Raw genomic sequence first — 55,543 nt, 5'->3', positions numbered from 1 at the left:
ACCCACGGGGTGCGCCATGTGTCCGAGCTGGCCTATCAGGACACCATTCAGAGCGAGCTGCCCAACAACGAATTCTTCGGTGAATTCGTCAAAGGCAAGCTGCTCTACTACCCGACGGTGACCCGCGAACCGTTCCGCAACCAGGGCCGGCTCACCGACCTGATGACCAGCGGCAAGATCTTCGCGGATCTCGGCCTGCCCACGCCGAGCCTGGAGAACGATCGCTTCATGCTGTGCGGCAGTCCCGCCATGCTCAAGGATACCCAGGCGATTCTCGATGGCTGGGGCTTCAAGGAAACCCGCGGCGGCGAGCTGGGTGAGTATGTGATCGAGCGAGCGTTTGTGGAGAAGTAACAAGACACGCTTCATTCAGTACGCTACGGGCCGCCTTTGCGGCCCGTTTTTTTGACCCCGTCCCCAACCATATCGAGCTGGCCTGCTAGCATGGGCTGGCTTTTTCGGGGAAGGGATACCCATCTGTGCAACCACAAACCATCGCCATTATCGGCGCCGGCACCGCCGGCCTGGCCACGGCCGCCCTGCTCGCCGGGCAAGGCCACCGCATTACCCTGATAGAACGGGCTGAGGCACTAACGCCAGTCGGTGCCGGGCTGCTATTGCAGCCCAGCGGGCTGGCAGTGCTTCAGGAAATGGGCCTCTATCACGCGATGCTCGGTTACGGCGCCCGCATCGATGCGCTGGTCGGCCACACCCGCGACGATCGGCGCATCATGAACACCGCCTACCGCAGCCTGGACACTCACAGCCACGGCCTGGGCGTGCATCGCGCCAGCCTCTGTCATCTATTGGACCAGCACCTGCAGACACTGCCACACCAACGACGGATGGGCTGCACGGTCAGTGCCGTGGACACCATGGCGGATCGCGCCACCGTGATCGCCGAGCAGGCAGGCGAGCCCTGCCGGCTGTCCTTTGATGCGGTATTGATTGCCAACGGCAGCCACAGCCATCTTCGCCCGGCCGCCTGGACCCGCTATGACCGGCTTTTACCCCTGGGGAGCCATGTGGGCCATGCAGCCCATGGTGGCGTCGTTTGCGGCACCGCTGCTGCAACAGCGCTACCACCAGGCTGGCCAGATGGCCGGTATCCTGCCCACCGGCTGCCGCCCGGATCAGCCAGACCAGGCGCTGGCCAGTTTTTTCTGGAGTCTGCCGGTGGCGCAGATGAACGAATGGCAGCAGCCGGATTTTGATTTTTCCGCCTGGCGTCAGGAGGCACTCATGCTCTGGCCTCAGCTGGAAACGCTGTTGGCGCCCCTGACACACCAGAAACAACTGCTACCCGCCACCTATCGGGATGTGATCATGCATCACTGGGGGGAAAACCGGCTGGGTATTATTGGCGATGCCGCCCATGCCATGAGCCCGCAATTGGGCCAGGGCGCCAACATGGCCCTGCTGGATGCCCGGGCTCTCGGCCAGGCCGTTGCAGCGTCGGACACCTGGCCCCAGGCCTGGGCGCACTACCATCGTCAACGCGAACCACAGATCCGCTTCTACCAGCGCATGAGCCGCTGGCTGACACCGGCGTTTCAATCCCACAGCCGCACGGTATCCACCGGGCGAGACCTGTTCTTTCCTGTCATGGAGAGAGTGCCATGGCTGCGGATGCAGATGGCAAAGACGGTGGCGGGTCTGAAACACTCCCTCCTCGACTGATCATTCTTCCGTAACCGGTCATCCTCCATTTTCCACCTTTAAGTGCCAAAAATGTAAAAGAGCACGACAATTACTACATAAAACCAATGAAAAAGTACTAGAAGTAAACCTTCGCACTTAGACAAAATAACTAATCAGTGATCGAAGGGGGCACTATGAACACTGCACGCCGCACAGGGATCGCCGCGTTACTCGCACTTTCTACCTCCGCAGCCATGGCCAGCAATACGATCTCATTCCAGGGAGCGGTTGTGTATGCGTCCTGCCAAACGGCCGCGCAGAGCCAGGCCGGCTATACAGAGGTAGTCGTAAATTCCTGCGGTAATCAGGGGCTATCAGCCGCCCAGCACATTGCCAAGACTTACCTGGAACCTGTTGTCGGAGAGAGCCACGCCCAATCTGTTGTGGTTGAGAGCCAGTCAGGCCACCTTCAGGAGCGTATTGCGTCTTCTGGTGCGAAGCCGGCCAGCATGCGCTATGTCATTGAGTACCATTAATGGTACTCAATGGTGAATGTGGCCCTGCCATTACCGGTTCCAGCGCCCACGGTGCCTAGCTCGGTCTGGATATAGTAAGCGCGCATGGGCAGGATAAACTCGGCCGAATCGTTAATAGGAGTACGGCCAAGGGCAACGCCTTCACCGAGTGAAACCGTCTGCTCGGTGCCACCCAGGGTCTGGTTAAGTTGAATACCAATGCCGCTAGCTGATGCGGGACCACCATCTATGGCCAGCACGCCCGGCATGTTTGATGAATCCTGGGTTCCATCAAACCTTACCTTGATGAGCCCCTGATCCAGGCCGACGACATTGCCGCCCTGGCAGCGCATGCGGATCTCGAAATCTCTCGGATTCACCCTCGACCCTACCCCGCTAAAATCACGGTTGGAAACCGAGCCAAAGTTAACGGCAATGTTTTTGGATCCCGCCTCAACCTGGCAGGATGATGTCACAATCGTGATCCCCTGCCCCGTCAGCGTGGAGGTGAGAACCGGCCGGTTAATACCAGAGCCATCCAGGTAATAGGTTGAAAACAATCCCGGTGGGCCAACAGGGCCGGAGCCGGTAACCGCCGCCGTCTTCACCAGCTCCACTTTGAAGTACCCGCCAATCAGGTTTAACTGCCGGTTGCCGCTGAAATTTATCTGGTGAGGGTAGTAGGTCGAGATATCACCCGCTTCCCGGTAAAGCCGGATCCCCACACCTGGCACATCCGTTTGATAGACATTCGAAAACCCGGGGACAGCGGCAGGATTGCGCACCAGCTCGCCTCTGGAAAAGCCCCCGAAGTTACAAGACCCGGCATTGTTTTTTGCGGTAATCGGCACTTGCAGCGTCTGAATGATCGCCCCCACGGGCAAGTCCGGCTGGATCAGAACACGGCCCAATTCCATCCGCACATCCTGCGCGCTAAATCCGGATGATACAAAACAAGCCGCATGACCTGTAATACTCAGCAAACACAACATACTGATCGACAAACAGTACGCTGCCAGCCTATCAAGGCGCTCAGTGACAAATCGCATTGGTTTTTTCAAAACCGAACTCCTGTTCCGGAGACGCATCACCAAGTTGATAGGTCAACCTGCATTGCTCCCCACTCCACTTCACCGTCAACATTCCTTGTCTCTGTTCACTGCGGACAAAAATGACACTACTCTGGCCAACCACACCCACTTCATTGCCAGACATATCAAAGACTCGGGCAGCAAAAGGCAGGCTGATGCCATCACGGCGATGTGCTTTTATCAGTATCGGCAGTCCTTTTTCTGTCTCGAATGTCGCCTTGGTGATTGAGCCGGCGTAAGGAGCAAGCTTGCGACTCGTTCCTTTCAGCTCAACATTTCTGTCTATGCCGTTGGGGTCCAGCGTGATTCGATTCATCCGGTAAGGGGTCACATAAGGTAATACCGCATAACCAAAATCATCGACTTCCACACCAGAGGCACTGACCACTCCGGCTCCCTTGGCATCCTTGGCTTCAATAAGCACCATGGTGTCGCCGTGTTGCGGCGTCATGGTGATGCCATCCTTGTGCGCGACAAAGGCACCCCGTGCACCGGCAGAGGCCTGCTGATAATCGTCGCTGTAACTGTAAGAACCATTTACAGAAGCAAAGCGGCTACGGTACTCACCATTTACCCCAACGGTGGAACCGTTCTGTTCGTTGTCGGTTACCCGCATACCGTAGTTGTACTGGTTCCGGTCACCGCCATAGCCATTGATACCGGCCCGGCTGGATGTATAGCCGTCATCATCCAGTGAAACGCCGCCATCAATATATTGCCCGCTATAACCACCACCGATAGGCATGGTGAAAGAAAGATCAAACTGATTATCTGCCTCGCCTTCCTGGGTCGTGGTTCGGATTGCAGAAACGCCATAGCTAACAGATCGGAACCGGTTGTTGTAGCCCATCTGATATTGCTTGGTTTCCCCTTCAACATCCCAGAAATCACGTACGGATCCGGTGAAGTACAAAGACCCGTAGCGGCGACCAAGGGCCTGATTCAATGTCAGCTGAAACTGACTCTTCTGGCTTCTCAGGGCGGCCAGACTCAACTGTTGCTCATCAAACTCTCTGGCAAACATGGCATCCGACAGGCCATAAAACCCTTTTGTGGAGTAACGATAAGCGGCAAGCGTAAAGTTGGTATTGGTCTGATTCAGCATCTTCGAATAGTTGATGCGAACACTGTTGCCAAACTTGTCGTCATTATTCCTGAATTCTGTTTGTGAGCGGGTGACATCAAACGAAAAGGCACCCAGCTCTGTGGCCAGGCCGGCACCCACCAAAACAGAACGATAACCTTGACTGACTGTACTACCCAGGTAACCGGTAATGTCATGATATAGACCGCGCTGGTAAGTGGCCTGCATGAACAGCGGCTCATCTTCCAGTTCGTCATTACGCAGCTGCGCCACGGTAACGCTATGTCGGCTGATTCCTTCTCGCAGCAATTGCGCAATGGAGGAATAGGGCACACTAAAGGAGCGCTGCTGGCCGTCAGCTTCGGTGACAAGCACATCCAGATCCCCCCCGAACCCTGTGGGGTAAAGATCATCAATAACAAAGTTTCCGGGTGATACCGTGGTGCTATAGAGGAGATTACCGTTCTGGCGAACTTCGACACGGGCATTGGTAGAAGCCACGCCCCGAATCACTGGAGCATAACCCCGCATGGAATCGGGCAGCATGCGATCCTCGCTGGAAAGGTTCATGCCTCGATACGCTACGGAATCGAATAACTCACCACTGGTAAAGCTGTCACCAATGGTCAGGTTGCTGCGAATTTCCGAGAACGCACGACGTGCGAATGTTGAAGTCTTCTGAAAATCGTATCCTTCACCGGATCGCCGCGATACGCTGGAGTTATGCCTGAGCTGCCAACCCGCAACATTGACACCGGAATTCAGACCAAGATAAAGATTGTCACTGTTTGAAATGCCAGATCCCGACTCGTCAGCACGGATAGTTGTCGCATTCAGATCATAGCCGATAAACCCGGCATTAATACCACGATCCCATAGCTCAGGATTCACGTAACCCCTCGCTTCGCGACGCAGATTTTCTTGAGGAATTGTCAGGTCCATGCGTAGCGAGGAAATCTCGAGACGAGATTGCGCCTGCCCAATCCATTCGGAAATGGGCTTGCACTTCTCTATCTCACTAACTGGCGCCCCGATAGATTCAAAATCGACACCATAGAACTCAAGATCCTCAGCGCCAAAGCAGGTTTCTGCGCTTTTTCCTCCTGGTACTGACTTGAAAACAATATCCTGTTTGCCAAACCACTGGCCATTCACATACATATCAAGCCGGTACTCACCAGGCGATACAGGATTGCCGTGACTATACAAGGAGGTATCCATGTCTCTTGCTGAACCCATCAGGAAAGATGAGTTGAACGATGCCGGCTTATCCTGTGCATAGGAATTACCACACCAAGCCCCGACAGCCAGGGTAGCCATAACGATAGCTAAGCTTTTATTGATTGATAACGCCGACAGCATTGGCATCCTTACCAGACCTCTAGGCCGTTTATTTCGTTATCGTTGGGATATATCGATGCTGATTTCTACTGCGCCACCAAAATCATTTATCGATGTAAAAACGGCTTTTGTTCCCTGCCTGACATCTTTTTTGAAACCGATATCAAAATCATGCGTTGAGAAAGGCAAAAACATCAGCCCTGTCTCAACCTGATCCGTTTCTCCGCTTTCATGAGCCAGCTCCAACTTGACCACGCTTATGTGGTAGGGCGTCGGGTTTGTGCAACTCATTACTCTTTTTTCTGATTTAAAATCACACTCTAGAGAGTGACTTGATAAGTTCGCTCTACCTGCAAGATCAGCAGGTCGATAAAAAATCTTCAGTCTTGAACGAAATGCCAACTGCATAAGGTTTTTGTCCTCGGCGCTTTCCGGTGCCGGGGGCACTTCAAGAACGTTCAGCCAGAACAAGGATTCCCGGTCAGAGGGCAAATCCCTACCGGTAAAGGTCAATCGCAATGCCTGCCCAGAGCCTGCTTCTATACGGGAAATAGGCGGTGTAATGATGAATGGCGCCGAACTGGAATCCGGTGTTGCATCCTTATCGCCTTCGTCTACCCACGATTGCACCAGCGACGGTGATTCACCTGTGTTGTGAAGTTGCACAGTCACCTCTCGGGCTTTTTGTGGATAAACCACACGGGTGCCGTCAATAATCACACTGGCACTCGCCCACTCTGCTGACAGCAGAAAGCCGCTCAGCAAGAACAGTTTCACTCTTAATAACATTGAATTACCCAGCTCAGAGAGTTGGCAGCCCCCAGGAAACGAGAGCTGCCATCACGTCATCATTGATAGATGATGGTGTACTGAATAGAGGTATTAACCGTACCGGCAGTCGCTGCAGCGGTAGCATAGTATTCAGCATAGTAGTTCAGATCAGCAGCACCGCCCGCGGTTACGTCAACCCACTGGGAGTTGTCCTGCGCACCGCCAGCACCAGCAGCTTGAACAGGGATGAACAGGCTGTTCTCGCCCAGCAGTTGGATTTGTACGTTAGTGGCGGCATCGGCAGCGTTTGCCTGGTTAACCAGACGGCCAGTATCGAAATCAACAGTGGGGCCCGGCTCAAAGTAAGTTGCTACTTTGCCATCGCTGCTGCAGTTAGACAGATTGATGGAAAAAGGCGTACGACCGGCAGTTTGAGCGGCCGCGTTCAGAGTGCTGGCAGACACTGTGGGCAGGGTGACGGTGAAGTCTTTGCCCGCAGGAGTGGTAATTTCGCAGGTCTGATCAGTCACCAGGCCATTGAATGTAATAGTACCGTCTACCGCCAGGGCCGGTGCAGACAATACCGCGATGGCAGAAGCCAGAATAAGCTTGTTCACGCGCATGAAAAGTTCCCTCTTTGGGTGATCGCAACTGAGTTCGCCATTTGTTTTAGTGAAATAGTTCACATAACAGACAGCGGAATGGAACTTAGCACGACTCGAGAAAAGTTATTTGTAAAATTGGATACCTTTGCTTACTTTTTTACACACTCTAATAACGTTTAATCACCCTGATGTCACTTTTATAGTTATTAGCACCTACTTTATTTTTTAGTGACTACGCTTTTATTATTAAAACCCATTAAAATATGAACATGATTCGATATTTATATGCCTCTAGCTATGAGCAATGGGTCCCCCCCGCACTGGCCGGGAAAACGGTCGACCGTTGATACGCACGAGGGCATTGAAACTGCCTGTCGCAGGTCGGGATAAGCGATGTCAGCGGGGGGAAGGGATGTGATGCAGTGACCGCCAGTGGCGGCAGATTAATAACACCACTGGCACCCGCTGAAGGGGAAAGGATAGAAGCCAGCTGCCGATTGTCTCCGGCGCCTTCAAATGTAAGAGGGTGCCCTACTGTGCTGGAAGTCTTTTGGTTCCTGGTCGTTTTCCTGCGGACCAAGCGCTCGATCGTTGCTACGACCCGAAAACCTTATTTTTTTGCCGGCTGCAGGGTGACCGGTTTAGCCAGGGCATCGCTAGCTTCTGGTGGCTTGGCATCCAGATCTTTTGTCGCCCCGCAGGAAACACATTCCATCCACTGTGTGTCGCCGTCGATGACACGCTGGATCTTGTCCATCTGCCCACATTCCGGGCAGGTGGCACCGGCGATAAATTGGCGTTTCATGGTTGCTCCCTATCCCTCCGCAAGAGCGGCGCTCGAGCCGCTCCTGCGGTGAAATTTTCTAACCGTTAATACCGCAATGGCGCAGTAAGGGTTCCACGCTGGGTTCGCGGCCGCGGAAGGCCTTGAACAGCTCCATGGGTTCGCGGCTGCCTCCCTTGGCAAGAATTTCGCTACGGAAGGCGCGGCCGGTGTCTTCGTTGAATTCGCCTTCTTCCTCGAAACGGGAATAGGCATCCGCGGAAAGCACTTCTGCCCATTTGTAGCTGTAATACCCCGCCGCATAGCCGCCGGCAAAAATGTGCCCGAAGCTGTTGGGGAAACGGTTGAACGAGGGCGGCTGTATCACTGCCACCTGCTGACGTACTTCGTTCAGGACCTGATAGATATCCAGCCCTTCCCGGTACTCGGCATGGATGCGCATGTCGAACAGGGAGAATTCCAGTTGCCGCACCATCTGCATGGCGCCCTGGAAATTTTTCGCCGCCAGCATTTTGTCCAGCTTTTCCTTGGGCAGGGGTTCACCGGTCTCATAGTGGCCGGAAATCAGGGCAATGCCCTCTTCCGTCCAGCACCAGTTTTCCAGGAATTGACTGGGCAGCTCCACCGCATCCCAAGCCACACCGTTGATGCCGGAAATACCGGACACGTCCTGTTCGGTAAGCATGTGATGCAGGCCATGGCCGAACTCGTGGAACAGGGTGACCACTTCATCGTGGGTCAGCAGGCCGGGCTTGCCACCGGCGGGCGGTGCGAAGTTACAGGTCAGGTAGGCCACCGGCGTTTGCAGGCTACCGTCCGGGCGACGGCGGCGAATACGGGCGTCATCCATCCAGGCACCACCCCGCTTGCCAGTGCGGGCATACATATCCAGATAGAAGGCCGCACGCACGCTGCCATCATCGTCCACCAGTTCGTAGAAACCCGCATCCTCGTGCCACAGGTCCACATCGTCACGTTGCCGGAATTGAATCCCGAACAGCTTGCCGACCACGGCAAACATGCCGTTAATCACGGTATCCGCCGGGAACCAGGGGCGCAGCTCTTCCTCGGAAATGCTGTAGCGCTCTTCACGCAGCCGCTCGCTCCAGAAACCGATATCCCAGGGGTTCAGATCGTCGGCACCCTTCTCGGCCGCAAAGGCTCTCAGCTCCGCCAGCTCCTGTTCCGCCTGGGGCTTGGCCCGTTTGGCCAGGTCTTCGAGGAACTGAATCACTTCGTTCACATCACGGGCCATCTTGGTGGCCAGGGACTCTTCACCAAAGTTGGCAAACCCCAGCAGTTGCGCCTGCTCGTGCCGCAATTTGAGGATCTCATCCATGATGGCGGTGTTGTCGAACTGGCCAGCCTGGGGACCCTGATCAGAGGCCTTGGTGGTCCAGGCCACGTACATTTCCTTGCGCAGCTCGGCGTTCTTGCAGTGGCTCATGACGGCAATAAAGACCGGCGCATCCAGCGTCAGCAACCAACCGTCCTTGCCGTCAGCCTTTGCCCGGTCGGCGGCACCGGCTTTGGCACTGTCCGGCAGGCCATCCAGTTCCGCCTCATCGCTGATGTGTTTGGTCCAGGCCTGGGTGGCATCCAGGGTATTGTCGGAAAATTGGCTGGTCAGTTCAGAGAGCCGCTTGGAGTTGGCCATGTACTGCGCTTTCTTGTCATCCGGCAAATCCACCCCGGAGAGGCGGAAATCGCGCAGGGTATTTTCAATGTCTTTCTGCTGGGCTTCGCTGAGCGAGCTCCATTCATCACTGTCACGCAGCGCCTGGTAGGCGGCACACAGCTGCGCGTTCTGACCCACTTCGGTGCCATACTCGCTGAGCAGCGGCAGGCAGCTGTTGTAGGCATTACGCAGGGCTTCATTCTGGGCCACCGCATTGAGATGCCCAGCGGGGCCAAAGGCTTTGCCCAGGCGGTCGTCTTCCTCATCCAGGGCTTGCACCAGATGGGCGTAATCGAACTTGCCCTGGGCCAGCACCTGCTGGATGCGTTCGCGGCCATCCGCCACCAGTTGCTCCACGGCGGGCAATACATGCTCCGGCTGGATTTTGGAAAACGGCGGCAGTTCCGGGTAGTCAATCAGCGGGTTGTTGCTCATGGGTGTCCTGTCCTGGTTCTGTCTGCGCTGCCGGCAAGCGCTGACGAGCACTCTCGTCCGGCTGCAGCAGCGTCTGGAAAATCAGCCACTTGCTCAGCAGGAAAACGCCAAGCAAGATCAGTATGGCAATCAGTATACGGGTGGGGGGCTTGTTCATGGGCCTCCCTGACGATGACATTCAGCTATCGAGTTTATCAGTGATGGGGATTCGCCGCTTTGAAGACAAGGCCCCGCAGTTGGGCGAACGGGTATTTGTCGACCCGGATGCCACCGTAATCGGTGACGTGACCCTGGGGGATGACTGCTCCGTCTGGCCGCGGGCGGTGATTCGCGGGGATATGCATGCCATCCACATCGGCGCCCGGGTCAGCGTCCAGGACAACGCGGTGCTGCACATCACCCACGATTCCCGTTTCAACCCGGGCGGCTTCGCCCTGCAGATCGGTGACGATGTGACCCTCGCCCACCAGGCCATGCTGCACGGCTGCACCCTGGGCAACCGGGTGATGGTAGGCATGCAGGCCATCATCATGGATGGTGCCGTGGTGGAAGACGATGTCATCGTCGCCGCCGGCTCCCTGGTGGGGCCAGGGAAACGGCTGGAAAGTGGTTACCTCTACCGCGGCCAGCCGGCCCGGCAGGTGCGTGCCCTCACCGAGGAAGAGCGGGAATTTCTGCCTTATGTGGCCGGGAATTATGTGCGGCTGAAGGATCGGTATCTGGGTGAGGAGGGGTAAAGAGACTAACTGTAGCAGCTGCACTAGAGCCGCGAACCGAGCGTAGCGAGGGGAATGAAGATCAATCTAGCCGTCGTTCTGTTATTTCTGAAACCTGTCGAGCTCTGAGATTCCTGATCGCCCTGCGGGCGATTTCCGCGCAAGCGCGGTTCGCCATGCAAGCATAGCTCCTACAGCGGCTTCGTAGAGAACACGGATTTCGTGGGAACTTCTTGGCCTTTCCCTATCCAACCAGCGTAGCTCGTAGCTAAATTCTCCACATAAACGACATATTCCCGAAACTCAGAATATCGTCGCTGTCACGAATCGGCGATGAAGACCCCTGCAAGGTCAGCGTGAAGGAAAAATCATCCAGACGGATGCCGCCGCCGAGAACCAGCCCGAGAATACCGTCACGGGACTCAACATCATAAGGGCCACTGTTTTCTTCCAGATAGGAATAACCGATGTATTCGCCAAAGCTGGCGAAAAAGACTTCCCAGCCAAACCCCTCACCATCGAACAACCCCACCAGGGAACCGGCGGTACCAATGCCCGCATAATCAGGAATAAAGTTACGCGGCAGGTTCTGACCGATACGCCAGAACCCGCCAACCTTGGCGGTGCCGTTGAAGTTATTGGCATCCACTCCCCAGGCGTAACCCACTTCACTTTCCAACGAGCGACCGGAATAGCGCATCAGACGACGGGCATTGATAAAGTAGGCTCCCCCGATCAAATCTGAGCCAAGCTGGTTATCCCAGCCTTGTGGCTCCGTGGAGCCCGTCACTTTATGTACCACTTTCTGCGACTGCTCAGCGCCTGAATCAGGCCCCACAACGCCAACACGCACGCCATAGCCGAACAAACTATTTCCATTCCAGCTGAACAACCCCAGCTCCAGATTGCTGTAGCCCACGTAGGGCAGATCATTGAAGTCCGGCGTCTCACGCGCAATGTCAGACGGCGTAATCATGATCTGTTCCAGGCTCAGGGTCAGTGCATGCTTTTCATCATCCAGGCCGATGCCGGGCAGTGGGTCCAGCGCAGCGGCCAGACCGCAGGTAAACGTCCCATTGCGATCACAACGGTCATGGGCATCACCCACCCAGCTGATGCGCACGCCATTGGTGTACTGGCCGTCGGAACCGACAAACAGATCGTTATCCCAGGAAAAACCGAAGGTGGACGCCTGGCAAGAGAGAGGAAACAAGCAGGAAAGGGCCAACAGAACACGCGGGGGCATGGCCATTCCTCTCGGTAAAATGACGTTCCCCGCGATCAACATCAAAAACGCCACCGCCGCTGCATGACCAGAAAGGCGAACGATGCGGACCAGGTGATCAGTATCAGTCCGTTCAGCGCCTCTACGCCGGCAATCAGTCGCAACGTCCCAAGAGGATACAGGTCACCCAGCCCCAGTGAGGTGTAGCAGGCGGTGGAGAAATACAGGTGATCCAGGAAACTGCCATCTACCGCACCGGCCAGGTCCATGGCGGTATCGCCCCGATCCAGAATCAGATAGACCCAGGCATAAAGCGTTACCTCCACCATATGGGCGATAAACATGACCATTACCACCAGCAGGATCTCACCGCGGAAATTCGACCAGCGCTTGAGCAATGCGGACAAACCCGCCAGGGCCCAGTAGTGCAGTGTCACGGTGGTGAGCACCATGGCCAGACTGACCATGGAGGCAAACAGCACTTCACTCATCACCGCACTTTCCGCCATAACGCTAGCGCAGCCCTGCAATTACCGGCGCGCTGTCCGGGCGCCAGCCACGCCAGATTTCAAAGGCTTCTGCGGCCTGCTCCACCAGCATGCCCAAACCATCGGCGGTGGCTGCCGCGCCCTGTTGTTGCGCCCAGCGCATGAAAGGCGTGGGCTCGCTGCCGTACACCATGTCATAAGCCACGGCGCCTGCTGCCAGCAGTCCCTCCGGCAAAGGCGGCATCTCGCCATGAAGGCCGGCAGAGATCGCATTGATCACCAGATCGAACTGCCCGGTCAGGTTATCCAGTCCGCTACCCAGTACCGGCGGGTTCTTTCCATCCATAAAACCGCGAGCCAGAACCGCGGCTTTTTCCTCAGTGCGGTTGGCAATGCGCACCAGCGTCGGTGCTTGCGTCAGCAACGGCCCCATGACACCACGCACCGCACCGCCAGCACCGAGTACCAGCACCCGCTTGCCCTGAATGGACCAGCCAAGATTGTCGCGGATATCTTTCACCAGCCCGGCACCATCGGTGTTGTCGCCATGGAGCTGATCGCCATCCCACCACAGGGTGTTCACCGCACCCGCCTGGCCAGCGCGCTCGGTGACCGCATCACACAGATCGAAGGCCTGCTCTTTGAAGGGCACGGTCACATTGGCGCCCAGGCCTCCTTCTTCACGAAAGGCGTTTACCGTGCCGGCGAAATCATCCAGTGGCGCTTCGCGCTTTTCATAACGCAGATCATCGTCGCGCTGGGCAGCAAAGGCATGATGAATATCCGGGGAGCGGGAATGGGCCACCGGATTGCCGAACACACAATACAGGGCTGTCATAACCACTCCCGGTGAATCAGGAATTTCTGGTAGAGCTCGATCTCCGCGCTGTCCGGCTGCGGGTGCCAGTCATAATCCCAGCGCACCAGTGGCGGTAGGGACATGAGGATGGATTCGGTGCGCCCGCCGGATTGCAACCCGAAGATGGTGCCGCGATCGTAGACCAGGTTGAATTCCACATAACGCCCTCGCCGATAGAGCTGGAACTGGCGCTCCCGATCGCCATAATCATGGTCTTTACGCCGGGCCACAAGGGGCCGATAGGCCTGGATATAAGCATCACCGACACTGCGCATCAGCGCAAAACTGGTATCGAAATCGAAGCGATTCAGGTCATCGAAAAACAATCCGCCCACACCACGTGGCTCGTCGCGATGCTTTATATAAAAATAGTCATCGCACCAGCTTTTGAACTCCGGATAGATATCGTCACCGAAAGGGTCACAGGCCTCCTTGGCGGTCTGGTGCCAGTGCACCACATCCTCTTCGAAACCATAAAAAGGCGTTAGATCAAAACCGCCGCCGAACCACCACACCGGGTCTTCGCCCTCTTTTTCGGCGACAAAAAAGCGCACGTTGGCATGGCTGGTGGGCACGTAGGGGTTCTTCGGGTGAATCACCAGCGACACCCCCATGGCCTGAAAACTGCGACCCGCCAATTCCGGGCGGGCGGCGGTGGCGGACGGCGGCAACTGATTGCCGAACACATGGGAAAAATTCACCCCGCCCTTTTCAATCACGGCACCGTTTTCCAGCACCCGGCTGCGGCCGCCGCCGCCCTGCTCCCGGTCCCAACTGTCTTCACGGAAGGTGGCGCTGCCATCTTCCTCGGCCAATTCCGCGCAAATGCGATCCTGAAGGCCCAGCAGGTAGTCCTTCACCGCCTGCAGTGATACCTCTGACATGCCGTCTCCCGGTTCGAATACTTGGCTTAAGCGCGCAAGGTGCGGCCACTTTCCAGATCAATAATGGTAGAGGGTTTGGCGGCCCGGTCACAGGCGCCACTGACAATAAAGTCCAGCCGCTCGCCAAGCTGGCGGGCCACCTGGAACTGATTACGGGCCGCCGGGCGACCACTGATATTGGCACTGGTGGAGATGATCGGCTGACCCACCGCCCGGCACAGGTCCCGGGCCAGGGGGTGATCCGGCACCCGCACCGCCACTTTGCTGAAGGCGCCGCGTACCCAGGCGGGCACGCTATCGTCGGCGTCAATCAGATAGGTCAGCGGTGCCGGCCATTGTCCTGACACTTGCTTACGCTGACTGTCGGTAAGGCGGATATAGGGCTCCAGTTGTGCCAGGTCTGCGCCGATCAGAATCAGGCCCTTGCTCACCGGGCGCTCCTTGATGGCCAACAGCCGCAATACTGCCTCTTCATTGAAAGGGTCACAGCCCAGCCCATAGACCGACTCGGTGGGATAAGCCACCACACCACCGGCCTGAATGATCTGTGCGGCGCTATGCAGATGCTGGTACATGACGAACTCGCCCTGAAAGAAAGACGGGAAAATACCCTGCATGGGATGCCGGCTCAAGGGAGAGCTAATGATTGCCTGGCTAAAGTGGCACCGGTGACAGGCGTTTTGCCGTGAGCGCCTTTTTGCCTTTCTTCACCTCGGTGGTTTCACACTCCACCTCCTCACCCGGTGTGAACGCCCACTCCTCACCGTCTGGCATGGTGCCGATAATCCGGTAGCGCATACCACCCACATGGACCGCATCCACCACACGCCACTCTCCTTGTCCTCGCAGCAGGGGCACATAGATCTCGAACATGGCACACCTCGAATACAGACTCCCTGACACCTTCAACATTCCGCCCCTGGCCCGCAAAGGTCAAATCCGGGAAGCCTCCTTCAGGAACGATTCTTTCGGGCGGCTCCTGCAGGGTGATCGTCGCTAGGCCGCACCGCTGCGCTTCAGATAACCGCCGGCCACTCGCTCTACCCAGCCTTCCAGTTCCAGCTCTGAAAGCTGCCCGGCCAGGTCAGTGATTGGCATCCCGGTGCGCTCCTGCAGGGCATCCAGGGAATTGAGGCCACCGGTCAGGTACTGGAGCAGCGCAGGCAAGTCCGCCTCATCAACCCCGGCCGCTTCCACACTGCGCCGGAAGTCCCCAAAGGCGTGGAAAATATCCTCTCGGGATTCCAACCAGCTGGCACCATCACGCAATAGCTGGTGACAGCCCTTGCTCAAGGGATTGTGAATACTGCCGGGAATGGCGAATACCTCGCGACCCTGGGCAAGAGCCGTGCGAGCGGTAATCAGGGAACCGCTCTTGATGGCAGCTTCCACCACAATGGTGCCCAGACTCAGCCCGCTGATCACCCGATTGCGCTGGGGGAACTGGGCCGGCAGTGGCGGTGCACCGGGGGCAAACTCCGTGACCAGAGCACCACCGGCCGCCACGATCTGGCCAGCCAGTACCGCATTGCGGGGCGGGTAAATGCGATCCGGACCACTACCAAGCACCGCAACGGTACGTCCGCTGCTGATCGCCCCCCGATGCGCCGCCGCATCGACCCCCAGAGCCAGACCACTGACGATCACGAAACCACTGCCAGCAAGATCCCGGGCAAAACGGCGACTGTTGTCCAGCCCGTCCGCTGACGCATTGCGCGCACCGACGATGGCAAGACCGGGCGCATTCAGCGCCGCCACACTGCCGCGCACCGCCAGCACCCCGGGGGCATCCCCGAGCTGGGCCAACAGGGATGGGTAATCCGCATCTCCCAGCGCCAGCCAGTACCAACCTTGCTCACGCAGATGCTCGTAATGCGCGGTCAGGGAACCGGTATTATCCAGCAGCTTGCGCCGCGCTTTCAGGCCAGCCGGCAATAGGGGAAGGTAATCGGCCAGCGCAGTGCGGTCGATGGGTTGCTGTTTCAGAGCACGGCCCAGGGCCGCGGAAGACGGGGAAAACAACGCCTGCAATAGCAGGCGTTTGTATTGTCCGTCCATCGCCCACCTCCTTGTGTGCGTTTGACGGGTTGTCAGGAGCCGAAACTCCGGCGGTGAGCGCTACCGCGATTTAATAAATCAGTAGCTGCCCGCCGGGCTTTCGGCGACATCATTCATGTAGATAGGCCGCTGGGATTCCATGATCAAGCCATAGCTGACCTTGTCGAAGACACGGAAGATCACCATGGAACCGGTTCTTTCCCGGGGCAGCTGCACCCGGTCGCCACGCTGGCGATCACGGACCACCTCACCCTGGCCGAACACATCCAGCACATTGCCTTCTTCCAGACCATCACGCAGACCCTTGTTGATCACCACCACATCGTTACGGGCCACGCTGTTGATGCGATCAAAGAAGCGGATTATCTTGGCTTCGATCTTGGTATCCGGCGCCGACGGGTACAACACGGAGCGAACCCGGCGATCTTCGGTAGAGAACAGCCGATCATCGATACGCAGATCTTCGTTGGACTTGGTTACCCTGAGGGTCACCATATCCTCTTCCTGACCAGCCACCCGACCCAGACCGATCTGCCGGGCCTCATAGCCAAGCACTTCGTTGGTATCCGGGTCCACATACTGCTCACCGGTACGGTAGATACCATAGCTCTGATCCAGATTTTCCCACTGAGTCAGGGCATCACGCGCATAAACGGTGTCGCCTTCGCCGTAGATCACCCGGCGATCACGCCCCCCGACAATGTAGGGAGCCTCGGCAATCTCCTGGCGGCTGACCACCAAGCCTTCCTTCAGATAAGCAGCAATGGCGCCGGCAGGAATGGCAGGGATAGCCTCATCATTGGCAATCTCGCGCACTTTCGGAGTGAGCTTGACCGTGCCGTTGGGCAGGGTCTTCTCTTCCACACCACGCTTGACCGACAGCCGGGGCTCTCCATCCACATAGGTGAGACGAATTTCATCACCGGGATAGATAAGATGGGGATTACTGATTTCTTCATTGATCTGCCAGATCTCTGGCCATTGCCAGGGTTCTTGCAGAAAACGGGCGCTGATATCCCAAAGGGTATCGCCATTCTTGACGAAATATTTGCCGGGATGCCCCTCTTTGAGCATGACCTGGGCAGCCGCCAGGCCGGATAAAGACACTAACAGCCCGAAGGCCAGGGCGCGCTGGACCGATTTCATCATCATCGGATTCCTTTTATCATTATTGGACTCATCCCCGAGAGCGGCCGTGGACCGGTTTTCACGGACACGGTTTCTTTTGGATATTAGCAATGCGATCATATATTTAGCAACCGAAATTCGAGTGCTATCGCAACTTCCGAGAAGGTACATGGCCAAACTGGAAATACTGGAATTCCCTGACCCCCGGCTACGCACGGTAGCAAAGCCTGTGGAAAAGGTAGATGACGAGCTTCGCAAACTGATCGACGACATGTTCGAAACCATGTACGCCTGCCCGGGCATCGGCCTGGCCGCCACCCAGGTGGATGTGCATCAGCGGCTGATCGTGATGGACCTGTCCGAGGACCAGACCCAGCCCCGCGTGTTCATCAACCCGGAGATCACCCCGCTCACCGATGAGGTGGCCCCTTATGAAGAGGGCTGTCTGTCCGTGCCCGGCTTCTACGAGAAGGTACAACGCCCGGCCCGGGTACGTATCAAGGCGCTGGATCGTGACGGCAATACCTTCGAGGAAGAAGCCGACGAACTGCTGGCCACCTGTATCCAGCACGAGATCGACCACCTGGATGGCAAGCTGTTCGTGGACTATGTGTCCCGGCTGAAGCGCGATCGCATCAAGAAGAAACTGGAAAAGATCCACCGCCAGCAAGCTTAAAGACAGCTCCAAGCCACAAGGAACAAGCCGCAAGGAAAGGCAAAATCTTCGCGCCCCAGCACCTTCCACCGTTGTGGGAAACGATGCTCGCATCGCGAATCGTCCTTTTAAACGCGGGCAGGGCGCATATCAGCTAGCACCGTCCTGATCCGCGCCTTGCACCTTGTAGCTTGAAGCTTGCCGCTCACAACTCATCAGAGGTTCACCTTGAAACCCTTACGCCTTGCCTTCGCCGGCACCCCGGATTTCGCCGCCGCCAGCCTGCAGGCGGTTCTGGACAGTAACCACGAGGTGGTTGCGGTACTCACCCAGCCGGACCGGGCCGCCGGGCGCGGCAAGAAAGTGCAGCAAAGCCCGGTCAAGGTGCTGGCCGAAAGCCACGGCATTGCGGTACTGCAGCCGGAAAACCTCAAGGGCGACGAGATCCGCCAGCAGCTGCGTGACCTGAATCTGGATGCTCTGGTCGTGGTGGCCTACGGCCTGATCATCCCCCAGGCGGTGCTGGATATGCCGCGCCTGGGCTGCCTCAACGTGCACGGCTCCCTGCTGCCCCGCTGGCGCGGTGCGGCCCCCATCCAGCGCGCCATCACCATGGGCGACACCGAAACCGGCAACACCATCATGCAGATGGAAGCAGGCCTGGACACCGGCCCCATGCTGCTCAGCGAAAGCCTGCCGATTGGTGATAACGAAACCGGGGGCGAACTGCATGACCGGCTCGCCGCCCAGGGCGCCCGCCTGCTGGTCACCGTACTGAACGATCTTGAGCACTACCTGGCCAACGCCACCGCGCAGCCGGACGACGGCGTCACCTACGCCCACAAACTGAGCAAGGCCGAAGCGCGGCTGGATTTCCGCCTGCCCACCCGTGCCCTCTACAACCGCATTCGCGCCTTCAATCCCTTTCCGGTGAGCTGGGTCCCACTGAACGGCCAGCCCATGCGTATCTGGAAAGCCAGCGAAAGCCCCCAGCCCGGTCGGGATAGCGATGAACCCGGCCATATCCTCAACGTGGACGACAGCGGCATCCACGTGGCCACCGGCGATGGCATGCTGATTCTTGAAGAACTGCAATTGCCCGGCAAGCGACGCATGGCCGTGGCCGACCTGCTTCGCGGCAACCCGGATCTGTTCAAGGCAGGCGAACCGCTGGGTGACTCCATTGACAACGTCTGACCCGCGCCTGACCGCGGTACGTGTCCTCAACAGGGTGCTGCCCGGTAAAGGCGACGGGGAAAGCCTGCGCGAAGTGCTGCGCGACTTCCCCCTGCAGGGCGCCGACGGCGGCCTGATGCGCGACATCTGTTTCGGCGTCTGCCGCCACCTGCGCCCACTCAACCACTGGCTCAACCAGCAACTGGGCAAACCCCTCAAGGCCAGTGCCCAGCCGGTGCGACTGGCGTTACTCGCCGGGCTTTACGAACTGTGGTTCAGCGAGCGGCCCGCCCACGCCATCGTCAACGCCTACCCCCAGCTGTGTCGCAAACTGAAAGCCCCCTGGGCCGCCGGGCTCAGCAATGCCATTCTGCGCAAGGCCAGCAAGCTGACGATTGACGATGCCGTCGCCGACGCCAGCCCCAACATCCGCCTCAGCCTGCCGGACTGGCTATTCAAGCGCTGGCAACAGGACTGGCCCGCCGACGCGGAAGCCATGGCCCGGGCCAACCTGCAAACGCCACCCTTCACCCTTCGCGTCAACCGCCGCCAGCAGCAGCGCGCCGGCGCCATCGCCGCCCTCGGCGACGGCGCCCGCCCCGGCGAGCTGTCCCCCTGGAGCATCTACCTGAGTCCGGCGCGGCCGGTCTTCCAGCTGCCCGGTTTTGAACAGGGCGCCCTGTCGGTACAGGACGAAGCCGCCCAGTTACCCGGCGAAGTCCTGCAATGCCCACCCACCGGCCGCATCCTGGATGCCTGTGCCGCCCCCGGCGGCAAGACCGGTCAGCTCTGCGAGAAATTCCCCGACGCGGAGCTGGTCGCCCTGGAACTGGAAGGCAAACGGCTGGCACGCATCAAAGAAAACCTGGCCCGCCTCAATGCCGACGTTACCTTGCTGCAAGGCGATGCCAGCAACCCGTCGAGTTGGTGGGATGGCACACCCTTCGACGCCATCCTGCTTGATGCCCCCTGCTCCGCCACCGGCATCCTGCGCCGCCAGCCGGATGTGAAATGGCACCGCAAAGCGTCCGACATCCGCGCACTGGTTGATTTACAAGCGCGCATGCTGGATGCACTATGGCCGCTGCTCAAACCCGGCGGCATGCTGGTATATGCCACCTGCTCGGTACTGCGGGACGAAAACGATCATCAGGTCAGCGCCTTCCTGCAACGCCAGCCACAGGCCCGGGATGTGACGCCACGGCCGGAAGAGGCCACAATGGTCAGCGCGGGGTGGCAGCTGTTCCCGCAACACCATGGGCCAGACGGTTTTTATCTGGCGTGCCTGCGAAAGGACACTTGAGCGGGCAGCGTTTTTCTCCCTTGTGAGAAAAGTCGTGTAAGAGCGCCGCTCGAGGCGCTACCCCTCCCCTGGTATGTACAGGGAAGGAAATCGCGCTGTTCGGGGACTGGAGAGACAGCAAAGCGCATGAAGATCATTATTCTCGGTGCCGGCCAGGTGGGCGGCACCCTGGCCGAGAACCTGGCCAACGAGCGCAACGACATTACCGTCATCGATACCGATGCGGAACGTCTGCGCGAACTGGGCGACCGCCTGGATATCGGCACCGTGCGCGGCATGGGCTGTTACCCGGCGGTGCTCAAGGATGCCGGCGCCGAAGACGCGGACATGCTGATCGCGGTCACCAACTCTGACGAGGTCAACATGATCGCCTGTCAGGTGGCCTACTCCCTGTTCCGCACCCCCTCGAAAATCGCCCGCATCCGCACCGCTCACTACACCAGCCGCGCCGACAAGCTGTTCAACGAAAACGCCCTGCCCATTGATGTGATCATCAGCCCCGAGCAGGTGGTCACCGACTATATCAAACGGCTTATCGAGCACCCCGGCGCCCTGCAGGTGGTGAACTTTGCCGGTGGCCGGGTACAGCTGGTGGCGGTGCGCGCCTATTACGGTGGGCCACTGGTAGGCAACGAGCTGCGCGAACTGCGCAAGCACATGCCCAATGTGGACACCCGAGTGGCGGCCATTTTCCGCCGCGGCCGCCCCATCATTCCCGAAGGCAACACGGTGATCGAAGCAGATGATGAGGTCTTCTTCATCGCCGCCAAGAACGATATCCGTGCGGTGATGAGCGAACTGCGTCGCCTGGAACATAACTACAAACGCATTCTTATCGCCGGCGGCGGCAACATCGGTTACCGGCTCGCCAAGAGCATCCAGCACCGCTATAACGTGAAAGTTCTTGAGCGCAGCCCCGGCCGCGCGGAATGGCTCGGCGAAAAACTGCACCAGACCGTGGTGTTGCAAGGGCTCGCCACGGACCGGGACGAACTGCTCAAGGCCAACATCGAAAACACCGACGTGTTCTGCGCCCTCACCAACGATGACGAGGCCAACATCATGGCCTCATTACTGGCCAAAAGACTGGGCGCGCGCAAGGTGATGACGCTGATCTCCAACCCGGCCTATGTGGATCTGGTCCAGGGCCACGATATCGATATCGCCATCTCGCCCCAGCAGTCCACCATCGGCAGCCTGCTCAGCCATGTGCGGCGGGGCGATGTGGTCAACGTCTATTCCCTGCGCCGGGGTGCCGCGGAAGCCATCGAGGCGATCGCTCACGGCGACAGCAAATCGTCCAAAGTAGTGGGCCGAGCTGTTGAAGACATCGACCTGCCGGAAGGCACCACCATCGGTGCCATCGTGCGCGGTGAAAAGGTGCTGATTGCCCACGATGATGTGGTCATCGAACCCGATGATCATGTGATCCTGTTCCTGATCGACAAACGCCGCACCCGGGACGTGGAAAAACTGTTCCAGGTCGGGTTTACCTTCTTCTGACGGCCGAGGCCACGCCAGCGCATGCACTTTGCACTGATCTCGAAAATTCTCGGCCTGCTACTGGTGGTGTTCAGCTTCACCATGATGCCGCCCGTCGCTGTCTCCTACTGGTATCAGGAAGGTAGCGAAGGCCCCTTCCTAGTGTCATTCGTCATCACCCTGCTTTTGGGGCTGGCCCTGTGGCTGCCCTTCTTCAAGCACAAGGAAGAGCTGCAAACCCGCGACGGCTTTCTGGTAGTGACCCTGTTCTGGTCGGTACTGGGGCTGATCGGGGCCTTGCCGCTGTATATCAGCGATGACGTGCCGGTGGGCTTTACCGATGCAGTGTTTGAATCCATGTCCGGGTTGACCACCACCGGCGCCACCATTCTTTCCGGCATCGATTTCCTGCCCAAATCCATTCTCTTCTATCGCCAGCAACTGCAGTGGCTGGGCGGTATGGGCGTAGTGGTACTGGCGGTAGCGATTCTGCCCATGCTCGGCGTTGGCGGCATGCAGCTGTACAAGGCAGAAATTCCCGGCCCCATGAAGGATGCCAAGCTCACCCCGCGTATTGCCGAAACCGCGAAGGCTCTGTGGCTGCTCTATCTGTTTATCACCATGGCCTGCGCCGTGCTCTACTGGGCGGCAGGCATGACCATATTTGATGCCATCTGCCACAGTTTCAGCACCGTGGCCACCGGCGGCTTCTCCACCCACGACGCCTCCATGGCCTACTGGGACAACCCCTGGATCGACTGGACTGCCACCCTGTTTATTCTTATTGGCGGCCTTAATTTCGCATTGCACTTTGCTGTCTGGCGCGGTCGCTCACTAATGGCCTATGTACTAGACCCGGAATTCCGCTTTTTCATGACCCTGTTCCTGCTTTATACCGGGCTGATTACCGTGGGCCTGCTGGCTTTCGAAGTCGATGTGACTGCCGATGATGCGCTGCGCCACTCCGCTTTCCAGGTGGCGTCGTTCAGCACGGGCACCGGGCTCACCAGCACCAACGCCGCCGCCTGGCCGGGCTTTATTCCTTACCTGCTGATCTTCACCAGCTTCATCGGCGGCTGCGCCGGTTCCACCGGTGGCGGCATGAAAGCGGTGCGCGCCGCCCTGGTGTTCCACCACAGCGTGCGCGAACTGCGACGGCTGATTTACCCCAACGGCATGTTTGCCCTGCGCTTTGGCCGCCACTCGGTGCCGGATCGGGTTTTACAGGCGGTCTGGGGCTTTGTCGGGGTTTATATCACCCTGTCGGTCATCTTCACCCTGCTGTTCACCATGACCGGCATGGACCTGACCACCGCCGTCAGCGCCGTGGCTGCCAGCCTCAATAACCTGGGCGTCGGTATCGGCCAGGTTGGCGGCGGCTTTGCCAACATTACCGATAGTGCCAAGTGGATGATGACGGTACTGATGGTTGCCGGGCGACTTGAGGTATTCACCCTGCTCGTGCTGTTTACGCCCATGTTCTGGCGACAATGAAAGCAGTTAATAGTTAACAGTGAATAGTTAATAGTTGCGCGGGGCTGTGCCCTGCCAACGGAGAGGGCTTGCCCGCGCCAACAGAACGGCACGAACCCACGGCCCCCGGTGTAGGAACGGGGCGTAGCGGAGTAACCCACGAAGTGCAGCCCGAAGGGTGAGCGTGGCGAATACGCCACTTGAGACGCGAAAGGATTCACAGAAACGCCGCTATTCGCGATGCAAGCATCGCTTCCCACAGTAAGCTTCGCAGAAACGAAAAAGCCCCGGCAATGCCGGGGCTTTCTTGTTCTAGCTGTTAACTATTAATTATTAACTGTTAACTGCTCTTACGCGATATTGTTAACCCGCTTGGATTCGCGGAACAGCTGGTCCAGCTCACCTTCGTAGTAGGCTTCCACCCGCGGGTTCATCACTTTCTTCCACAGCGGCGGGATCATTGCCAGCACAAACATGGTGGCGTAACCGGCCGGCAGCTGCGGGCTTTCGTCATAGTGACGCAACACCTGATAACGACGCTTGGCGTAAGCATGGTGATCACTGTGACGCTGCAGCTGGAACAGGGCCAGGTTGGTCAGCAGGTAGTTGGAGTTCCAGCTGTGGGCCGGCGTTACCCGCTCGAAGCGACCTTTATCGTTTACACGACGGTGCAGACCGTAGTGTTCGATATAGTTGATGATCTCCAGTGCCAGTGCGGCGAAGAAGCTCTGGCCCAGGAAGAACACCACACCCTGCCAGCCCCACAGCAGCCCGAAGGTCACCGCGAACAAGGCAGAAATGCTGTACCACCAGATCAGTTCGTTATGAACGCTGATGTTCTTCTTGCCCTTACGCTCCAGGTATTTCTTTTCCAGGCTCCAGGCATTCTTGAAATTGCGCACAAACGCCTTGGGCAGGAAGTCATACAGGCTCTGATTGTAGCGGCTGGAAGACGCATCGTCTGGCGTAGATACATGGACATGGTGACCACGCACGTGCTCCACCTTGAAGCCGGCGTAGGTCACAGTGGACAGCAACAGCCCACCCATCCAGTTTTCCACCTTCGGATCCTTGTGGATCAGCTCGTGACCCAGGTTGATGGCAATGATGCCACCCACGGTACCGATGGACACGATCCAGCCGATCTTGCCGAGCAGGCCGTAATCATTGGTCATGAAAACGTGGCCGGCGTAGAACAGCACCGCGATCCACACAAAGCCCATGGCGATGGCGGACACCCGATAGAAGATTTCCTCGCTCATGGTCGGCACCTGAACTTCCTCGTTCGGGTTGCTCGGGTCCTTACCCACCAGGAAATCCAGGATCGGAATAATCCCGAAGATGAAGACATACATGAACCACGCCCAGTAGTCCTGTGTGCCGCTCTCTACACCCACAAAGGCAGAAAACGGCACCAGCGGCACCATCAAGGCCCAGAAAGTCAGGTAACCGTATTTTTTCATTTTTAGCATTACGTCAGCATTCATGCTCTCGAACATGGCTCATACCTCGCTAGTTCAAGCCAAAAGTAACAGTCTTCAATGTGACGGTTAGGCTATCCCTGATTTCTTGAATTGTCAAACAACTCATTTAGTGACATAGTAACAACCTCGGAGGATAATTCCCGCCGAAGCTGAAAAGGACCGTTGTCATGTCGTTGAAAGCCGTCAGCCTGAGCGAACAAATCGCCCAGCACCTGGCCGAGCAGATCATCACTGGCACCCTGGCACCCGGGGCCCGCCTGCCGGAAAATGATCTGGCCAAGCAACTTGATGTGAGCACTAACTCACTTCGGGAGGCCTTTCGCGTGCTGGAAAAGCAGCACCTGATCGAGCTGCAGCCGCGCAAGGGCGCACGGGTGTGCGACGTCACTGATGAGCAGGTTCACGACCTTTACGACTTCCTGTTCATGTTGCTGTCGCGACTGGCAGGCCAGGCTGCCAGCAACTGGATGCCCGGCCAGATCGAGGACATGGTGGAAATGCTGCCGCAACTGGAGCAGCACTATCAGGGCAACGACCTGCCCGCCGCCCACCAGCTGGCCTTCCGCTTTGTGGAAATCGCCACCGAACGATTCGCCAACAACCGCTACCTGGCCGATGACATTGTCGACCTGATCCCCCTGCTCAAGCGCTATACGTTTATCGCCCTGCAGGAAGACACCTCCGAGTTCGACGTTTCCCTGCAGCTGTTCAAGCGCCTGCTGATCAACGTGGTCGGCCGCAACACCGCTGATGCCGAAGCAGACATTCGCGAATACGGCGAAAACCAGTGCCAGATCGTCCTGCGCGCCATCGCTAAACGCCGCAACGCAGCTTAATAGGCAGTGAATAGTTAACAGTGAACAGTTAATAGTTCGCGAACTGATTTCTCAGCCAACTGCCAGCATTGAAAGCCGCGCCCAAGCCCCTGAGCGCGGCTTTCCACGTTTAAAACCAGACACAACACCGGTCGCGCGCTGTTAACTGTCCACTATTAACTGTTCACTGGTTCCTCCCCACACAATCCCCACAAAGCCCCCTTCTCCCCTTGCCATGCTGGCCCTCATCACAAGGAGGCCACCATGAAACTGACGCTTTTCTTCTCGCTACTGCTACTGACACTCACCGCCCAGGCGGACTGGCAGGACGAAGCCGCCACCGGCGCCTTGCTGCTGGCGGATGACCGGGGAAATATTTCCGCCGCCACCCTGCTCGACACTGACGCTCACATCACCGTCAGTGGACCGCTGGCGCGGGTCACTCTGACGCAACGCTTTCGCAATGCCAGCCAGCAGTTTCGTGAGGGCCGCTACCTGTTTCCTCTACCGGAAAACGCCGCCGTGAACGGCATGGTGCTGACCATTGGAGAAAGGCGCATTGTCGGCCGCATCGACAAGAAAGCCGAAGCCGAACAGGCGTATCGGCAGGCCCGCGCCAGCGGCAAGAAAGCCAGCCTGGTCAGCCAGCAGCGCCCCAACCTGTTCACCACCGCCGTGGCCAATATCGCCCCCGGCGAAACCATTCAGGTGGAGCTGCATTACCAGCAGACCCTGGACGTGGACGGACGCCGCTTCCAGCTGCGCCTGCCGCTTACCCTGACGCCTCGCTTCACCCCCGCTACGGAAACGCCCCATCCGCTGGATTCCCTGCTGCGCAATACGGTGGCGAACCCCGGCGGCACCGCCGAGGCCGGCACCGCGTCCATCCATATTGATCTGGACGCCGGCAACCGCCTGGCAACCCTGGGCAGCCCCAGCCATGCCATCCACTCGCAACGCCACGGTCGACGCTACACCATCACCCCGAAAGCCGGCTCCGTGCCCATGGACCGGGATCTGCTGCTCAACTGGGAACTGGAAGACACCGGCGAACCGCTGGCCGCCAGCTTTTATGAGGAAATCGACGGCGAGCACTATGCCCTGCTGATGGTGGTCCCGCCGGAAACCGGCCAGGCCACCACCCTGCCCCGGGAAACCCTGTTCATCATCGACAGCTCCGGGTCCATGGGCGGCGCCCCCATGCGCCAGGCCAAGGCCAGCCTGCACCTGGCCCTGCAACGTCTGAAGCCCGGCGACCGCTTCAACATCACCGACTTCGACAACCAGCACACCCTGCTGTTTGAAACGCCAACCACAGTCAACGACAGCAGCCGCCACCAAGCGCAAAATTTCGTGGACAGCCTGCAGGCCAGCGGCGGCACCCACATGCTACCCGCCCTCAGCGCCACCCTGAGCCAGCCCGCCAGTGATGGTTATCTGCGCCAGGTGATCTTTATCACTGACGGTGCCGTGGGTAACGAGAACGGCATCTTCCACGCCCTGCACCAGCAACTCGGCGAAGCGCGCCTGTTCACCGTGGGCATCGGCTCCGCCCCCAACAGCCATTTCATGACCCGCGCCGCCCAGTTCGGGCGCGGCAGCTTTACCTACATCAACGACCAGAACCAGGTACAGCAAGGCATGGACACCCTGTTCCGCCGCCTGGAATCACCGCTGATGCGCAACCTGCAGGTGCAACTGCCGAAAGGCATCGTCGCCGAACGCTGGCCGCAAAAGCTGCCGGACCTGTACGCCGGTGAGCCCTTGCTGGTGGCCATGAAACTGTCGGCCCCCACGGACCAGATCACCGTCAGCGGCTACAGTGACCGCCACTGGCAACAGCCGGTCACCCTTCCCACCAACAGCAACCACCCGGGCACCGCCAGCCTGTGGGCCCGCCGCAAGATCGCCGACCTGATGGACCGCATCACCCTGGGCGCCCCGGAAACGGATATCGCCCCTCTGATCACCCAGGTGGCCCTGCGCCACCAACTGGTCAGCCGCTACACCAGCTTTATCGCCGTGGAAGAAACCATCTCGCGCCCGGCCCATGAACCCCTGCTGCACGACACCATCCGCAACCAGGCACCCCATGGCACTCAACAAAGCAGCGCCTGGCCCGGCACCGCCACCCCGGCGCCCCTGTTATGGCGGCTGGCCGGCGTGCTGTTGATCGTCACCCTGCTGCTCTGGCTGCGCCAGCGGAGACAGACCCATGGCACGGCTTGAACGAGGGTTGCTGGCATTGAGTCTGGCCGCCCTGCTGGGACTCGCAGGCTGGGCCAGCTGGCTGGACGGCAAGGCCTGGCTGGCCCAGCACCTGATCGCCCACGCCTGGCAAACCACCCTGGACCAGGGCGCCCCCCAGCGCCCCTGGCCCTGGGCGGACACCTGGCCGGTGGCGCGGCTCACCACCCCCGCCGGAAAAAACCTCTATGTACTGGAAAGCACCAGCGGCGAAGCCCTGGCCTTCGGCCCCGGCCGACTGGCCGGCGGCATCGGCAGCGACCAGGCCCTCACCCTGGCCGGTCACCGCGACACCCACTTTGCCTTTCTGGAAACCCTGAACACCGGTGACCCACTCACCGTGCAATTTGCCGACGGCTCACGGCAGCACTTTCAGGTCTCCGCCCAACAGATCATCGACAGCCAGCAACACCCCCTGCACATCCCCCGGGATAACCAACAGCTACTGCTGATCACCTGCTACCCCTTCGACGCCATCACCCCCGGCGGACCCTTACGCTACGTCGTAGCCGCTCACACTTACCCTGATGAAACGCAGCGAGACGGAGCAACGAACCAAGGTCACTCCAAAGGGTGAAGGCAGCAAATAACGTGAATGGCGGCGCGATCCCAGTCTCATACAGACCTTTTGCCTGGGCGGCACTTTCAGAAGACTCAACCGGATCCCGTTGGAGCGTTGCTTGAAGAGTGCCAACGGGCAATCAGAAAAAATGCGGAAATTAAGTAATCGGAGACCAGCCTTTAACCTTTATATTCACTACATAACGCAACTTTGGCGCTGGCAAGATAAGCGCAGAACGCCTCAACGTCATCGTTGGCATAGGTATTGGAAATCAGCTCACTGGGAATCAACCCCTCATCCCAGCGGGTCGCGATGATCCTGTGGGCTTTGTTACCCTCATCACCGGGGTAAATGTTCACCTCGGCGGTTGTCTGATGAATATAAAGATCCCGAAGTGCTCTGGAACAGCGAAATTGGCCAGCGTCCGCATCAGCACTGCACGCATAGCCCGCTTCGGAGAAAAATGTATCTGCTACTGAGAAGAGGCGCACAGCGCTCAGATTTTCTGCTTCCTGTGAGGAAATGGTCCTGGGGGTATCACCGGTCACATTTGTGCAGCCGACGAGCACAGCCAGAATAAGGGGAAGTAACGCAGGCTTCATCATTTCGGGAAATTCTCTCTTTTTCACGTCGTAGCCTTAGTTAAGATGTTTTCTGTCACGGTTCAAAATTGATACCAGGTGGCCTACCTAAAGCGAACATGCTTGGCCACTTTGTTTTTAAGTAGCCGGATAAGGACAGGGTCCATCCTGTCGTAATTGTCAGGTATATCCAGGCACACCAGCTTCTTGCCTTTGAGAAGCTCTTTGAACTTTTTTGAGACCTTATTTCTATGGGACTTCTCCATAACGAAGACAACGTCCGCCCACTCGATGAGGTCTCCACTTACCGTAGTCTCGGCATCGGCATTTGTGCCAGCACCAATTGCATTAACGCCCTCATACTTAGAAAAAACCTCTTCTCCGGTAGGGCTTCGCAAGCGGTTTTCACTACATACAAAAAGTAGATTCATCGTCATTTAAACCACATAACGCCCGTATTTGCGGCTGATTTGGAGCGCAGCGGAAAACCAGTCCGACAACATGCGCTTGTTAATGAGCCTCTCCATCGATCTTGGTTCGTACCCAGGGCTCGTTGATTTCGCTACGTTCTGCCTCATACCCATTCGGCAAGTCAGCACACAGATTTATACTTGGGTCTCGGTCGATTAAATGCCCCACACCGACTACATGCAGGCTATCCGGTGACTCGAAATCATCATCTCCAACACCACACAGAAACTGCCAATCGCCATCCTCATGGGCTACGAGAAGGATAGGTCTCTCATTCTTAAAGACATGATCGCATACGAAACTAACCATATTTCTGGAGCTGAACTTTTTCATAGGCTCATTAACAGCGTATTAGGACGAACGAATCGACTTAACTCAATTCGACATAATTATTTTGGGCTTATCACATTGGCCACGAATAATTTGATATTGGTTAGTGACTTACCACCAGGTTGAGAATTTATCCCAACTGACAAATCGCGAACGTTCGACATAATGCCAGTACGAGCATGCTTTTTGGCAAAGTGCCCCCCTTTACAAATCCACTTTATATCAACCAGTTAGCATTTTCTGTAAGCCATATCCTACAAGCCAGGAAGGCCCATCTGTTAAGCACAGGGGTAGTCAGGGTTTGGCTACATTAGGTTCGCACCTCAAGAGGTGCTCCTACAGAAACGAGAAGGCATAAAAAAACGCGGCCGTAGCCGCGTTTTTTTGGTGCTGAAACCCTGAGGATTTATCGCCCGATAATTTCCCGGGAGATGATTTCCTTCATGATTTCGCTGGTGCCGCCGTAGATGCGCTGGATGCGGGCATCCACGTAGTCGCGGGAGATGGGGTATTCCTGCATGTAGCCGTAACCACCAAACAGCTGCAAACATTTGTCGGCGACCACACCTTGCAGCTCGGTGGTGGTGAGCTTGGCGATGGAGGCGTTGGTGGCGGTGAGTTCGCTGCGGTCGTACTGGTCGATGCACTGTTCGCCATAGGCGCGGTTAACCACCACCTGGGCGTGCAGATCCGCCAGCACGAAGCGGGTGTTCTGCAGGCTGGAGATCGGCTTGCCGAAAGCCTGGCGCTCTTTGGTGTATTCGATGGTGCGCTCGATCATGCCTTCGCAGGCAGCGATGGCGCCCAGGGCCAGGATCAGTCGTTCGCGGGGCAGTTCGTTCATCAGGTTGGCGAAGCCTTTACCTTCACCGCCGAGAATCTGGTCGGCGCCCACTTTCACGTCTTCGAAGAAAAGCTCGGAGGTGTCAGCGGCGTGATGGCCCATTTTTTCCAGGTTACGACCACGGGCGAAGCCCGGCAGGGAGCAATCCACGGTAAACAGGGTCATGCCCTTGGAGCCGGCGTTGGGGTCGGTCTTGGTGGCGAGCACGATAACGTCGCAGTGCTGGCCATTGGTGATAAAGGTTTTCTGGCCGCTGATCTTGTAGCCATCGCCGTCCTTGTCGGCACGGGTTTTCATGCCCTGCAGGTCGGAACCGGCACCTGGCTCGGTCATGCCGATGGCGCCCACGGCTTCACCGCTGACCATTTTCGGTAGCCAGGTCTGTTTCTGCTCTTCCGTGCCCAGGTGCAGGATGTAGGGGGCAACGATATCGGAGTGCACGGAGATGTTGGAGGCCAGGGCACCGTAACCGGCGCGGGAGGCTTCTTCCACGATCACCGCAGACAAGCGGAAGTTAGCGCCGAAGCCGCCGTACTCTTCCGGCACGTCCACGCACAGCAGGCCATTCTCGCCCAGCTTGTTCCACAGCTCACGGGGGAACATCTCGGCTTTTTCCCACTGGTCGTAGTGCGGAGCCACTTCGTTTTCGAGGAATTTTTTGACGTTGTCGCGGAACAGTTCGATTTCGTTTTGATCAAGCATTTCAGACAGTCCTGTTGGTCAACGGCGCCGCCCCCGGGCAGGGGGCCAGCGAAACTATGGCCAACATTCTAGCGGCACGGTGTGAAGGCAACATCATCCGCGAGTGACTGTCCGGTCCGCTGTATACCGTTATCCCGGGCGCTAACATCGCGTCGCGCCTTTCTAAAGACACTCCTGCAACGGACTTTCCCGCCGCAGGAGCGATGGGTTAGGTCAGATCGGCTCGATGCGGATATCGGCCTTGAGGGAATTGGCCACAAAACAGTTGCGGTGGGCACTGGCGTGAAGCTTGTCCATCGCAGCGGCATCCGGTTCCTGGCCATCATCGAACACCACCCGCGGGCGCAGCACGATGCGGGTGATGGCCAGGTGCCCATCGCCGGCCTTTTCCACAGTGCCGACAGGCTGGTCGATGTAACTGAGCACCTTGAGGCCCTGCTTGGCCGCAATCGACAGGAAGGTGAGCATGTGACAGCTGGAGGTGGCGGCAATGACCGCCTCGTCCGGGTTCACCCGGTTTCCGCAGCCGAAGTATTCCGGCGAGGCCGAGGCCTGCACCACCTCGCCACCGGCGAAGGTCCACTCGTGTTCCCGGTTGAAGTGTTCGTAATCGAACGACGCGCCCGGCTTGAGATGCCAGGCAACCGTTGCACCGTATTCACTCATGATTCGCTCCCTCTGTTGCATCACGGTTTTCTGTTCTCCTGCTTTAACCATGATCCCAGCCAATCGCTAATGCAACATTGTCACGGATCAAATCTCCGGCTTCGGCGATAACAGGCAACGCTCCACCTGATCCAGCACGCGATTGCTGTACAACAGGGCGCAGTGACCCAGATACGGCACGTTAATATTGGCTTCCGCCCCCTCCAGAACAGCGGTGGACACTGGCAATACAAAGTTGTCCAGGTTGGAGTAGATGGAGAAGAAACGGGCGCCGCCGGGGCAACCGCCACCTTCCGCCAGCTCCTGCACAAAGGGGCTCTGGTAGCGCATCTGCGCGGCAGAACCCTGGGCCGGGAACAGGCCGGCGATGCGCGAGCCGTAGTGAGGGCTGCCCAGGGTGATCACCCGGTCGATCTTGCCGGCCAGGCCCAGGTTTTTCAGGGCGTAGCGTGTCAGCGGGCCACCCATGGAATGGCAGACGATATGGGCTTTTTTCGCGCCGGTGGAAGCGAGGATACGCTCCACATGATCGTTGACCTGCTGAGCCAGTTTGCGGGCGTTGATGTGCGGCGGGGTGTAGCTCACCGAATACACATTGCCCCAGCCGCGCCATTTCAGCCGCCACTGCATGAACAGGAAGTTGGCGCTGTTGCCGCCGTAGCCGTGCACCAGAATCACTGGCGTTTCCCCGTGGTGGCGGCTGCGCACCGGCGAGGCATCGTGAATCAGCCGCAGCGGGTAGCTGAACACCAGCACGCTAAGGCTGGCGGCTTCCTTGATGATGCCCACCACGGTGGGCAACAGCCGCAGCGGCTGCTCACCGGGCAGCTGCGCCTGCTCAGGAAAGCTGCGACGGTCGTAGAACCAGCACATGTAGAACAACAGGGTGATGGACACTGTCGTGAGTATCGCCAGCGCCAGAAGAAAAATGATCAGACCCATCCCGTAATTACTCCGTTGTTGTTTTTACCGACGCTAGGCCAGTGCCGGGGCGGATGAAGCGGCGCTGGTATGACTGTCAGACAAGGTGTGAAGAGAATTCACAATTGCCCGCGCCCTTACCTGTTGGAGCTTTGTCTGGCTAGGAAAGCAGCCCCTGCTCTTGCAGCCAGGTCGTACAGTGCGCCACCGCTTCAGCCAGTTTGTCGTTCTGGCCGAAGTAATAATGGTTGGCACCGGCCACCTCGCGCAGGGTGGCCTGACCTGATTGGAACCCGGCGAACAGCCGACGGGTATGGCTGGGGGTGCAGGCATTGTCTGCGGTATTACCAATCACCAGGGCGGGCACGCGGATGCGCCCGGCGCAGGCCGGGCCGTTGGCGCGGGAATCGTCATAGCTCCACTGACTCAGCCAGCCGCGCAGGGTGTTGAAGCGGGCCAGGGCCACCGGGCCGTTGTTGACGGTCTGCGGGTCGCCCAGATAGCAGGTGCCGGGGGTACGCTCGTTGGGGTCCTGCTGCGGGTCCAGCCAGCGCACGTCGCACATGGTGCGGTGGACGATAAAGCCGTACTCCTCGTTGGCCAGGCCCCGGGCACGAAAGTCCGCCAGCTTGCTTTTCACCCAGTCGGTGATGCGCCGGTTGCGGTCGATCTGCGCCTGGCGGAAGCGGGCCACAAAATCTTCGCTGTAGGGCGGCTGGTTGGGGCAGTCCGGATGGTAGATATCCAGGTCCCGGTCCCGCTGCTCCGGGTTGTTCTCATCCAGCACGGACGGATCCAGCCATTCGGTCATGGTGATGGCCCGGGACACATGGGCGGCCAGCAGCATGATGCCGTCGACGGGAATCAGTTTCCGGGCGGTCAGGTCGTAGGGGTCACCGGCCGGGGTCTCGGTGATCTGCGGGTCTTCCGCTTCCGCCTGATAGAGCAGGCTCAGGGAGCCACCGCCGGACCAGCCCGCCAGCACCACCTTTTCAAAGCCCAGTCGCTCTTTGGCATCGCGCACGCAGGCGCCCAGGTCCGCCACTACCTTTTCCATCAACAGGGCGCTGTCGGCGCCCCGGTAGCGGCTGTTGCAATAGATCACCGACAACCCCGCTTTCGCCAGCGCCGAAACCATGGGCAGGTAGGCGCCGCCGCCCACCGGGTGCATGAAGATCACCACGGTGTTACCCGGGCCGCTTTTCGGGGTAAGCAGGTGGGACTCCAGCGCCACCATATCCATGGGGCCGGCGTAGGTATCCTTGAAACGGGATGGTTCGGTGAAGGTCACGAGATAGGGGGTGCGGTCATAATGCTTGCTCATTGCGGCGCGTCCTTGTTGCTGGAGCCCTTCAGTTTTGAAAAGTCCGTCTTGCTCATGTCGATACCGCGCAGATCCAGGGCGTCGGCACCGAAGGTCTGCTCTTTCAGGGCACGGGTCTTTTCGGTCCAGGCCTCGAGCACGCTGTGGGCGTTGGCCGCGTCTTCCGCCACCACTTCCTCATAGCTGGCGTCCTTGATGGTGATTTCCAGCGGGATGCCGTTGGGGTCGAAGAAATAGATGGAATGGATGAACTCGTGGTCGATGGGCCCAAAGCAGGGGCGGCCGGCCTGGTTGATGCGGCGACGCCAGGCTTTCAGCTCTTCCCGGGTGTCCACTTCAAAGGCCAGGTGCAGGTCGAAGGCGCTGCGCGGGCGGAACAGTTTTTCGTCGGCGCCTTCCGGGGCATCGAAGAAGGCGATGAAGTTGTCGTCACCCATTTTGAAGAACAGGTGCATGTAGTCGATCTTGCGCCCGGTGCCCGGCTCTTCATCGAAGACCATGGCCAGGGTCAGCGGCAGGCCAAGTACATCCTCGTAAAACCAGCGGGTCTGCTCCGCATCGCGGCAGCGGTAGGCGCTGTGGTGCACATGCTTGAGCATGGCGCAATCCGGCAGGCTGCTCATGGTTGGCTCCCGATTGTTGTTTGTATTCGGGGGCTATTGTTGTCACAGGCTGGCCGGGAACTGAAAACCGAAACCACCAAGAACCTGTCAGTTCTGGCCACTCGCGCCAGACCGGCGACGATGGCAAACTGTCCGCCCCTTAATTGGCAGCACGGCAACGCAAATGGCAGACCAGGCAATCATCAACGAAGTAGGGCTCCGCGACGGCCTGCAAAACCAACCGGTGACCGTGGACACGGACACCAAGGCCCGGCTGGCCCGGTTGTTGGTGGATGCCGGTATGCGCTATCTGGAACCGGTGAGCTTTGTCAGCCCCAAGGCCATTCCGCAGATGGCCGACGCCGCCGCGCTCACCCCCTTGCTGCCGCAGGGCGACCACCTGCACTACACCGCCCTGGTCCCCAACCTGAAGGGCTACCAGCTTGCCAAAGAAGCAGGCTACCCCACGGTGGCGCTGGTGCTGTCCACCACGGATTCCTTCAACGAACGCAACCTGCGCATGAGCCTGGAACAGGCGGCGCAGAGCTGCGAGGCCATCATTGCGGCGGCCAGGAAAGACGGCATTGCCACGCGCACCTATATCTCCGGCGCCTTCGCCTGCCCCTACGACGGCCCGGTGCCCGTGAGCCTGCCCCGGCAGCTGGCCGAGCGCATGTTCGCCGCCGGCAGTGACGAGGTGGCCATTGCCGACACCATCGGCGCCGGCAACCCGCAGCAGATGAAGGCCATCATGACGCCATTGATTCGCGACTTCAGGGCCGAACGGTTCTATGTGCACCTGCACGACACCCGCGGGCTGGCCGCCGCCATGGCCTGGGAAGCCGCGGATCTGGGGGTAAGAAAATTCGATGCCTCGGTGGGCGGCCTGGGCGGTTGCCCCTTCGCGCCAGGTGCCACCGGCAATATGGCCACGGAAGACCTGGTCTACCTGCTGGAAAGCTGTGGCCTGAACACCGGCATCGATATTGAAGGCCTGCGCGAGGCCGTGGCACTGGCCGCCGACGCCACCCAACGCCCTTTGGGCGGGCGCATCCTCGACTGGATGGCCTCCCAGGAGAAACAGGGCAAGACGCCCTGCCTGTGGTGACAGTGGCAGACCCGCACCAGCCGACTAGCGACCTTATTATTCAGCCCCACAGGAGCCTGCAGGCAGGCTCGGATCAGGCGCCGACACCGGCCTGTTGCTCGCGGATCAGGTGATCCAGCAGGGCGCGATCCCGCGTTGACACCCGCCAGTGGATATCGGCCTGCTCCATCAGTGTCGCCAGCTCGTGCAGACTGAAGGCCCCGATCTTGCCGGCCAGCAGCGCGTCCACCCGGGTGCCGGGCAGATCCAGCCAGCGGCAGGCATGATCCCGATTCCAGCCCTTGTCGGTGATGCCCTGTTGCAGGTTCATCAGCAGACGGCTGCGCAGCTCCATTTCCCGGGCCAGCCGACCATCGTCCTCCAGACGGCCCCAGCCCTGATCAAACCACTGTGTCTCCATAGCACCTCCTTCCGGTACAAGCCCGGCAGGGTCGCCGGACCCTGCCTTCAGGCTACACCGCCGAGGCGCAGAGACAACCCGGGGGCGGGCACTCAGCGCTGGCGGATCACCATGCAGGTGGCGGTAGCGTGGGCATAGAGTCTGCCGTCTTCGTCTTCGATGCGCCCTTCGCTGATCACCAGGCTGCGGCCCACGTTGATCACCCGGCCTTCCGCGCGCAGGGTCTTGTTGAACGGCAGCGGCCGACACATCTTGATGTTCAGATCGGTGGTGCCGTAACTCTCGCCAGCGGCCAGCACCGTGTGGGTGGCACAGCCAGTGACCGAGTCCAGCACCGTGGCAGCAAAGCCGCCGTGCACGCCCCCCAGGGGATTGGTGTGGCGCTCATCCGCGGTAGCGAGGAAAACCACCCGGCCCTCTTCCACCCGATCCGGTTCCATGGGCATGGTCTCGGAGATGGGTGGGCGCGGCAGTTTGCCGGCGGCGAAGGCCTGCATGATTTCCAGGCCGGTCAGAGTCGCAATGTTCATGGGAATGTCCTGTTTGCCTTAGGTAGGGAATGCCCGTCATTGTAGGTTCCTTTTTGGAACTTACAATATGATACAGGGCGTATCCCGGCGAACGGCAGGAACAGATCAGGCAAAAAAACAGAAAGGGGGATCGGAAAGGGATGGCCCCGCCATCAAGGGCCGAGACTTCACGCAGGTGGTTTCGCGAGTTACGAGAAGCACGAGAAGCGAAAGGCAAAACCGGTTTGCTCTTCGCAACTCGCAGCTAGTAGCTGATCTTCGCCCTACAACGTCACCGTCCGGAAACAGTTCCTGCCCGCCTCACGGGCGGCGGCAAGGGCGGTCTCCACCGCCTGCAGGGCAGTGTCCGTAGAGCCGTAGTCTTCCTGATCCGCGTCACAGGGCATCAGGGTAGCCACACCAAGACTCACCGTCAGGGGTACCGGCACCTCGGGCAAAGACAACACCGTCTGGCGACAATCCTCTGCCACACTCTCCGCCTGATTGAGACCGGCCTCCGGCAGCAGCATCAGGAATTGTTTACCCGTGAAGCGCCCCAGGCAGGCATGATTTCCACCCAGCGTGTCCAACGCCTCGGATACTGCCACCAGGGCATCATCGCCGGCAGCATGGCCATGCTGCTGGTTCAGCTGGTCCAGATTGCCCACTTCCACCAGGACCAGCGAGAGGGGCTCGCGGGTTCGCAGGCCCAGCTTCAGATGCTGGCGCAGCTGCTCCAGAATCACCGGGCGGTTACTCAGGCCGGTGAGTGAATCCTGGCGGGCCAGGCCGGCCAGTTCGCGGTTGAGCTGTTCCAGTTCGTCGCGCTGCTCGCGCAGGGCAATTTCGCCGTTCACCTGGGCGGTGATGTCTTCGAGCTGGGAGAGGAAATAGCGCGGAGTGCCATCACTGTTGCGCACCAGCGAGACCGCCAACAATACCCACACTTCGCGGCCATCCTTGTGGGTATAACGTTTTTTCATCCGGTAGGTGGTGGCTTCGCCACGCAGCAGGCTGTCCACATACTCCAGATCCTTTTCCAGGTCATCCGGATGGGTGATGGCCTGGAAATCAATCTCGCGCAGCTCGCTATCGCTGTAGCCGACAATCTGACTCACCGCCTCGTTGACTCGCAACCAGCGGCCATTGGGAGCGACGATGGCCATGCCAATGGCGGCGTGGCGGAATGCCCCCTCGAACAGCGCCACATTGGTTTCCATGTCTTCCACCGCCCGCACCCGCTGGGTTTCCAGCCAGGAACGTTCCAGGCCATGGCCCAGAGACAGGGCCATCAGTTCCAGGAATTCCATTTCCTCCATGCTGAAGGGCTCCGGACGGGGCCGGGTGTCACTGAAGTTCAGGGTGCCGACAACGTCACCCTGTACCCGAATGGGTGTGGCGATATAAGCCTGCAGGTTCAAGCCGGTATAGCTGGGGTGAGAGCGCATGGATTCCAGAGCGCCCACATCGAAAAGCGCCACTGAGCCCTGCTTTTCCAGCACTTCAGCACAATAGGTATCGCCCAGGGCGAAATGGTCACCGGTGCGGATGGCGTCGTTGCCAGACTGCACCGCCAGCACCTGATAGTCCTGGCCCTGCACGCGACTGATGATGCCGACAGACAACCCCAGCAGGCGGCAACCCACTTCCAGATACTGTCGATACAACTCGCGGCTATCCGCACCATCCAGCAATGACAACCGATGCAGTTCCTTCAGGCCCACCAGACGCAGGTCCACCCCCTCTTCCATGATCATCGTTCCTTTTCCAGGCAACATTTTCGCAGACGTTATTTATACGCTTGTCAGGTGCAAGTAAAAACCTTGCACAACATTTCTTATGCAGACATGAAAAAGGCGCCATGAGGCGCCTTCTTGGATCCCTATGCTTAGTGCAGTTGGAACAGGATCTGTAACAGCTGGATGCCCAACAACACAAACAGCGGACTCAAATCGAAGCCTCCCATGGGCGGCAGCAATTTGCGTACCGGCGCCATGATCGGCTCGGTGATCTGCACGATCACCCGCACCACCGGACTATAGGGGTCCGGGGCCACCCAGCTGAGCAGCACGCGGATCAGCACCGTCCAGAACACATAATTGAGAATCAGGCTGGCCAGTTCCCGCAAGGCATGCAGCACCAGGGCGGCACCGATACCGCTGGGGAAGCCTCCCACCTGGATGCTCAACAGGATCACCGTCTTGAGGATGATCAGCACCACCACCAGTACCAGCGCGGCAATATCCAGCCCACCGTAACCGGGAATCACCCGACGCAGGGGTTTGAGCAGCGGGTTGGTGGCCTTGAGCACGAACTGGGAGATGGGATTATAGAAATCCGCCCGGGCCAGCTGCAGCACAAAGCGGGTCAGTACGATGAAGATGTAGGCGCTGAAAACAAAGTCCAGCAGGAAAAACAGGGCGCCCTGGGGGTTCATGGATTACTCCGTGGTTCGCAACAGGGGAAGAGTTTGGGGCTTGGGACAGGAAAATCAAGCTGCGAGGGGCAAGCTACAAGCTGCAAGCTGCAACACGTCATATCCCCTCTTTTCAACAAGGCCGTGCCCGTGCTCAAACGACCTACGCGGGCACAGCATGCCAAGACCTGACTACCTTTCACGCGCCTTGTAGCTTGAAGCTTGTAGCTGCTCTTACCCCGCCAACTCTTCCGACCGCTCCCGCGCCGCGGCGACGGCGGCCTGGACCTGTTCGCGGAAGCCCGCTTCCTCGAAGACATTCAGCGCCGCAGCGGTGGTGCCGCCGGGGCTGGTGACCTGCTGGCGCAGCACATCCGGGCCCGCTTCGCTGGCGATAGCCAGTTGCGCCGCACCCCAGGCAGTCTGCAGCACCATCTGGCGGGCCGTGGCCGGGTCCAGCCCTTGCGCCTTGGCGGCTTCGATCAACGATTCCATCAACAGGAAGAAGTAGGCCGGGCCGGAGCCGGAGACGGCGGTGACCGCATCCAGTTCCTTTTCCTCGGCAAACCAGAAGGTCAGCCCCACGGAGCCGAGGATGTCCTTGGCCATGGCTTTCTGCTCATCGCTGACGCCCTCGGCAGCATACAGGCCGGTGGCACCGGCCTGGACCAGCGACGGCGTGTTGGGCATGCAACGCACAATCGGCGTCTCGCCCAACCAGCTGCGCAGGTTGGCCACAGTGACACCGGCAGCGATGGAGATCACCAGCGGCTGGCGATCGGCAATCAGGTCACGCAGATCTTCACACACGGCCTGCATCATTTGCGGTTTCACCGCCAGCACCAGCACATCCACCCGGCCGGCCACGTCACGGTTCTCGGTGCTCACGTGCACACGGTGCAGCTGGGAGACTTCTTCCAGGCGATCCCGGGAGGGGTCACTCATCCAGATGCGGGCGGGGCGAATTCCTTTCGCCACCATGCCGCCGGCCAGGCTGGTGGCCATGTTACCGGCGCCGATAAATCCGATGCTTTGCTGTGCCATAACTGCGCAATCCTTGTCTTGTGTTGTAACGCGTACGGTGTCTCGATGCGCTGACGATACTTGCTGGTGTCGTCAGGCGGTGCGCGGACCAAACAGGGCGGTGCCCACACGAACGATGGTGGCGCCTTCTTCGATGGCCACGCCATAATCCGCGCTCATGCCCATGGAGAGCGTATCGAGGGACGGCATTGTATTGCGCAATTGTGACAGTGTCATGGCGAGCTGTCGGAAAGCCCCCCGGCTGCTGTCCTCACTGCCCGCCCGGGGAATGGCCATCAGGCCACGCAGACGAAGGTTGGGCAGAGTGACGATTTCGGCGGCCAGGGCGGGCACCGCCTCCAGCGCAATACCGCTCTTGTTGTCTTCGTCGTCCACGTTCACCTGAATACAGACATTCAGCGGGGGCAGATCCGCCGGGCGCTGCTCACTGAGGCGGCGAGCCACTTTTAGCCGGTCCACCGAGTGCACCCAGTCAAAGTGAGCGGCGATATCGCGGGTCTTGTTGGACTGAATCGGCCCGATGAAGTGCCACACCAGGTCCCGCCCCTGCAGCGCCGCTATCTTGTCCAGGGCTTCCTGCAGATAGTTTTCGCCGAAATGCCGCTGCCCCTGGTCAGCCAGGCGGGCCAACTCGTCCGGTGTGCGGGTCTTACTGACCGCCAAAAGCTGCACACTGTCGGAATTACGGCCGGATTGCTCACAAAATGCACTAATTTGCGCATTGATCTCTATCAGTGGGCTTTTGGAGTCTGTCATTATTGAACGGCTCAAGAGGTCGGGTTACTTTAGGCATGCGACGAATTTCTGAGGAAGCCAATTTCCGGCGCTCGCCATAATAACAAAAGGGGGCTTCGGGCTCCCTTTCAATACCAGACAACGCAAGTAGAAACCCATGGATATTACCGAGCTGCTCGCTTTTAGCGCCAAAAACGGCGCGTCCGATCTTCATCTGTCCGCCGGTCTGCCTCCGATGATCCGCGTGGACGGCGACGTGCGCCGCATCAATCTGCCGGCCATGGAGCACAAGGAAGTCCACGCGCTGATCTACGACATCATGAACGACAAGCAGCGCAAGGATTTCGAAGAATTCTTCGAAACGGATTTTTCCTTCGAGGTGCCCGGCGTGGCCCGTTTCCGGGTGAATGCCTTCAACCACAACCGCGGTGCCGGTGCGGTATTCCGGACCATTCCCTCGAAAGTACTAACCATGGAAGACCTGGGCATGGGCAAGGTCTTCCAGAAAATCTCCGACATGCCCCGGGGCATTGTGCTGGTTACCGGCCCCACCGGTTCCGGTAAGTCCACCACCCTGGCGGCCATGGTCGACTACATCAACGATTCGCGCTACGAGCACATCCTCACCATTGAGGATCCCATCGAATTCGTGCACGAATCGAAAAAATGCCTGGTCAACCAGCGGGAAGTCCACCGCGATACCCTGGGCTTTTCCGAAGCCTTGCGCTCGGCCCTGCGGGAGGATCCGGATATTATTCTGGTGGGCGAACTGCGGGATCTGGAAACCATCCGCCTGGCGCTGACCGCCGCGGAAACCGGTCACCTGGTATTCGGCACCCTGCACACCACCTCCGCTGCCAAGACCATTGACCGGGTGGTGGATGTTTTCCCCGCCGAAGAAAAATCCATGATCCGTTCCATGCTGTCGGAATCCCTGCAGGCGGTGGTATCCCAGACCCTGATGAAGAAAAACGGTGGCGGCCGGGTGGCCGCCCACGAAATCATGATGGGCACTCCGGCGATCCGTAACCTGATCCGCGAAGACAAGGTGGCGCAGATGTACTCTGCCATCCAGACCGGCGGCGCGCTGGGCATGCAGACACTGGATCAGTGCCTGCAGGGGCTGGTCAATAAAGGCCTCGTGGCCCGCGACATAGCCCGGGAAAAAGCCAAGAGCCCGGACTCAATCTGACGAGGAGATAACAAATGGAATTCGAAGAGCTCCTCAAACTGATGGTACAGAAAGGCGGCTCCGACCTGTTCATCACCGCCGGGGTTCCACCCAGCATGAAGGTGAACGGCAAGATCCTGCCGGTGACCAAGAGCGCGCTGACCCCGGACATGACCCGGGACATCGTGTTTGGCGTGATGACCGAACAGCAACGCAAGGAATTCGTCGCCCACCACGAGTGCAACTTCGCCATTTCCGCCCGGGGCATCGGCCGTTTCCGGGTGTCCGCCTTCTACCAACGCAACCTGGTGGCCATGGTGCTGCGCCGCATCGAGACCAAGATCCCCAACGTGGATGACCTGCGTCTGCCGCCAGTGATCAAGGAACTGGCCATGACCAAGCGGGGCCTGGTGATCTTCGTGGGGGCCACCGGTACTGGTAAGTCCACCTCGTTGGCCTCCATGATCGGCCACCGCAACAAGAACTCGAAGGGCCACATCATCACCATTGAGGACCCCATCGAATTCATCCACCAGCACCAGGGGTGCATCGTCACCCAGCGTGAGGTGGGTATCGATACCGAGTCCTTTGATGTAGCGCTGAAGAACACCCTGCGTCAGGCGCCGGATGTGATCCTGATCGGTGAGATCCGTACCCCGGACACCATGGACAAGGCCATCGCCTTCGCGGAAACCGGCCACCTGTGTCTGGCCACCCTGCACGCCAACAACGCCAACCAGGCGCTGGACCGGATCATCCACTTCTTCCCGGCAGATCGTCACGGCCAGCTGTGGATGGATCTGTCCCTGAACCTGAAAGGCATCGTCGCCCAGCAACTGATTCCCACCCCGGACGGCAAGGGTCGCCGCGCTGCCATCGAGGTACTGCTGGGCACACCACTGGTGCAGGACCATATCCGCAAGGGCGAAGTGCACATGCTCAAGCAGCTGATGAGCAAGTCCCGGGAACAGGGTATGCAGACCTTCGACCAGGCCCTTTACGACCTCTACTCCGTGGGCGAGATCACCTACGAAGACGCCATGCTGCACGCGGATTCCCCCAATGATCTGCGCCTGATGATCAAGCTCGGCAACGAAACCGATGCCTCCAGCCTGGATATCGCCACGCGAGGGTTGAGCATCGAGGACACCGAGTAACGACAGTTAATAATTAACAATGAATAGTTAATAGTTGCGCGGGGGAGCTCATTACGGACTGATGGGCCCTGCCCGCCCGCGCCCAACCCCGCGATAGCAGGGACGCTTTTTTACTTTACCAATGGAGGGGAAAACCCATGCAACAAAAAAAGAAACGCACCTGACACCCATCGGCTATCTGCTGTGGTTTTTCGGCGGTATCTTCGGTTACCACCGTTTCTACTATGGTCGTCAGCTCACCGGCCTGCTGTGGATGTTGACCGCCGGGGTCTTCTTTATCGGCTGGATCGTGGATGCCTTCCTGATTCCGGGCATGAATCGGGATGCCAATAACCAGTTCAAGACCGGCGAGACCGATTACAGCGTGGCCTGGGTACTGATGCTGTTTCTGGGTATCTTCGGCGCCCACCGCTTCTACATGGGCAAGATCGGCACCGGGGTGCTCTACCTTCTGACCCTGGGCCTGCTCGGTTTCGGGGTGCTCTATGACCTGTTCACCCTCAACGGCCAGGTCTCCGAGCGCAACGGCGAAACCGCTCAGGGCGAGCCGGTTCCTGCCTGATCACACCTGGAGCAGGCCGCCGGCCTGCTCCGCTTTCTACCCCACCAGCTATCCCGCAACTGTAATAGAGCCACCCTATGCTGCTGGCCGCCATTCGCCGATGGTTCTCTGAAGACTTCTACGTCCAGATCCACGAAAATCGCTACGTCATCACCTCCCTGGACAACCCGGGGGAGTCGCGACGTTTTCCTGCCACAGATGCCTTTAGTACGTCACGACTGTTGGTCGGCCATTTCCTTGTTGCCGAAACACTGTTGCGAGCCTCGCTCGGGCAAATGAACGGCGGATCCAGATTGAAAAGCTATCGCCTTATCATGCACCCGCGGGACAAGGCAGAAGGCGGTCTTTGTGAGGTAGAAACACGGGTGCTGCAGGATCTTGCTTTCGGGGCAGGCGCTCATGATGCCATCATCTGGGAAAAGGAGCCGCTTTCCGCGACGCAGGCCAAGGCCCTGTGGGACAACCCTCAGTAATGCGGCGGCGGTGCATCCTCGATACGTGACGCCGCCATTTCCTCGGACAGATCCAGCACCCGGTCCACCAGTTTGCGGCACACCTTTTCCAGCTCGTCGATTTTTCCCTGCTGATCACTGACCACCTTGTTCAGGTGCTGGACCAGGTCTTCCTGGTAGGCCAGTTTGGTTTCGATATCGACCAGCCGTTCTGCGTCGCTCATGAAATACCCTCTTTCTGTAGGAGCTATGCTGCTTGCATGGCGAACCTGCTTGCGGTGATCGCCTTCGACGGTTCGCCATGCAAGCATAGCTCCTACAATCCGCGTCATTAACATTGGCCCCATTGTACTTGCCCGAAAACAATATTGCCGCTAAGGTTTGCCCCGTCTTGGGGGAGTAGTCGCTCGGTTTTCACCCCTTGGCGGTCATCAACATAGTTGCGCCGCATGCGCATGGTGGCCGCGTCCGCGTCCTTACGGATTGACGAGACCTGAGACATCACTGGTATTCCGCTGGGGCGGGATTGACCGGTGGTGTCTCTGTGTCGCAATCCCGCCCCTCTGGAAACGTTCATGGAAGCCCTGTTCAGCTCTTTCCTGCTGGTTGCCCTCGGCGAGATTGGCGACAAGACCCAACTACTGTCCCTGGCCCTGATCCTCAAATTCCGCAAGCCCTGGCCGATTCTGGCTGGCGTGGTGGTGGCCACCCTGCTTAACCATGGCGCCTCGGTATGGTTTGGTGACTGGTTGGCCGGCGCCATTCCCGGCGACTGGCTGCGCTGGATTCTCGGCATCAGCTTTATCGCCCTGGGCCTGTGGATGCTGATCCCGGACGGCGATGAGAAAGTGGATGAGAACCCCCGCTTCGGCCCCTTCCTGACTGCTCTGGTGCTGTTCTTCATTGCCGAGATCGGTGACAAGACCCAGTTCGCCACCATTGCCCTGGCGGTACAGTTCAAGGATCAGTTCTGGCCGGTGCTGGGCGGCTCCACCCTGGGCATGATCGCCGCCAATCTGCCGGTGATCTGGCTGGCGCATCAGTTCGGCGGCGACAAACTGGAAACCTGGGCCCACCGAATCAGTGCCGTGCTGTTTGTCGGCTTCGGGATGTGGGCGTTGCTGTAAGCCTGATTGAACAGGCGCCACGCGACACGCATAAAGCCTGATACAATCCGTTTTTTGCGTGCACGCGTGTTGCGTGCTGCCTGTTTGCGAGTCCCACCCCATGGCCCTCACCGCCACTATCTACAAAGCCGAATTGACCGTGTCTGACATGGACCGGGACTACTACGCCACCCATAATCTGACCGTGGCGCTGCACCCGTCGGAAACCGAATCGCGGATGATGTTGCGGCTGCTGGCCTTTGCCCTCAATGCCCACGAAGACCTGACCTTTACCCGGGGCCTGTCCAGCACCGACGAGCCGGACCTGTGGCAGCGCAACCCGGACGATACCCTGGCACACTGGATCGAGCTGGGCATGCCAGACGAAAAGCGCCTGCGCAAGGCTTGCGGCCTGGCGCGACAGGTGACGCTTTACACCTATGGCGCCCGGGCACCACAGGTATGGTGGGAGAGCATGAAGAACAAGGTGACCCGCTTCAGCAACCTGCACATCGTGCATGTGGACCCGGACAGCGAAGCAACCCTGGCGCCACTGATGCAGCGCACCATGCAACTGCAATGCATGATTCAGGATGGCCAAATCTGGTTCGGCAGCACCGAGCAATCCATGGAGATGGGCCTGACAACCTGGTTCGGTGCCAGCCCCCATCACTAAATCTTCACGCGGTGCACAAGCGCCCCATGTTAGTAATGTCGCCGCGATTTCTTTGACCACGGAGCCCCCATGTCAGACCTGATTCTGCACCACTACGCCCTGTCCCCCTTTTCCGAAAAGGTACGGGCCATGCTCGGCTATGCCGGTCTGGACTGGCAATCGGTCACCGTGCGGGAAATGCCGCCGCGCCCGATGCTGGCTCCCCTGGCCGGTGGCTACCGGAAAATTCCGGTGGCACAAAACGGCGCCGATGTATTCTGTGACACGCGCATTATCGGCGCGGAGATCGCCGCGCTGGCCGGCAAGCCGGAGTTGATCGCCAGCAACGCCGGTGTCAACGTGCAGGATTTTGTCGCCCGGGTGGACCTGGATATCTTTCTCGCCTGCATTATTTCCGCCGGCAACCTGACCCTGCTGCGCAAGGTGCTCAAGGAATCCTCGCTGCTGGATCTCGGCCGCCTGTTGTGGGACCGCATCGCCATGGGCAGCAAGGCCAAGGTGAAAACCAACAGCCCGAAACAGATGAAGCGCATGGTGGAAGCGCATCTTACCGATCTGGAAGGGAAGCTGGAATCACACCCCTTCCTGTTTGGCGACACCCCAAACGCCGGTGATTTCTCCGCCTACCACAGCCTGTGGTTCCAGCGTGACCTGGCCGAACAGCCTCGCTTCAAACGGTTTCCCAAGGTCAATGCCTGGATGGATCGCCTGCAGGCCTATGGCCAGGGCAACAGCACCGAGATCAGTGCCGACCAGGCCCTGGAGCAGGCCCGTGCTGCCACCCCCCGTCCACTGCCCGATTCCACCCAGGACCAGGCGCTGATCGGCAAGACCGTGAGCGTGGTCCCGAACGACTACGGGCGCATTCCGGTAGAAGGCACCCTGGTGGCCAGCACCAATGAGCGCTGGATCGTGGCGCGGGACGAGGATGCCGTGGGCCGGGTACATGTGCACCTGCCGCGTCAGGGGTTTTTGATCCGCGCGGTCTGACTTTTCATCCAGCAGTGCGGATGCCACCGGTATAATTCCCACGCCCGGGCCGCATCCGTGCTACTGTGTGCGCCGTTTCACCCCACCGCTTAGTGGGGTCCTCTCGCTGTTTTACGGTGCCTCAGGCCGACCTCATCGCCATTGCCCCTCTAAGCTTAGTGCCGCCAGAGGAGCCACCATGAGTACCGTTTCCCCGATTTCGTTGCGTCCACGCCCCTATTCCGCCCAGGCACCACCCACCAGCGCTTCCTCCTTGCCCGACCCCGCCCTGCATAACGCCCACACCCTGCCCCACCCCACCAGCAACCGCACCGCCACCGCGATCATCTATTGCGAAGGCCAGTTCGGTGACATCGACGGCAAAACCGCCAACGGCCTGATTCGTCACTCGGAAAAATATACCGTGCTGTCAGTGATCGACAGTACCCAGGCCGGGCTCGACAGCGGCATGATTCTGGACGGCACCGCCAACGGTATTCCGGTATGCCGCGACATGGACGACGCCCTCAGTCAAACAACGACGCTCCCGGATTTTTTGATTTTCGGCATGGCGCCGGCCAGCGGCCTGCTCTCCGACGCCCAGCGCGAGGTGGTGCTGGCCGCCATGGGCAAGGGCATGAGCATCGTTAACGGCCTGCATGAATTTCTCAACGACGACCCGGAATTCGCCGCCGCCCGCATTGCCCACAAGGTGGATATCGTCGATGTGCGCCGACCCCGGCCAAAGAAATTTCTGCGCATGTTCAGCGGCAGCATCCATCAGGTCACCTGCCCACGCATTGCCGTACTGGGCACCGACTGCGCCATCGGCAAACGCACCACCGCCACCGTGCTCACCGCCGCCCTCAATGCCATCGGCCTCAAGGCAGTAATGGTAGGCACCGGCCAGACCGGGCTGATCCAGGGCGCCCGTTACGGTGTCGCGCTGGACTCAGTACCCTCGCAATTTTGTGCCGGCGAACTGGAAGCCACCATCGTCGAGGCATTTAACAACGAGCAGCCGGACGTGATCATCATTGAAGGCCAGGGCGCCCTGAGTCACCCGGCCTTCTCTACCACCTCCTTTATTCTGCGCGGCGCCTGCCCGCAGGCGGTGGTGCTGCAGCATGCGCCCGGGCGAACGTCCCGCTGCGACTTCGACAACATGGCCATGCCGAACCCGGCGGACGAAATCACCCTGATCGAGACCTTTGCCGACACCCGCGTGATCGGCATGACCCTCAACCACGAGCACATGGATGACGACCAGGTCAGCCTGGCCATGGTCCGCTTCGGCCAGGAACTGGGCATCCCGGTCACCGACGCCCTGAACCGGCCGGCCCGGCACCTGCTGGAGATGGTGTTTGCCGCCTTTCCTGCCCTGCGCCAAGAACTGACAGGCGCGCCGCAATGAGCGCGCCGCGACTGGACATCAATCTGGACAAGATCAGCCACAATGCCCGCATGCTGGTGGAAGACCTGGGCGACCGGGGCATCGCCGTCACCGGCGTCACCAAGGCGGCACTGGGCTCCCTGGACATTGCCAAGGCCATGTTGCGCGCCGGCATGAGCGGGCTGGGGGATTCGCGCATCGAGAATATCGAGGCCATGCGCCAGCAGCGCATTTCTGCCCCCATCATGCTGATCCGCTCGCCCATGCTCAGCCAGGTGGAGCGGGTGGTACGCAACGCGGATATCAGTTTCAACACCGAACTGTCGGTGGTACGCCGACTGTCCGCCGCCGCCGAGGAAGCCGAACGCAGCCACGGTATCGTGCTGATGGTGGAACTGGGAGATCTGCGTGAGGGCATTCTCCCTGAAGATCTGATCAGCGCCGCCCGCGAAGTGGTGCGGCTGCCCAACCTGGAGCTCACCGGCATCGGCACCAACCTGGCCTGCCACAGCGGCATGGCCCCGGATGCGGACAACATGGGCGCCCTGTCGACCCTGGCCGGCGAGGTGGAAACCGCGCTGGGTATCCAGCTGCGACTGGTTTCCGGCGGCAATTCCGCCAACCTGGACTGGGCACTGGGCAACAGCGCCACCGGCCGCATCAACCATCTGCGCCTCGGCGAAGCCATCCTGCTCGGTTGCGAGCCCCTGCATCGTCAGCCCGTTGACGGCCTGCACACCGACGCCATCACCCTGGTGGCGGAAGTAATCGAGTCGAAAACCAAACCGTCCCTGCCCTGGGGCACGCTGGCCGAAACCGCCTTCGGCGGCGACGTGGTTTCCACCGATAGCGGCGACATGACACGGGCGATTCTGGCGGTGGGGGAACAGGATCTGGACCCGAACGGACTGCTTGCACCCGAGGGTCTGACCATTCTCGGCGCCAGCGGCGATCACCTGCTGCTGGACTGCGGCAAACTGCGCCTGCGGGTGGGGGACGAAGTGCGTTTCGGCGTCAACTACAGCGCCCTGGTGCGCGCCATGACCTCACCGTTCGTGGAAAAGAAAATGATCCGCGGCAAGCCGGTCACCCAGCACCGGAAGTAGTGCGCGGTTGTCGAAAAGATAAAAGGCGGAAAAGCGGTTTTACCACAGAGGACTCCAAACCCACCGAGAAAATGTTTATCTCCGTGTCCTCTGTGCCCTCTGTGGTAAAAAAATCTTTACGACCTACAGGCTGCGCTGATTCACTCGCTTCATCAGTTCTTCAGCACTTTCCTTGCGCTCGGAATAGCGGTCGGTGAGGTAGTCGCTGCGGTCGCGGGTAAGCAGCGTGAACTTCACCAGCTCTTCCATCACATCAACAATACGGTCATAGAAGCCTGAGGCTTTCATGCGATCGTTTTCATCGAATTCCAGAAACGCTTTGGGCACCGACGACTGATTGGGGATGGTGAGCATGCGCATCCAGCGGCCCAGCACGCGCAGCTGGTTGACCGCATTGAACGATTGCGAGCCGCCACATACCTGCATCACCGCCAGGGTTTTTCCCTGGGTAGGACGCACTGCGCCCAGGGACAAGGGAATCCAGTCGATCTGCGCTTTCATGATGCCGGTCATGGCGCCATGGCGCTCCGGCGAGCACCACACCATCCCCTCACTCCAGGTCACCAGATCGCGCAGTTCCTGCACCTTTGGGTGGCTGGCATCTTCACTGTCCGGCAGCGGCAGGCCATCGGCATGAAAAATCCGCGGCTCCGCCCCCATGGCCTCCAGCAGACGCGCCGCCTCGGCCACCACCAATCGGCTGAAGGAACGCTGGCGCAGGGACCCGTACAACAACAGGATGCGCGGCTTGTGGGTGGACGATTGATCCCGGAATACGCTGTCGGTAGTCGGGACCTGGAAACAATCGTTATCGAGGTTAGGCATATCTTTCATGGCACGGTGACTTCTTTCGCAATAATGGAGGCCGTCTTCGCGATGCAGGCATCGCTTCCCACAAGTGGCCGAAGGGCCTCTGTGGGAATGACGAACCCTTGATCACAAACGGTTTTGATTTCGCTATTAACTATTCACTATTAACTATTAACTATTCATTGCTCTCTTCGAACCAGTGGGGAGTGCGATTCACGATCGCCACCAGGGTCAGCATCACCGGTACTTCCACCAGCACCCCCACCACCGTGGCCAGCGCCGCGCCGGAGTGCAGACCGAACAGGCTGATGGCCACGGCCACCGCCAGTTCGAAGAAATTGCTGGTGCCGATCAGGCAGGCAGGGCCGGCCACGTTGTGTTTCAGCCGCAGGCGACGAGCCGCCCAGTAAGCAATCACGAAGATGCCGTAGGTCTGGATCAGCAGCGGGATAGCGATCAGCACGATGGCCATGGGTTTGGCGAGGATGGTTTCCGCCTGGAAGCCGAACAGCAGCACCACCGTGGCCAGCAAACCCATGACGCTGATCGGCTTGAGCGCCCCAACGAAGCTTTCCACTTTCGCCTCGCCACCTTTAGCCACCAGCATCTGGCGTGTGAGGAAACCGGCGATCAGCGGCAGCACCACATACAGCACCACGGACAACAACAGCGTATCCCAGGGAACGGTGATATCACTGACACCCAGCAGCAGGGCGGCGATAGGGGCAAAGGCAAACACCATGATGATGTCGTTCACCGACACCTGCACCAGGGTGTAGTTAGCGTCGCCCTTGGTCAGGTGGCTCCACACGAACACCATGGCTGTACAGGGCGCCACGCCCAGCAGGATCATGCCGGCGATGTACTCGGTGGCAGTCTGCGGGTCCACCCAGCCGGCGAACAATACCTTGAAGAACAGCCAGCCCAGCGCCGCCATGGTGAACGGCTTGATCAACCAGTTGATCACCAGAGTGAGCAGCAACCCCCGTGGGTTCTGTCCCACTTTCTTGATCGCGGTGAAATCAATCTGGATCATCATCGGGTAGACCATCACCCAGATGAACACCGCCACCGCCAGATTCACGTGGGCGTACTCAAACGCGGCCACCGCCTGAAACAGGGGCGGCACTGCCAACCCCAGGCCGACCCCGGCAATAATCGCCAGGCCCACCCAGACGCTGAGGTAACGTTCAAAAAACGGCATCAGTGGTCCTCCAGGTCCCGGTGGATTTGCTCACCGCTGGCCACCAGGCCTTTCTCATTGAGGTCATCCAGCGACACCGCGAACAGTGCCTGAAGACGTTTTTCCAGTTGCTGGTAGGTAGCCTCAAAGGCGGCGGCAATGTCCTCGTCCGTGCCTTGCACATGGGCCGGGTCCGGCAGACCCCAATGCAGTTTGGGCACATCCCCCAGCCACACCGGGCAGGCTTCTCCGGCAGCGCTGTCGCAGACGGTGATGATCAGATCAATATCTTCATCGGCCAGGTCGTCCATGGACTTGGAGGCCGGGTTAGCCGGGGTAATGCCATGGCGGGCCAGCACCGCCAGCGCCCCGGGATTCACCTGACCGGTGGGATGGCTGCCGGCACTGAGCCCCCGAAAACGATCTTCGCCCAGGGCATTGATCAACGCTTCGCCGATAATGGAACGGCAGGAATTACCGGTGCACAGCACCAGAATCGTCACGGGTTGCAGTTGCATGTCAGTTCTCGCAGCAGGCAGGGACAGGAAGGGTCAAAGACAGGGCCTCGCAGGCCGGTGATACCAGATTCGCCAACGTCTGTTGGGCCCAGGCGGGCAGCTCCGGGTTGATGCGGTAATGCATCCAGGTGCCCTGGCGCCGCGCCACCACCAGCTGACACTGGCGCAACTGGGCCAGATGCCGGGACACGGTGGACTGCGGCGCACTGACCGCATCCACCAAATCACACACACAAACCTCGCCCTGACCGTGCAACAGACAGACCAGACTCAAGCGAAGATCATCGCCGAGGCATTTGCAGAGCTGGGTGGGAGTGAGCATGGGCCGCCCTGTATTCGTATATTCGGAAATACGGATATTAAAGACGCACGTTGCAAGATACAAGGCTCAATGCGGGAAGGTTTTGTGACGATGCCCGAAACGAAAAAGGCCGCGCCCGAAACGGGCACAGCCTTTATAAGGGTCCTGTAGGAGCGTCGCTGTCGGCGCGATGATGCAAAGTTCCGAGTTGCGAGAAGCGAGTTTCGAAGATCAAAACCGGTTTTGCTTTTCGTTACTCGAAACTCGTCACTCGCTTCTGCGGGCGATTTCCTCGCTGCGCTCGGTTCGCGTCTCAAGCGACCCTCCTACAGCGGCAACGTAGCAGGGTTTTGCTCGTGGCTAGAAGCTCGTAGCTCGCAGCTGTCTTTTACTTCTTCAGCTTGGCTTCGATCTCGTCCACGGTGATGTGGCGTACGTCCTTGCCTTCCACCAGGTAGATGACCTGCTCGCCGATGTTGCGGGCGTGGTCACCGATACGCTCCAAAGCACGCAGGGACCAGATGATGTTGAGGATCCGGGTAATAGAGCGCGGATCTTCCATCATGAAGGTCACCAGCGAACGCATGGCGCTGCGGTATTCCATGTCCACTTCGTTGTCTTCAGCGGCGACGGCCAGGGCTTTCTTGGCATCGAAACGGGCGAACGCGTCCAGGGTATCGCGCAGCATGTTGCGCACGTGGTTGCCAATGTGCCGCACTTCCACGTAGCCACGGGGGGACTCGCCCTCTTCCGCAAGCTGCTGGCCCATGCGGGCAATCTTGGCCGATTCGTCGCCGATCCGTTCCAGGTCGGAGACGGCCTTGGTGACGGCAATGATCAGACGCAGGTCGGAGGCCGCAGGCTGGCGCAGAGCCAGTACCCGGGTGCATTCCTCGTCGATCAGCATTTCCAGCTTGTCGACCTTGTCTTCCGTCTCCAGCACCTTCTGGGCCAGGTCGGAATCCGCATGCAGCAACGCCTGCAAGGCATCCACTACCTGCTTTTCCACCAGGCCACCCATCTCCATCAGATTGTTGCGGATGGATTCCAGCGCCTCATTGAACTGGGTTGAGCTGTGCTCACCAAAATGCATGCGATCCATGATCTGTTTTCCTCCGAGCGGCGCTTAGCCGAAGCGCCCGGTGATATAGGCTTCCGTCAGATCGTGTTCCGGTTTGGTGAACACGGTCTCGGTGTCATTCATTTCCACCAGACGACCCAGGTGGAAGTAGGCGGTGCGGTGTGACACCCGCGCGGCCTGCTGCATGGAGTGGGTAACGATGGCGATGGTGTAGGACTCGCTCAGTTCGCTGATCAGCTCTTCGATCTTGGCAGTGGCGATGGGGTCCAGCGCGGAGCAGGGCTCATCCATCAGCACCACTTCCGGGCTCACCGCGATGGTGCGGGCAATACACAGACGCTGCTGCTGGCCACCGGACAGGCCGGTGCCGGACGCATGCAGGCGGTCTTTCACCTCATCCCACAGGCCGGCTTTGCGCAGGCTGTTTTCCACGATCTCATCCAGGTCGTATTTCTTGTTGGCCAGGCCATGGATGCGCGGCCCATAGGCCACGTTATCGTAGATGGATTTGGGGAACGGGTTGGGTTTCTGGAACACCATGCCCACCCGGGCACGCAGCTCCACCACATCCAGTTTCGGGTCGTAAAGATCCTGCCCTTCCAGATGCAGATCGCCCTTCACCCGACAGATATCAATGGTGTCGTTCATGCGGTTCAGGCAGCGCAGGAAGGTGGACTTGCCGCAACCGGACGGACCAATCAGCGAGACCACTTCGTTCTTGCCGATATCCAGGCTGACGCCATGGATAGCCTGATTATCGGCGTAGAACACCTCCACATCACGCAGGCGCATTTTCGGGTTGTCCACAAAGGGCTGACCCACGGTCTGATCGGGATAGGGAGTGTCTTGTGTCATTGCGTCACGCTCGTTTATGGCCTTGTCTTTGGCCGCATCATTGTTGCCCAGAGACGGTTTGTCCAGTTGCTGTGCGGTTTCCATCACTCAAATCCTCGTTACCGGTCCGTTACCAGCGCCGCTCAAGACGCTTGCGCAGTACCACCGCCAGGGTGTTCATGGTGATCAGGAAGGCCAGCAGCACCATGATCGCGGCGGACGCCAACGCTTCGAAAGATTGCTCCGGGCTGTCTGCCCACAGGTAGATCTGTACCGGCAGTACCGTGGCAGCATCCAGCGGGCCGGCGGGCAGATCGACGATAAAGGCCACCATGCCGATCATCAGCAGCGGTGCGGTTTCACCCAGGGCCTGGGCCATACCGATGATGGCACCGGTGAGCATGCCCGGCAGCGCCAGCGGCAGCACATGGTGCAATACCACCTGCATCTTCGACGCCCCCAGCCCCATGGCCGCCTGGCGAATGCTGGGCGGTACCGCCTTGATGGCGGCGCGGCTGGAAATGATGATGGTCGGCAGCGTCATCAACGTCAGTACGATACCGCCCACCAGTGGCACCGAGCGGGGCAGGCCGAACAGGCCGATGATCACCGCCAGACCCAGCAGGCCGAAGATGATCGACGGTACCGCCGCCAGGTTGTTGATGTTCACTTCAATGAAATCGGTGAACTTGTTCTTCGGGGCAAATTCTTCCAGGTAGATCGCCGCGGCCACACCCACCGGAAAACTCAACACCAGGGTCACAATCATGGTGAACAGCGACCCGAGAATGGCGCCGAGAATACCGGCCTGTTCCGGCTCACGGGAATCGCCGTAGCTGAACAGGGACTGGTTGAATACCATCCGGGTTTCCCCGGAGGCTTCCAGCTCGGCGACCCACTGCTGCTGCTTGGTATTCAGGCGGCTGTCTTCGCGTTGCTTTTCACTGGCCTTGAGGAACAGGTCCACGTCGTCATCGGCCAGCAACCACAGGGTGCGGGTCTCGCCCAGCAGGGAAGGATCTTCGCGCAACATATCGCGCAGGGCATAACCGGCGCCGGTGCTCACCAGCT

Annotated in this window: 60 protein-coding genes (2 of these 60 running past the window's edge); 23 read left to right on the top strand and 37 right to left on the bottom strand. The window is 59.2% G+C overall.

The features are described 5' to 3' along the window. From ACMG4N_RS03425 to ACMG4N_RS03410, 4 genes are all read left to right on the top strand, one after another. On the top strand, positions 1-354 hold the end of the coding sequence (locus ACMG4N_RS03425; RefSeq protein ID WP_272962814.1) for a ferredoxin--NADP reductase. It extends 423 nt beyond the left edge of the window; only the last 354 of its 777 coding nucleotides appear in the window; the start codon falls outside the window, past its left edge; it ends in the stop codon at positions 352-354. A gap of 125 nt (positions 355-479) precedes the next feature. After that, complete coding sequence (locus ACMG4N_RS03420; protein WP_414432904.1) at positions 480-1,214, top strand: FAD-dependent oxidoreductase; 735 nt, start codon at positions 480-482, stop codon at positions 1,212-1,214. Then, positions 1,186-1,680 (top strand): FAD-dependent oxidoreductase, encoded by a 495-nt coding sequence (locus ACMG4N_RS03415; protein WP_414432903.1) that lies wholly within the window; start codon positions 1,186-1,188, stop codon positions 1,678-1,680. Before ACMG4N_RS03420 ends, ACMG4N_RS03415 begins: the two co-directional genes overlap by 29 nt. 155 nt (positions 1,681-1,835) lie before the next feature. After that, on the top strand, positions 1,836-2,177 hold the full coding sequence (locus tag ACMG4N_RS03410; protein ID WP_297767998.1) for a hypothetical protein: 342 nt from the start codon (positions 1,836-1,838) through the stop codon (positions 2,175-2,177). On the opposite strand, the gene ACMG4N_RS03405 is transcribed toward ACMG4N_RS03410, so the two are convergent. The 7 genes from ACMG4N_RS03405 to ACMG4N_RS03375 all read right to left on the bottom strand — a co-directional run bounded on the left by ACMG4N_RS03405 (position 2,174) and on the right by ACMG4N_RS03375 (position 10,102). Continuing rightward, positions 2,174-3,217, bottom strand: coding sequence for a fimbrial protein (locus ACMG4N_RS03405; RefSeq protein ID WP_297767995.1), 1,044 nt, complete (start codon positions 3,215-3,217; stop codon positions 2,174-2,176). The genes ACMG4N_RS03410 and ACMG4N_RS03405 overlap by 4 nt on opposite strands. Next, entirely contained in the window at positions 3,189-5,699 is a 2,511-nt protein-coding gene (locus ACMG4N_RS03400; RefSeq protein ID WP_297767992.1) for a fimbria/pilus outer membrane usher protein, read from the bottom strand. The genes ACMG4N_RS03405 and ACMG4N_RS03400 overlap by 29 nt, the downstream gene beginning before the upstream one ends. A gap of 30 nt (positions 5,700-5,729) precedes the next feature. Continuing rightward, the gene (locus ACMG4N_RS03395) at positions 5,730-6,449 is read right to left on the bottom strand and encodes a molecular chaperone (RefSeq protein ID WP_297767989.1); all 720 of its coding nucleotides are present in this window, start codon (positions 6,447-6,449) and stop codon (positions 5,730-5,732) included. Positions 6,450-6,520: 71 nt separating this feature from the next. Continuing rightward, positions 6,521-7,066 carry a fimbrial protein gene (locus tag ACMG4N_RS03390; protein WP_297767986.1) on the bottom strand — a complete coding sequence of 182 codons (546 nt, stop codon included), beginning with the start codon at positions 7,064-7,066 and terminating at the stop codon, positions 6,521-6,523. A 592-nt stretch (positions 7,067-7,658) separates the two neighbouring features. Further along, positions 7,659-7,853: a YheV family putative metal-binding protein gene (locus ACMG4N_RS03385; protein WP_297767981.1), complete on the bottom strand. Its 195-nt coding sequence runs from the start codon at positions 7,851-7,853 to the stop codon at positions 7,659-7,661. Between the two features lie 58 nt (positions 7,854-7,911). Next, on the bottom strand, positions 7,912-9,945 hold the full coding sequence (prlC, locus tag ACMG4N_RS03380) for an oligopeptidase A (protein ID WP_297767978.1): 2,034 nt from the start codon (positions 9,943-9,945) through the stop codon (positions 7,912-7,914). Further along, the gene (locus ACMG4N_RS03375) at positions 9,923-10,102 is read right to left on the bottom strand and encodes a hypothetical protein (RefSeq protein ID WP_297767976.1); all 180 of its coding nucleotides are present in this window, start codon (positions 10,100-10,102) and stop codon (positions 9,923-9,925) included. The genes prlC and ACMG4N_RS03375 overlap by 23 nt, the downstream gene beginning before the upstream one ends. Positions 10,103-10,145: 43 nt before the next feature. Between ACMG4N_RS03375 and ACMG4N_RS03370 the strand changes: the two genes are divergently transcribed. Next, positions 10,146-10,682, top strand: a complete 537-nt coding sequence (locus tag ACMG4N_RS03370; RefSeq protein ID WP_297768098.1) for a gamma carbonic anhydrase family protein — start codon at positions 10,146-10,148, stop codon at positions 10,680-10,682. A gap of 247 nt (positions 10,683-10,929) precedes the next feature. Here ACMG4N_RS03370 and ACMG4N_RS03365 read toward each other — a convergent pair whose 3' ends face one another. The 8 genes from ACMG4N_RS03365 to ACMG4N_RS03330 form a co-directional block, all read right to left on the bottom strand. Then, positions 10,930-11,907, bottom strand: coding sequence for a lipid A deacylase LpxR family protein (locus ACMG4N_RS03365; protein ID WP_297767974.1), 978 nt, complete (start codon positions 11,905-11,907; stop codon positions 10,930-10,932). A gap of 41 nt (positions 11,908-11,948) precedes the next feature. Next, positions 11,949-12,377, bottom strand: coding sequence for an ion channel (locus ACMG4N_RS03360; protein WP_414432902.1), 429 nt, complete (start codon positions 12,375-12,377; stop codon positions 11,949-11,951). Between the two features lie 22 nt (positions 12,378-12,399). Further along, positions 12,400-13,212: a shikimate dehydrogenase gene (aroE, locus tag ACMG4N_RS03355; RefSeq protein WP_297767967.1), complete on the bottom strand. Its 813-nt coding sequence runs from the start codon at positions 13,210-13,212 to the stop codon at positions 12,400-12,402. After that, complete coding sequence (gene hemF / locus ACMG4N_RS03350) at positions 13,209-14,117, bottom strand: oxygen-dependent coproporphyrinogen oxidase (protein WP_297767965.1); 909 nt, start codon at positions 14,115-14,117, stop codon at positions 13,209-13,211. Before hemF ends, aroE begins: the two co-directional genes overlap by 4 nt. A 26-nt stretch (positions 14,118-14,143) precedes the next feature. Then, on the bottom strand, positions 14,144-14,734 hold the full coding sequence (locus ACMG4N_RS03345; RefSeq protein WP_297767962.1) for an L-threonylcarbamoyladenylate synthase: 591 nt from the start codon (positions 14,732-14,734) through the stop codon (positions 14,144-14,146). Positions 14,735-14,771: 37 nt separating this feature from the next. Continuing rightward, positions 14,772-14,990: a hypothetical protein gene (locus ACMG4N_RS03340; protein ID WP_297767959.1), complete on the bottom strand. Its 219-nt coding sequence runs from the start codon at positions 14,988-14,990 to the stop codon at positions 14,772-14,774. A 123-nt stretch (positions 14,991-15,113) separates the two neighbouring features. Next, positions 15,114-16,175, bottom strand: coding sequence for a DNA-processing protein DprA (dprA, locus tag ACMG4N_RS03335; protein WP_414432901.1), 1,062 nt, complete (start codon positions 16,173-16,175; stop codon positions 15,114-15,116). Positions 16,176-16,253: 78 nt separating this feature from the next. Next, entirely contained in the window at positions 16,254-17,327 is a 1,074-nt protein-coding gene (locus ACMG4N_RS03330; protein WP_297767954.1) for a LysM peptidoglycan-binding domain-containing protein, read from the bottom strand. Positions 17,328-17,472: 145 nt separating this feature from the next. Between ACMG4N_RS03330 and def the strand changes: the two genes are divergently transcribed. The 5 genes from def to ACMG4N_RS03305 all read left to right on the top strand — a co-directional run bounded on the left by def (position 17,473) and on the right by ACMG4N_RS03305 (position 23,413). Then, positions 17,473-17,979, top strand: coding sequence for a peptide deformylase (gene def, locus ACMG4N_RS03325; protein WP_297767951.1), 507 nt, complete (start codon positions 17,473-17,475; stop codon positions 17,977-17,979). Positions 17,980-18,186: 207 nt separating this feature from the next. Further along, positions 18,187-19,155: a methionyl-tRNA formyltransferase gene (gene fmt, locus ACMG4N_RS03320; RefSeq protein WP_297767948.1), complete on the top strand. Its 969-nt coding sequence runs from the start codon at positions 18,187-18,189 to the stop codon at positions 19,153-19,155. Further along, complete coding sequence (rsmB, locus tag ACMG4N_RS03315) at positions 19,133-20,437, top strand: 16S rRNA (cytosine(967)-C(5))-methyltransferase RsmB (protein WP_414432900.1); 1,305 nt, start codon at positions 19,133-19,135, stop codon at positions 20,435-20,437. Before fmt ends, rsmB begins: the two co-directional genes overlap by 23 nt. A gap of 126 nt (positions 20,438-20,563) precedes the next feature. Beyond that, the gene (gene trkA, locus ACMG4N_RS03310) at positions 20,564-21,940 is read left to right on the top strand and encodes a Trk system potassium transporter TrkA (protein ID WP_297767942.1); all 1,377 of its coding nucleotides are present in this window, start codon (positions 20,564-20,566) and stop codon (positions 21,938-21,940) included. Between the two features lie 21 nt (positions 21,941-21,961). Continuing rightward, complete coding sequence (locus ACMG4N_RS03305) at positions 21,962-23,413, top strand: TrkH family potassium uptake protein (RefSeq protein ID WP_297767939.1); 1,452 nt, start codon at positions 21,962-21,964, stop codon at positions 23,411-23,413. A gap of 329 nt (positions 23,414-23,742) precedes the next feature. Here the strand turns inward: ACMG4N_RS03305 and ACMG4N_RS03300 are convergent, their stop codons facing one another. Beyond that, complete coding sequence (locus tag ACMG4N_RS03300) at positions 23,743-24,891, bottom strand: alkane 1-monooxygenase (protein ID WP_297767936.1); 1,149 nt, start codon at positions 24,889-24,891, stop codon at positions 23,743-23,745. A 152-nt stretch (positions 24,892-25,043) separates the two neighbouring features. Here ACMG4N_RS03300 and ACMG4N_RS03295 point away from each other — a divergent pair, with 152 nt between their 5' ends. From ACMG4N_RS03295 to ACMG4N_RS03285, 3 genes are all read left to right on the top strand, one after another. Next, entirely contained in the window at positions 25,044-25,712 is a 669-nt protein-coding gene (locus tag ACMG4N_RS03295) for a GntR family transcriptional regulator (RefSeq protein WP_297767933.1), read from the top strand. Between the two features lie 243 nt (positions 25,713-25,955). Then, positions 25,956-27,920, top strand: coding sequence for a marine proteobacterial sortase target protein (locus ACMG4N_RS03290; protein WP_414432899.1), 1,965 nt, complete (start codon positions 25,956-25,958; stop codon positions 27,918-27,920). Beyond that, a complete protein-coding gene (locus ACMG4N_RS03285; RefSeq protein ID WP_414432898.1) occupies positions 27,907-28,515 on the top strand; it encodes a class GN sortase in 609 nt (202 codons plus the stop codon). The genes ACMG4N_RS03290 and ACMG4N_RS03285 overlap by 14 nt, the downstream gene beginning before the upstream one ends. A gap of 164 nt (positions 28,516-28,679) precedes the next feature. On the opposite strand, the gene ACMG4N_RS03280 is transcribed toward ACMG4N_RS03285, so the two are convergent. From ACMG4N_RS03280 to ACMG4N_RS03250, 7 genes are all read right to left on the bottom strand, one after another. Continuing rightward, the gene (locus ACMG4N_RS03280; RefSeq protein ID WP_297767923.1) at positions 28,680-29,129 is read right to left on the bottom strand and encodes a hypothetical protein; all 450 of its coding nucleotides are present in this window, start codon (positions 29,127-29,129) and stop codon (positions 28,680-28,682) included. Between the two features lie 56 nt (positions 29,130-29,185). Further along, the gene (locus tag ACMG4N_RS03275; RefSeq protein WP_297767921.1) at positions 29,186-29,518 is read right to left on the bottom strand and encodes a low molecular weight protein tyrosine phosphatase family protein; all 333 of its coding nucleotides are present in this window, start codon (positions 29,516-29,518) and stop codon (positions 29,186-29,188) included. 770 nt (positions 29,519-30,288) lie between these two features. After that, on the bottom strand, positions 30,289-31,428 hold the full coding sequence (locus tag ACMG4N_RS03270; RefSeq protein ID WP_414432897.1) for an acyl-CoA dehydrogenase family protein: 1,140 nt from the start codon (positions 31,426-31,428) through the stop codon (positions 30,289-30,291). Between the two features lie 213 nt (positions 31,429-31,641). Continuing rightward, on the bottom strand, positions 31,642-32,094 hold the full coding sequence (locus tag ACMG4N_RS03265; RefSeq protein WP_297767917.1) for an OsmC family protein: 453 nt from the start codon (positions 32,092-32,094) through the stop codon (positions 31,642-31,644). 87 nt (positions 32,095-32,181) lie between these two features. After that, the gene (locus tag ACMG4N_RS03260; protein ID WP_414432896.1) at positions 32,182-33,036 is read right to left on the bottom strand and encodes an esterase/lipase family protein; all 855 of its coding nucleotides are present in this window, start codon (positions 33,034-33,036) and stop codon (positions 32,182-32,184) included. Positions 33,037-33,175: 139 nt separating this feature from the next. After that, complete coding sequence (locus tag ACMG4N_RS03255) at positions 33,176-34,339, bottom strand: alpha/beta hydrolase (RefSeq protein ID WP_414432895.1); 1,164 nt, start codon at positions 34,337-34,339, stop codon at positions 33,176-33,178. Further along, on the bottom strand, positions 34,336-34,962 hold the full coding sequence (locus ACMG4N_RS03250; RefSeq protein ID WP_414432894.1) for a VOC family protein: 627 nt from the start codon (positions 34,960-34,962) through the stop codon (positions 34,336-34,338). Before ACMG4N_RS03250 ends, ACMG4N_RS03255 begins: the two co-directional genes overlap by 4 nt. Positions 34,963-35,125: 163 nt before the next feature. Between ACMG4N_RS03250 and ACMG4N_RS03245 the strand changes: the two genes are divergently transcribed. Beyond that, positions 35,126-36,049 (top strand): hydroxymethylglutaryl-CoA lyase, encoded by a 924-nt coding sequence (locus tag ACMG4N_RS03245; protein WP_414432893.1) that lies wholly within the window; start codon positions 35,126-35,128, stop codon positions 36,047-36,049. Between the two features lie 73 nt (positions 36,050-36,122). Here ACMG4N_RS03245 and ACMG4N_RS03240 read toward each other — a convergent pair whose 3' ends face one another. From ACMG4N_RS03240 to ACMG4N_RS03215, 6 genes are all read right to left on the bottom strand, one after another. Next, positions 36,123-36,449 (bottom strand): hypothetical protein, encoded by a 327-nt coding sequence (locus tag ACMG4N_RS03240; protein ID WP_297767907.1) that lies wholly within the window; start codon positions 36,447-36,449, stop codon positions 36,123-36,125. 92 nt (positions 36,450-36,541) lie between these two features. After that, on the bottom strand, positions 36,542-36,979 hold the full coding sequence (locus ACMG4N_RS03235) for a PaaI family thioesterase (protein ID WP_297767905.1): 438 nt from the start codon (positions 36,977-36,979) through the stop codon (positions 36,542-36,544). 263 nt (positions 36,980-37,242) lie between these two features. Continuing rightward, positions 37,243-38,715, bottom strand: coding sequence for a PAS domain S-box protein (locus ACMG4N_RS03230; protein ID WP_297767903.1), 1,473 nt, complete (start codon positions 38,713-38,715; stop codon positions 37,243-37,245). 131 nt (positions 38,716-38,846) lie between these two features. Further along, positions 38,847-39,395 carry a YggT family protein gene (locus ACMG4N_RS03225; RefSeq protein WP_297767901.1) on the bottom strand — a complete coding sequence of 183 codons (549 nt, stop codon included), beginning with the start codon at positions 39,393-39,395 and terminating at the stop codon, positions 38,847-38,849. 213 nt (positions 39,396-39,608) lie between these two features. Beyond that, the gene (proC, locus tag ACMG4N_RS03220) at positions 39,609-40,418 is read right to left on the bottom strand and encodes a pyrroline-5-carboxylate reductase (RefSeq protein WP_297767898.1); all 810 of its coding nucleotides are present in this window, start codon (positions 40,416-40,418) and stop codon (positions 39,609-39,611) included. Between the two features lie 72 nt (positions 40,419-40,490). Continuing rightward, a complete protein-coding gene (locus ACMG4N_RS03215) occupies positions 40,491-41,174 on the bottom strand; it encodes a YggS family pyridoxal phosphate-dependent enzyme (RefSeq protein ID WP_414432892.1) in 684 nt (227 codons plus the stop codon). Between the two features lie 136 nt (positions 41,175-41,310). Between ACMG4N_RS03215 and ACMG4N_RS03210 the strand changes: the two genes are divergently transcribed. The 4 genes from ACMG4N_RS03210 (at position 41,311) to ACMG4N_RS03195 (ending at position 44,516) form a co-directional block, all read left to right on the top strand. Next, positions 41,311-42,345: a type IV pilus twitching motility protein PilT gene (locus ACMG4N_RS03210; protein WP_297767892.1), complete on the top strand. Its 1,035-nt coding sequence runs from the start codon at positions 41,311-41,313 to the stop codon at positions 42,343-42,345. A gap of 14 nt (positions 42,346-42,359) precedes the next feature. Further along, positions 42,360-43,481: a PilT/PilU family type 4a pilus ATPase gene (locus ACMG4N_RS03205; RefSeq protein ID WP_297767888.1), complete on the top strand. Its 1,122-nt coding sequence runs from the start codon at positions 42,360-42,362 to the stop codon at positions 43,479-43,481. A 121-nt stretch (positions 43,482-43,602) separates the two neighbouring features. Then, on the top strand, positions 43,603-44,043 hold the full coding sequence (locus ACMG4N_RS03200; RefSeq protein WP_414432891.1) for a TM2 domain-containing protein: 441 nt from the start codon (positions 43,603-43,605) through the stop codon (positions 44,041-44,043). Positions 44,044-44,120: 77 nt separating this feature from the next. Next, a complete protein-coding gene (locus ACMG4N_RS03195) occupies positions 44,121-44,516 on the top strand; it encodes a hypothetical protein (RefSeq protein ID WP_414432890.1) in 396 nt (131 codons plus the stop codon). Here ACMG4N_RS03195 and ACMG4N_RS03190 read toward each other — a convergent pair. After that, positions 44,510-44,719, bottom strand: coding sequence for a SlyX family protein (locus ACMG4N_RS03190; RefSeq protein ID WP_035249734.1), 210 nt, complete (start codon positions 44,717-44,719; stop codon positions 44,510-44,512). The genes ACMG4N_RS03195 and ACMG4N_RS03190 overlap by 7 nt on opposite strands. Positions 44,720-45,070: 351 nt before the next feature. On the opposite strand from ACMG4N_RS03190, the gene ACMG4N_RS03185 reads away from it, so the two are divergent. The 5 genes from ACMG4N_RS03185 to ACMG4N_RS03165 all read left to right on the top strand — a co-directional run bounded on the left by ACMG4N_RS03185 (position 45,071) and on the right by ACMG4N_RS03165 (position 49,745). Then, on the top strand, positions 45,071-45,622 hold the full coding sequence (locus ACMG4N_RS03185; protein ID WP_297767877.1) for a TMEM165/GDT1 family protein: 552 nt from the start codon (positions 45,071-45,073) through the stop codon (positions 45,620-45,622). Between the two features lie 100 nt (positions 45,623-45,722). Next, on the top strand, positions 45,723-46,277 hold the full coding sequence (locus ACMG4N_RS03180) for a YaeQ family protein (RefSeq protein WP_297768095.1): 555 nt from the start codon (positions 45,723-45,725) through the stop codon (positions 46,275-46,277). Positions 46,278-46,346: 69 nt separating this feature from the next. Continuing rightward, positions 46,347-47,267 (top strand): glutathione S-transferase family protein, encoded by a 921-nt coding sequence (locus ACMG4N_RS03175; RefSeq protein ID WP_297767874.1) that lies wholly within the window; start codon positions 46,347-46,349, stop codon positions 47,265-47,267. A 178-nt stretch (positions 47,268-47,445) separates the two neighbouring features. Next, positions 47,446-48,660, top strand: coding sequence for a DUF1611 domain-containing protein (locus ACMG4N_RS03170; RefSeq protein ID WP_297767871.1), 1,215 nt, complete (start codon positions 47,446-47,448; stop codon positions 48,658-48,660). Continuing rightward, positions 48,657-49,745: an alanine/ornithine racemase family PLP-dependent enzyme gene (locus ACMG4N_RS03165; protein WP_297767868.1), complete on the top strand. Its 1,089-nt coding sequence runs from the start codon at positions 48,657-48,659 to the stop codon at positions 49,743-49,745. Before ACMG4N_RS03170 ends, ACMG4N_RS03165 begins: the two co-directional genes overlap by 4 nt. Before the next feature lie 123 nt (positions 49,746-49,868). Here ACMG4N_RS03165 and arsH read toward each other — a convergent pair whose 3' ends face one another. The 7 genes from arsH to pstA all read right to left on the bottom strand — a co-directional run. After that, complete coding sequence (gene arsH / locus ACMG4N_RS03160; protein WP_297767865.1) at positions 49,869-50,579, bottom strand: arsenical resistance protein ArsH; 711 nt, start codon at positions 50,577-50,579, stop codon at positions 49,869-49,871. A 151-nt stretch (positions 50,580-50,730) separates the two neighbouring features. Then, a complete protein-coding gene (arsB, locus tag ACMG4N_RS03155) occupies positions 50,731-51,759 on the bottom strand; it encodes an ACR3 family arsenite efflux transporter (RefSeq protein WP_297767862.1) in 1,029 nt (342 codons plus the stop codon). Beyond that, a complete protein-coding gene (locus ACMG4N_RS03150) occupies positions 51,759-52,256 on the bottom strand; it encodes an arsenate reductase ArsC (protein WP_297767859.1) in 498 nt (165 codons plus the stop codon). Before ACMG4N_RS03150 ends, arsB begins: the two co-directional genes overlap by 1 nt. 1 nt (position 52,257) lies before the next feature. Beyond that, positions 52,258-52,578, bottom strand: a complete 321-nt coding sequence (locus ACMG4N_RS03145) for a metalloregulator ArsR/SmtB family transcription factor (RefSeq protein WP_297767856.1) — start codon at positions 52,576-52,578, stop codon at positions 52,258-52,260. A gap of 367 nt (positions 52,579-52,945) precedes the next feature. Beyond that, positions 52,946-53,662, bottom strand: a complete 717-nt coding sequence (gene phoU, locus ACMG4N_RS03140) for a phosphate signaling complex protein PhoU (protein ID WP_035249717.1) — start codon at positions 53,660-53,662, stop codon at positions 52,946-52,948. Positions 53,663-53,683: 21 nt separating this feature from the next. Continuing rightward, the gene (gene pstB / locus ACMG4N_RS03135) at positions 53,684-54,577 is read right to left on the bottom strand and encodes a phosphate ABC transporter ATP-binding protein PstB (RefSeq protein WP_035249715.1); all 894 of its coding nucleotides are present in this window, start codon (positions 54,575-54,577) and stop codon (positions 53,684-53,686) included. A 25-nt stretch (positions 54,578-54,602) separates the two neighbouring features. Then, positions 54,603-55,543: the 3' portion of a phosphate ABC transporter permease PstA gene (gene pstA, locus ACMG4N_RS03130; protein WP_035249713.1), read on the bottom strand. Its footprint extends 328 nt past the window's final position; the window shows 941 of its 1,269 coding nt (coding positions 329-1,269); its start codon lies off the right edge, out of view — the gene reads right to left on this strand; the stop codon is at positions 54,603-54,605.

This window comes from Alcanivorax sp. IL2, assembly GCF_047495475.1.
Taxonomy (GTDB): domain Bacteria; phylum Pseudomonadota; class Gammaproteobacteria; order Pseudomonadales; family Alcanivoracaceae; genus Alcanivorax.
The sequence above is the reverse complement of the archived record's forward strand: the minus strand, read 5'-3'. Positions and strand labels throughout refer to the sequence as shown.

Bases quoted from the DNA above. Each gene is read 5' to 3' on its own strand.
- ACMG4N_RS03290 (WP_414432899.1), top strand. From the start codon at position 25,956: ATGAAACTGACGCTTTTCTTCTCGCTACTGCTACTGACACTCACCGCC.
- ACMG4N_RS03175 (WP_297767874.1), top strand. From the start codon at position 46,347: ATGTCAGACCTGATTCTGCACCACTACGCCCTGTCCCCCTTTTCCGAA.
- aroE (WP_297767967.1), bottom strand. From the start codon at position 13,212: ATGACAGCCCTGTATTGTGTGTTCGGCAATCCGGTGGCCCATTCCCGC.
- ACMG4N_RS03165 (WP_297767868.1), top strand. From the start codon at position 48,657: ATGAGCGCGCCGCGACTGGACATCAATCTGGACAAGATCAGCCACAAT.
- ACMG4N_RS03400 (WP_297767992.1), bottom strand. From the start codon at position 5,699: ATGCCAATGCTGTCGGCGTTATCAATCAATAAAAGCTTAGCTATCGTT.
- ACMG4N_RS03225 (WP_297767901.1), bottom strand. From the start codon at position 39,395: ATGAACCCCCAGGGCGCCCTGTTTTTCCTGCTGGACTTTGTTTTCAGC.
- ACMG4N_RS03235 (WP_297767905.1), bottom strand. From the start codon at position 36,979: ATGAACATTGCGACTCTGACCGGCCTGGAAATCATGCAGGCCTTCGCC.
- ACMG4N_RS03360 (WP_414432902.1), bottom strand. From the start codon at position 12,377: ATGAGTGAAGTGCTGTTTGCCTCCATGGTCAGTCTGGCCATGGTGCTC.
- ACMG4N_RS03245 (WP_414432893.1), top strand. From the start codon at position 35,126: ATGGCAGACCAGGCAATCATCAACGAAGTAGGGCTCCGCGACGGCCTG.
- ACMG4N_RS03270 (WP_414432897.1), bottom strand. From the start codon at position 31,428: ATGCTTGATCAAAACGAAATCGAACTGTTCCGCGACAACGTCAAAAAA.
- ACMG4N_RS03300 (WP_297767936.1), bottom strand. From the start codon at position 24,891: ATGTTCGAGAGCATGAATGCTGACGTAATGCTAAAAATGAAAAAATAC.
- ACMG4N_RS03210 (WP_297767892.1), top strand. From the start codon at position 41,311: ATGGATATTACCGAGCTGCTCGCTTTTAGCGCCAAAAACGGCGCGTCC.
- arsH (WP_297767865.1), bottom strand. From the start codon at position 50,579: ATGAAAGATATGCCTAACCTCGATAACGATTGTTTCCAGGTCCCGACT.
- dprA (WP_414432901.1), bottom strand. From the start codon at position 16,175: ATGGACGGACAATACAAACGCCTGCTATTGCAGGCGTTGTTTTCCCCG.
- ACMG4N_RS03255 (WP_414432895.1), bottom strand. From the start codon at position 34,339: ATGAGCAAGCATTATGACCGCACCCCCTATCTCGTGACCTTCACCGAA.
- ACMG4N_RS03180 (WP_297768095.1), top strand. From the start codon at position 45,723: ATGGCCCTCACCGCCACTATCTACAAAGCCGAATTGACCGTGTCTGAC.
- ACMG4N_RS03305 (WP_297767939.1), top strand. From the start codon at position 21,962: ATGCACTTTGCACTGATCTCGAAAATTCTCGGCCTGCTACTGGTGGTG.
- def (WP_297767951.1), top strand. From the start codon at position 17,473: ATGGCCAAACTGGAAATACTGGAATTCCCTGACCCCCGGCTACGCACG.
- ACMG4N_RS03195 (WP_414432890.1), top strand. From the start codon at position 44,121: ATGCTGCTGGCCGCCATTCGCCGATGGTTCTCTGAAGACTTCTACGTC.
- ACMG4N_RS03375 (WP_297767976.1), bottom strand. From the start codon at position 10,102: ATGAACAAGCCCCCCACCCGTATACTGATTGCCATACTGATCTTGCTT.
- ACMG4N_RS03150 (WP_297767859.1), bottom strand. From the start codon at position 52,256: ATGCAACTGCAACCCGTGACGATTCTGGTGCTGTGCACCGGTAATTCC.
- ACMG4N_RS03265 (WP_297767917.1), bottom strand. From the start codon at position 32,094: ATGAGTGAATACGGTGCAACGGTTGCCTGGCATCTCAAGCCGGGCGCG.
- ACMG4N_RS03275 (WP_297767921.1), bottom strand. From the start codon at position 29,518: ATGACGATGAATCTACTTTTTGTATGTAGTGAAAACCGCTTGCGAAGC.
- ACMG4N_RS03345 (WP_297767962.1), bottom strand. From the start codon at position 14,734: ATGCAGGGTATTTTCCCGTCTTTCTTTCAGGGCGAGTTCGTCATGTAC.
- ACMG4N_RS03415 (WP_414432903.1), top strand. From the start codon at position 1,186: ATGAACGAATGGCAGCAGCCGGATTTTGATTTTTCCGCCTGGCGTCAG.
- ACMG4N_RS03250 (WP_414432894.1), bottom strand. From the start codon at position 34,962: ATGAGCAGCCTGCCGGATTGCGCCATGCTCAAGCATGTGCACCACAGC.
- trkA (WP_297767942.1), top strand. From the start codon at position 20,564: ATGAAGATCATTATTCTCGGTGCCGGCCAGGTGGGCGGCACCCTGGCC.
- ACMG4N_RS03190 (WP_035249734.1), bottom strand. From the start codon at position 44,719: ATGAGCGACGCAGAACGGCTGGTCGATATCGAAACCAAACTGGCCTAC.
- ACMG4N_RS03390 (WP_297767986.1), bottom strand. From the start codon at position 7,066: ATGCGCGTGAACAAGCTTATTCTGGCTTCTGCCATCGCGGTATTGTCT.
- ACMG4N_RS03370 (WP_297768098.1), top strand. From the start codon at position 10,146: ATGGGGATTCGCCGCTTTGAAGACAAGGCCCCGCAGTTGGGCGAACGG.
- ACMG4N_RS03285 (WP_414432898.1), top strand. From the start codon at position 27,907: ATGGCACGGCTTGAACGAGGGTTGCTGGCATTGAGTCTGGCCGCCCTG.
- hemF (WP_297767965.1), bottom strand. From the start codon at position 14,117: ATGTCAGAGGTATCACTGCAGGCGGTGAAGGACTACCTGCTGGGCCTT.
- prlC (WP_297767978.1), bottom strand. From the start codon at position 9,945: ATGAGCAACAACCCGCTGATTGACTACCCGGAACTGCCGCCGTTTTCC.
- ACMG4N_RS03365 (WP_297767974.1), bottom strand. From the start codon at position 11,907: ATGCCCCCGCGTGTTCTGTTGGCCCTTTCCTGCTTGTTTCCTCTCTCT.
- ACMG4N_RS03200 (WP_414432891.1), top strand. From the start codon at position 43,603: ATGGAGGGGAAAACCCATGCAACAAAAAAAGAAACGCACCTGACACCC.
- ACMG4N_RS03330 (WP_297767954.1), bottom strand. From the start codon at position 17,327: ATGATGATGAAATCGGTCCAGCGCGCCCTGGCCTTCGGGCTGTTAGTG.
- ACMG4N_RS03205 (WP_297767888.1), top strand. From the start codon at position 42,360: ATGGAATTCGAAGAGCTCCTCAAACTGATGGTACAGAAAGGCGGCTCC.
- ACMG4N_RS03145 (WP_297767856.1), bottom strand. From the start codon at position 52,578: ATGCTCACTCCCACCCAGCTCTGCAAATGCCTCGGCGATGATCTTCGC.
- ACMG4N_RS03170 (WP_297767871.1), top strand. From the start codon at position 47,446: ATGAGTACCGTTTCCCCGATTTCGTTGCGTCCACGCCCCTATTCCGCC.
- ACMG4N_RS03410 (WP_297767998.1), top strand. From the start codon at position 1,836: ATGAACACTGCACGCCGCACAGGGATCGCCGCGTTACTCGCACTTTCT.
- ACMG4N_RS03185 (WP_297767877.1), top strand. From the start codon at position 45,071: ATGGAAGCCCTGTTCAGCTCTTTCCTGCTGGTTGCCCTCGGCGAGATT.
- ACMG4N_RS03295 (WP_297767933.1), top strand. From the start codon at position 25,044: ATGTCGTTGAAAGCCGTCAGCCTGAGCGAACAAATCGCCCAGCACCTG.
- ACMG4N_RS03385 (WP_297767981.1), bottom strand. From the start codon at position 7,853: ATGAAACGCCAATTTATCGCCGGTGCCACCTGCCCGGAATGTGGGCAG.
- arsB (WP_297767862.1), bottom strand. From the start codon at position 51,759: ATGCCGTTTTTTGAACGTTACCTCAGCGTCTGGGTGGGCCTGGCGATT.
- ACMG4N_RS03340 (WP_297767959.1), bottom strand. From the start codon at position 14,990: ATGTTCGAGATCTATGTGCCCCTGCTGCGAGGACAAGGAGAGTGGCGT.
- ACMG4N_RS03230 (WP_297767903.1), bottom strand. From the start codon at position 38,715: ATGATCATGGAAGAGGGGGTGGACCTGCGTCTGGTGGGCCTGAAGGAA.
- ACMG4N_RS03240 (WP_297767907.1), bottom strand. From the start codon at position 36,449: ATGGAGACACAGTGGTTTGATCAGGGCTGGGGCCGTCTGGAGGACGAT.
- ACMG4N_RS03260 (WP_414432896.1), bottom strand. From the start codon at position 33,036: ATGGGTCTGATCATTTTTCTTCTGGCGCTGGCGATACTCACGACAGTG.
- proC (WP_297767898.1), bottom strand. From the start codon at position 40,418: ATGGCACAGCAAAGCATCGGATTTATCGGCGCCGGTAACATGGCCACC.
- pstB (WP_035249715.1), bottom strand. From the start codon at position 54,577: ATGGAAACCGCACAGCAACTGGACAAACCGTCTCTGGGCAACAATGAT.
- ACMG4N_RS03215 (WP_414432892.1), bottom strand. From the start codon at position 41,174: ATGACAGACTCCAAAAGCCCACTGATAGAGATCAATGCGCAAATTAGT.